Genomic DNA, 41528 nt, shown 5'->3' on the forward strand with positions numbered 1-41528 from the left:
CGCCCCAGCGTGATCACGGCTCAGCGCCTGGCCGGAGGCATCGTGGGCAAGAAGGTGGGCGAAGGCTTTTACCGCTATGTGGATGGCGCGGCCCAGACGCCCGCCGAGCCGCCCGTGCCCGTGGTCAACGACATCCCGCCCGTCTGGGTGTCTCCGCGTGCCGCCCGGCGCGCCGAGCTGTACCAGTTGCTCAAGGATCTGGGCGCCACCATCGAAACCGGCCAATCACCCTCGCCCCACGCCATCACGCTGGTGGCGCCGCTGGGTTTTGACGTGACAACCGTGGCTGTGGTGGAACGGCTGGACCCGGCACGCACCATCGGCATCGACATGCTGATCGACGATGCCGCCACCAAGCGCCGCGTGCTGGCTACCAACCCCGCCACGCGCGTTGACATCCGCAATGCGGCGCACGCGCTGTTTGCACGCGACGGCAAGGCCGTGAGCGTGATCCGCGACAGCGGCGGTTTTGTTACCCAGCGAGTGGTGGCCACCATCGTGAACATCGCGGCCGACATCTGCCAGCAAGGCATCTGTTCGCCCAAAGACCTCGAAACTGCGGTCACCCTGGGCCTGGGCTACCCGTTGGGTCCATTGGCCATGGGCGACCGCTGGGGGCCCACCAACATTCTCGAAGTGTTGTTCAACATGCAGACCGTGTATGGCGACACCCGCTACCGCCCCAGCCCCTGGCTGCGTCGGCGCGGCGCCATCGGCCTGAGCCTGACGCATGTGGAAGAAAACTGAACGCCCCCACCAAGGCCACACATGCCCGCAGAACTCCGAAGCACCAGCCAGGGCCAAACCCTGATTCTGACCCTGAGCAACCCCGAGCGGCGCAACGCCATCGACCCGTCCATGTACGCGGCGGGCGTGGAGGCGCTGAGCGTGGCAGAGAGCAGCGCCGACATCCGCAGCGTGGTCATCACCGGGTCGGACGGCATGTTCTGCTCGGGCGGCAACCTGCAGCGGCTGCTGGCCAACCGCCAGCAGCCGCCTGAGGTGCAGGCCCAGAGCATCGAAGGGCTGCACAACTGGATCGAGGCCATCCGCACCTACCCCAAGCCGGTGATTGCCGCGGTGGAAGGCGCAGCAGCCGGCGCGGGCTTTTCGCTGGCGCTGGCCTGCGACTTCATCGTGGCGGCACGCAATGCCGTGTTCGTGATGGCCTACAGCAACGTGGCCCTGTCGCCCGACGGCGGCGCAAGCTGGAGCCTGTCGCAGGCCCTGCCCCGCCAGATTGCCACCGAGATCCTCATGTGCGGCGACCGCATTGGCGCCGAGCGCCTGCATGCGCTGGGTCTGGTCAACCGCGTGGCCGAAGCGGACTCTGCACTGGATGCAGCGCTGGTACTGGCCGAACAGCTCAATGCCAAGGCGCCCAATGCCTTGGCCAGCATCAAGGAGCTGCTGAACGAAGCGCCCCACGCCAGCCTCACCCAGCACCTCGGCCAGGAGCGCGATCACTTCGTGAAGAACCTGCACCACAGCAACGGTGGCGCAGGCATTTCGGCCTTTCTCGAAAAACGCGTACCGCGCTACGAGTAGACCGCCACTGCATCCACATCCACAAGCCCCTGTCCGCCGTTTCGGCTGGCAGGGGCTTTTTGCTGAGCGGCCGCGCAGACGCGCAGGTGACAACCCTGACGCTTTGCGCAGGTCCCTCACGCGACAATGGCCTCGTTACCAGTCACGCAAAAGACAGACCATGGACGACCCGATTCTTACTATCGAAGAACGTGAAGCGATCAACTCCGGTCGCTGGTTTTCTTCTCTCTCACCTTCGCTACGCCACGACATCCTCCGATGTGCATACGTCAAACGTTTCAAGGACGGCGCCCTGATCTGCGCACGCGGCGATCCACCCGAGGAGTGGATTGCCTGCGCACGCGGTGCGGTGCGGGTGAGCTCCACCTCCATCTCAGGCAAGCAGATCACGCTGACCTATGTGGAGCCTGGCATCTGGTTCGGCGACGTGGCGATCTTCGACGGAGACCGGCGCACGCACGATGCCTATGCGCATGGCGACACCACCATCCTGTGTGTGGCCAAGTCCGATTTCAAGAAGATCCTGGCCTCGCACGTGGAGTTCTACGAAGCCATGCTGCGCCTGCACGCGCGGCGTATTCGCCAGCTCTACGGCCTGGTGGAAGACCTCAACACCCTGCCCCTGCGCGCGCGGCTGGCCAAACAGCTGGTTCACCTGGTGCGCAGCTACGGCATACCCAGCCTGTCGGACGGCAGCGAGATGCGCATCGGCCTGCAGCTTGCACAGGAAGAACTGGCACAGCTGCTGGGCGCTTCTCGCCAGCGAGTGAACCAGGAGCTGAAAGCCATGGAGCGCGAGGATGCCATCCGCATCGAGCCGGGCGGCCTGGTGGTGCGCGACCGCGAGGCCCTGATGCGCATTGCCGAAACCGACAACTGAAGAGCAACAACAAACTCTCCGCCCTCTCATGAGCAACTTCGACCACTTCGTGGGCACCCGGCCCGTTTCCGACCAGCACGCGTTCGACACCGCCGCGCTGACCGCCTGGCTTGCGCAGCACATGCAGGGCTTTGAAGGCCCCCTGACGGTGGAGATGTTCAAGGGCGGGCAGTCCAACCCCACCTACAAGCTCATCACCCCCAGCACCAGCTACGTGATGCGCGCCAAGCCCGGGCCCGTGGCCAAGCTGCTGCCCTCGGCCCACGCCATCGAGCGCGAGTTTGCGGTGATGAGCGGCCTGTACGGCACCGATGTGCCCGTGCCACGCATGTTTGTGCTCTGCGAGGACGAGTCGGTGATCGGTCGCGCCTTCTATGTGATGGAGTGCATGCAGGGCCGCGTGTTGTGGGACCAGTCCCTGCCCGGCATGTCGCAGGCCGAGCGCGGTGCGATCTACGACGAGATGAACCGCGTGATTGCCGCGCTGCACACCGTGAAGTTTGCAGACCGGGGCCTGGCCAGCTACGGCAAGCCCGGCAACTACTTCGAGCGCCAGATCGGCCGCTGGAGCAAGCAGTACGTCGCCTCCATCACGCAGCCCATCCCCGAGATGGACAAGCTCATGGAATGGCTGCCCGCGCACATGCCCGCCAGCGCGCGGGATGAGAGTCAAGTGTCCATCGTGCATGGCGACTATCGCCTCGACAACCTCATGTTCCACCCCACAGAGCCCCGCGTGATCGCCGTGCTCGACTGGGAGCTGTCCACCCTGGGCCATCCGCTGGCTGACTTCAGCTACCACTGCATGAGCTGGCACATCCCCGCCGCCATGGGCCGGGGCATTGCGGGCCAGGACCTGGCCGCGCTCGGCATCCCCCCTGAGGACAGCTACATCCGCCTGTACTGCGAACGCACCGGCATCGCCACGCCCGAGGCGCTACGTGCCGACTGGAACTTCTACCTCGCCTACAACATGTTCCGCATTGCGGCCATCCTGCAGGGCATTGCCAAGCGTGTCGAGGCGGGCACCGCCTCCAGCGCGCAGGCCAAGGCCTCAGGGGACACCGCGCGGCCCATGGCCGAGCTGGCCTGGTCGTTTGCACAGCGCGGCTAAAGACACCCGGACACAGGCCAAGGCACAGACGCCGCCCCACGATTACCAACGGAGAAGAAACCCATGGACTTTGACTACTCGCCCAAAACCAAGGAACTGCAGGCCAAGCTGCTCCAGTTCATGGATGACCACATCTATCCGAACGAGTCTGCCTACAAAGACGAACTGGCAGCCAACACGGCAGCAGGCAAGCGCTGGAGCGCGCTCAAGACCATCGAAGACCTCAAGCCCAAGGCCCAGGCCGCCGGTTTGTGGAACCTGTTCCTGCCGGTGGACAGCGCAGCTGCATCGGGCTACGACGGCGCGGGCCTGACCAACCAGGAATACGCGCCCCTGGCCGAAATCATGGGCCGCGTGCAATGGGCCAGCGAAGTGTTCAACTGCTCGGCCCCCGACACGGGCAACATGGAAACCATCGCCCGCTACGGCGACGAGGCCAACAAGGCCCGCTGGCTCAAGCCCCTGCTCGAAGGCAAGATCCGCTCGGCCTTTGCGATGACCGAGCCCGATGTGGCATCGAGCGACGCCACCAACATCGAGACGCGCATCGAGCGCGATGGCGACGAGTACGTGATCAACGGCCGCAAGTGGTGGATCTCCGGTGCGGCCGACCCGCGCTGCGCGGTGTTCGTCACCATGGGCAAGACCGACCCCGAGGCCCCCAAGCACTCGCAGCAAAGCATGGTGCTGGTGCCCGCCGACACCAAGGGCATCACCATCATCCGCCCGCTGAACGTGATGGGCTATGACGACGCCCCCCACGGCCACGTGGAGATGACCTTCGAGAACGTGCGCGTGCCCGTCTCCAACATCCTGCTGGGCGAAGGCCGTGGCTTTGAGATCGCACAAGGGCGCCTGGGCCCCGGCCGCATCCACCACTGCATGCGCCTCATCGGTCTGGCCGAACGTGCGCTGGAGCTGATGTGCAAGCGTGCCTCGTCACGCACCGCCTTTGGCAAGACCGTGGCCCAGCAGACCGTGACGCAGGAGCGCATCGCCGAAGCCCGCTGCAAGATCGACATGGCCCGCCTGCTCACGCTCAAGGCCGCCTGGCTGATGGACGTGGCCGGCAACAAGGTCGCCAAGACCGAGATCGCCATGATCAAGGTGGTGGCGCCCAGCATGGCCTGCCAGGTGATCGACTGGGCGATGCAGGTGCATGGCGGCGGCGGCATGTGCGACGACTTCCCGCTAGCCTATGCCTACGCCGGCGCGCGCACCCTGCGTTTTGCCGACGGCCCGGACGAAGTGCACCGCAACGCGATCGCCAAGTGGGAGCTGGGCAAGTACGGCGCCTATGGCCGCGATGCGGGCGTGCCTATCACGCGCGGGTCTTGAGCGACGCCCCCTGAGGCCCTGCGGGCCTCCATCCCCCGCTTTCGCAATTGCGCGCTGCGAGCGGGGAACGCCGCCCTCACTGCTTGGCGGCTTTTGCTTGGTGGCGCTGGCAGGATTAGCGTAGGTTCAAAAGGTGTGTGGCCGCAACACACCGTGAATTTCCGCTTGGGGCCCAGAGCCGAAAGTGAGCGCCGTTCCCCAGAGCAGTCATTGATTCGTATCCACCTGCTTGCAGCTGAAAACGTGACTGTCGAGAGCCCTAGCTTTGCAGGTTCGCAGGCTATAGTTTGTCTCCGTGAACTTTTCGGGGGGGCCGGAATGTTTGTATGGAATGCGGTGGCAGCCCAGCGCTTACAAATCTGGGCTCCAAGCCGTTTTCAGGAGCAATCAGTGTCCCAAAGTAGCTCCTATCGTTCAGCTTGTCCCGCAGGTCCTGCGAGATAAATCGTGTTTGGGTTCAGCTAGGCAGAGCAATGAAAGAAATGATTGGGCTAATGTCCAACGCCAAATGGAAAAAGCTCTTTGCCCACCTGGCACAAGCAGGGGTGGCTAGCTGTTGCACATGGAAATTGCTGGAGTGGGAGAGTTCCAGAGATGGCTTTCTTCCCGCACTAGATTGCCTCACCGAGCTAGGTGTCGGTGATTGTGGTGCGGTTCAGGGCGGCCCATTTCAATACTCAGAGATTGAGTGGCCGCTCATCCCCGAAAAGACAACGAGGTGGCCCCAAGCGCAACCTCAGCATCGTTATGAGTCCCAAGATATAGGCAGAGTCCAGGCGGAAATTGATTCGCTGGGACAGTACCCGTACCAGATCACCTCAGCAGGGCTAGTGGTAAGCGGGTATGCGTCTTAACAATTCGTTTAGCGCCGACACGCGTCGCGGGCGGCAGTAACTCCAACTTTGAACGTCCGCTTCTCCTTGCTGCAACCGACCGCTCCTGGCCGAGGCTGTGTGGAAACGCTCAACGAGGATGCGGGCCAGCCCCGTACTGCGTCACTCTGATCCACATTTCTCATTAGCACTGCTGTAGTGCTGTTTCTGGCGCGCATGAAGCCTTTTGACGCCTTCCTGAAGGCATTCTCGGCCTGTAGAGGCAGCCAAAGGCCTCACGCATTCGCCATCCGCATTGCCTCCATCATCTGCGCGATACCCATCACACCCATCACCCGCTTGAGGTTGTAGGCCAGCACGTGCAGGCTCATCTCGGTGCCTACGTGCTTGAGGGTCTTCATCAAGAAGTGCGTCGAGCCCATCCAGTGTTTGAGCGTGCCGAAGACGTGCTCTACCGTTGACCTTCGCAACGTCATGGCATCGGGGTTACTGTCCAATCGTTGCTGGACGCGCTCCAGAACCTCTTCGTGCTCCCAGCGGCGAATGCGCCGGTTGCTACTGGTCGCGCACTTGAATTTGAGCGGGCACTTTGGGCGGGTGCTTGACCAATACACGCGCAAGAGCAGCCCCTTTTCGGTTGTCGAGAATCTGTGTATCGCACGCTCATCTGCAGGGCACTGGTACTCGTCGTCCTTGGCGATGTAGATGAAGTCGCCTTTGTCGAAGCGGCCCTCGGCTTTCGCATTTGATGTCATCGGCTTGGGTACGAAGGTCGTGATGCCAGCGTCTTCGCAGGCCTTGAGCTGCGGGCCACTGAAGTAGCCTCGGTCGGCAAAGGCCTGCAAACCCTGGCTTCCCATGGCCTGGTCTGCGGCGCTGGCCATGTTGTGCAACTGCGCCCGGTCATTGCCGACGTTCGTGACCTCGTGCGCGACGATCAGATGGTGCTTGGCGTCGACAGCGGTCTGCACGTTGTAGCCCACCAGGCCCGATCCCTTGGCCTGGGTGGCCATCGAGCGTGCATCGGGGTCGGTGAGGGAGATCTGGCCATCGAGCAGACTCTTCAATTGCTCCTTGAGACCGTCGAGTTGCCGCATCTGCTCACGCAACTTTTTTAGTTTCTCCTGCAGTCGTTCTGTCTTGGCTTCGACCTCTGCGGGCTGCGTGCGGTCAGTGGTCTCCAGCGCGTCCAGGTAACGCTGGATTCTTTGCTCAATCTGCTGCTGGCGAGCCTCGATCTTGCCAGGCGTGAAGTTGCGGTCGCGACTGTTGACGGCCTTGAATTTGCTGCCATCAATCGCCACGATGGCTTGCGAAAAGAGGTTCAACTGTCGGCACATGGCAATGAAGCGCTTGCAGACGTTGCAGATGCCAGCGCCGTTGCTCCGGCGGAAGTCCGCAATGGTCTTGAAGTCTGGCGCAAGGCGCCCCGTCAACCACATCAGCTCGACATTGCGCTGGGCTTCGCGCTCCAGGCGGCGGCCCGATTGGATACGGTTGAGGTAGCCATAAATGTAGAGCTTGAGCAGTACCGCCGGGTGGTACGCTGGCCGTCCAGTGACAGCAGGATTGACTCCATCGAAGCCCAGGGCCCGAAGATCCAGCTCTTGGACAAACACATCGACAACACGCACCGGGTTGTCTGGTGCGATGTAGTCGTCCAGGCACTCCGGTAGCATGGTGACCTGTTGTCGGTCTTCGCCTTCGATGAATCGCTTCATGGGCACCTCGCTCAAATCGGGTGCCGCAATTTTTTTTGGGTAGCGGGTTAGGGTTGGGTTTTCACACAGCCTCGGCCGAGAGCAGATATTGTCTTTTCGAATCTGCGAGCAGCCTGCAACCTTAAACAAGGCGTCAAAGTCCGGTTGTTGCTGAGTCCGCTACTTCAATCCACTACCGCTCCACATTCGGCAAATCATCCGGCCCCGCTACCGACATGGGTGGCAAGTTCTGCATGGCGGCCTGGGCGCCTATCAGCAGCATCTGGGTGGCGTGTGCGATCTCGGGCAGGCTGCGCTCGGTATGCTCCATGCGCAGATAGACCTTGCCGCGCACCAGCATCAGCAGCAGCGGGGACTGCGCACGGACGGCGCTGTGTTCGCCTTCGAGGAAGTTGAGCAGCTGCGACACCACAGGCGCGTGGATCCAACGCTGGGCCACGTCGATGCGCTCGGCAACCACCGCAAAATGCTGGCGAAAGGACGCGGGCAGGCCGGGCCAGGTCATCTCTTCGTACATTGCCAGCCAGCGCATTTCTTCGGGCAAGTTGGCGTTCACCGTGGTCTGCAGCGTGTCGGTGATGGCGTTGTAGGCGCTGCCCTCCAGGGCTTCGTGCAAGGAGCGGTTGAGCACCATCACGGCGGCATCCGGGTCGGCGCCCACGTCGGCGCGGCCGCGCAGCTCCAGGCCACGCACATAGTCGCGTGTGGGGGCGCCACATTCCAGCCGCCAGGGGTGGCCGCCCACATCGCCGCCGAGGTCGAAGTGCCCCTCGGTGGCCGACGGCACGATGGCCAACTGCTGCGAGGCGGCCCAGCGGGCCACCTCCTTGTTGGTGACGGGCCGTGTGGCAGAGGCGGCGGACGGGCTGAAGGCTTTGCGCAGGCGATCGAACATGGCCAGGGGGAAGCGGGTGCTTCGCAAGAGTCGCGGGTACAGGCATTATTGGGGGCATTGGCTGATGGAGATAGTCCCCCGAGGGAAAAGTCCCCCTGAGTCGCCTGCGGCGCCTCCCCCCGAAGGGGGACGCACCCGGTGGCCTGGCACAGCCAGCTCCACGGGTGCGCTGGCCTTGCGCCGCGCCGGTTTCGTCGGCCGTGGGTATACACAGCGTTTGGATGACCTGCATGTTTTCACCATGAACCGCCGCCTTGCCTTTTCCGCCCTGGGTTGCACGCTGGCCATCGCTCCGCTGGCCGCCCTGGCGTTGCCTGCCGATGCCTCGGCCACGGCCCGGCAGCTGGTGCGCTGGGCCACGGACACGGGCGACCACCAGCGCTTGCCTTTTGCAGTGATCGACAAGCCCTGGGCCCGCATCCATGTGTTTTCGGCCCAAGGGCAGTGGCTGGGCAGTGCGCCGGTGCTGCTGGGCGCGGCACGGGGTGACCGGTCGGCGCCCGACCTGGGCACGCGCCCGTTGGCGCAGATCCGGCCGCAGGAGCGCACCACGCCGGCAGGCCGTTTTGTGACCGAACCAGGCCGCAACCTGCGCGGGGAGGACATTGTGTGGATCGACTACGACTCGGCCGTGTCGCTGCACCGGGTGCGCAGCGTCAGCGCCTCAGAGCGCCGCCACCAGCGCCTGGCCAGCGGCAGCGCGCGCGACAAGCGCATCAGTTATGGCTGCGTGAATGCACCCGAGGCGTTCTACAACCAGCACATCGCCCCGCTGTTCGGGCAGGGGTCGGGCGTGGTCTATGTGCTGCCGGATACAGAACCTTTTGCTACATTTTTTATAGCTGCAAGTACTTATCCATAGCGCGGAGACGGCATTTTTTACTCAAATTTTTGCCCCATCCCGGGTGCGAGGGGCTTCAGCCCATCTTCTGCAGCCTGAACACCGCGCGGCGCCCGCCCACCGCGAGCCCCCGGGCGTTGACGATGTGTGCAGACCGCCGCCGCGCCAGGGCTTCACGCTGGCCAATATCCAGCCAGCCGAGCTGGTCCATCACCTCCACAGCGGCAGCCACCTGGGCCACCATGTTGCCGTCCATGATCTTGAGCGCGAAGGCCTCGCCCCGGCTGCGGCTGCCCACCACCTGCACGCCGTCGGCGCCGGTCTTGGACACCCAATCGCCCTGCCCCACCTGCATGAAGTCCAGGTCGTGCCGACCCGTGCCCGAACCCAGCTCGGGCCGCGCCACCATGGCGTCGGCCAGTGTGGTCAGGCTTTCGTGCAGGTCGGTGTCGGGCGCACCACCGGCCAGCCGGGCATAGCCCCGCGCCAGGTGCGCCAGCGGCATGGCGTAGTTGGGTGCTGAGCAGCCGTCGATGCCCATGGCGAGCTGATCGGGGGCGAGCCCCACCGCCTGCGCCACGTGGTTGCGGATGGCTGCCTGAAGCGGGTGGCCGGGATCGAGGTGGCCCTCCAGCGGCAGCCCTTGTCGCACGCAATACGCCACAAAACCGGCATGTTTGCCACTGCAGTTGTTGTGGCGCTCGTCGGGCACAAAACCATCGGGCAGCACGCCCAGGCCCAGCTCGGCAAACAGTGGACGGTGGCAGCCACAGCGCAGCGCGTGGTAGTCCTGCCCCACGCTGGCCAGCATGCGGTCGGCCTGCTCCACATGCATGGGCTCGCCGTTGTGGCTGGCGCACAGCAGCGCCAGCTCGCCCTGCCCCCAGCCCAGCGCGCGGGCCCCGCCCGACTGCATGAAGGGCAGCGCCTGGAAAGCCTTGATGGTGGAGCGGGTGAAGGTGACCGTATAGGGGTCGCCCACCTGCGCTAGCACCTGCCCCTGGCGGTTGGCAACGGCCACGGCGCCCCAGTGCTGGCACTCGGGCAGGCCACCCCGGCTGACCTCGATCAACGGTACAAAACCCATGGTGATGCGTCCTTGCAGCGGCCTTAGCGTGTGGTGGCGGGAGGGGTTGGGGCCAGTGTGAGGCTGTGCGCCCAACGCGCAGGCTGGCGCTGCAGGGCGCGGTAGCCGGTATCGGCCCAGGTGGTGCTCATGTCGCGGTAGCGCGGCGAAAACACCAGGCCGCTCTGGCCCGTCTGGTAGATGAAGCGCGACTGTTCCAGGTCGGCCAGGTCGTATACCGCGCGCAGCGAGGCGGCATGGCGGTTCACATACGGGCCCTTGGCCTCGCCTGCGTTGTACTGGCCCACGTTCACGGTGTACGAATCTCCGTGCGATGGCACGCTCACGTCAAAGAAACGTGCCAGCGCGGGCACATTGCCAAAGGGCCGGTGCACGCTGAGCGCGGGGTGCGCGGCGCCCCAGCGCCACTGGGCAGGGTCTGCACCGTAGGCGGCCTGCAGGCGGTCGAGCGCACGGCCCAGGGCAGCAGCGGATTGCTCGGCGCAGGTCGCAGGCTGGCACCACCAGGCGTCGTTGCGCTCCAGGATGCCTTCGATGGCCGCGCGGTAGTCGCGCTTGCCGTAGGTGGCCTTGAAACGGCCTTCGCCAATGCGCGGAATGATGAGGCCCCGGGCCAGCTCGTCTGTCCAAGCCACAAAAATCAGGGGCGCGGCGCGGCCCGCGTCCATCACGCCGTCAAAGCCCTGCAGCTCTTTCTGCGCAGCGGCGGCCAGGGGGTGCGTGGACTGCGCCTGCTGCAGGCGCGGCAGCAGGCGCTGCGTGGCAAGCGAGGCCACGTCGCGATGGATGGCCTGCATGCTGGCCGCGTCGTGTTTGGGCGTGGCTTCGATGAGTTGTGCGATGCGTTCGTAGCGGTACGGCAGCGCCCAGTCTTGCGTGAGGAAATGCGGATAGCCGGGGGCCGTCACGCGCTGGTTGGCGGTGGCCACCCAGCCCTTGTGGCCATCGTCCTGCGGGGTCTGTTCGTAGGGCAGCCAGCCCTTCCAGTCGTAGCGCGCATCCCAGCCGGGCGATGGCGCCACGCCCCGGATGTCGTTGGCCGCATCGCGCACCGGCACCCGGCCAGCGGCCTTGAAGCGGATGGTGCCCTGATCGTCGGCCGCCACCACGCTCTGCATGGGCGAGTGGTAGTGGGCCAGGCCTGCAAAGAGTTCGTCCACGCTCTTGGACTGGTTGGTCTTGAACCCCGCCAGCACGGTCTGGTTGTCGTCGTCCAGCGCGCTCCAGCGCAGGGCCAGCACGTATTTGTCCAGGTCCAGCACCTCGGCGTGCGATTTCTGCACGTCGCTCAGCACGGGCCCGTGGCGCGTGCTGCGCAGCTGCAGCACCACGTCGGCCTCGCCCTTGACGCGGATGGTCTCCTTGCGCACGGTGAACGGCGCCCAGCCCTGGGGCGTGCGGTACTGCGTGGCGTCGGCAGGGTTGATCTGCTCCAGGTACAGGTCCTGCACGTCCGGGCCGGTGTTGGTAAACCCCCAGGCCACCTTGTCGGTGCGGCCCAGCACCACAAAGGGCAGGCCCGGCAAGGTGGCGCCCACGGCGTCGATGGCACCAATGGGCGTGCCGTCCGACGCTTGGCCCGCTGGCGCCTGCAGCCCGGCGAAGTACCAGATGGCGGGGGCCGACAGGCCCAGGTGCGGGTCGTTGGCGAGCAGGGGTTTACCGCTCACGGTGCGCGAGCCCGCCAGCACCCAGTTGTTGCTGCCCTTGCCTTCGTTGGTGCCCGCGTTGCGGGTCAGCTCGTCGGCCCATGCCAGCATGCCGGAGCTGATCTGGCGGGCCAGCGGGCCTTCCGGCTTGCGACTGGCCGCAGCCGCCGTGTTGCCCTGCGTTGCAGCTGTGGAGCCCGCATCTGCCGCGCGGTACACGCCCAGTTGCCGGTACAGCGCTGCCAGGTCGGCCGAGGCGGCGGGCTTTTCGCCCGGGTAGGGCGGCATCAGCTGCCAGAGGCGGTCGGTGTCGAGCGTGCGCGCCACCGACAGGCGTGCAAACTCGGTGCCCCAATTGCCGCCCAGGTCCAGCGCCATCATCAGCGCCCAGCCCACGCTGTCCTCGGGCTCCCACACGGCGCCCCGCTCGCCGCCGGGCTGCACGCCCAGCACATGGAACTCGGGCGGCAGCGCCTGCGGGCGGTTCTGGTGGAAGGCGTGGATGCCCTGGCTATAGGCCTGCAGCGCGTCCTTGGCGTACTGGGGCAGGCCTGCGTACTGGCGTTTGGCCACGCCCCTGATGTCGAGCGCGCGCATGAGCTTGTCGGTCTCGACCGTGGCGGGCCCGAAAACTTCAGACAGCTCGCCATGCATGACCCGGCGGTTGAATTCAAGCTGCCAGGTGCGTTCTTGCGCATGCACATAGCCCATCGCAAACCAGGCGTCCTGTGGGGTCTGTGCGCGCACATGGGTCACGTCCGAAGGGTCGCGCTGCACACGCACCGCGTCGCGCAGCCCTGGTACCTGCAGCGTGCCATCCACCACCGCAAAGCTGCGCTGCACATACACCGCCGCTCCCGTTCCCGCCAGCAGCGCCGCCACCACCAGACCGACGGCCGTCCGCTTCATCCACGCCATATCTTGTATCTCCTTCAATCGAGTTGTTTATCTTGAGGGGCCCCGTGCGATGCCTGCGGGCAGCAAGCCCATAGCCTGGGCCCTGCAACGCGCCAGAAGCTCAGCCCAGGTGTACGCGGGTGCCCACCACCTGGAAGCTCATGACCGGAGCACTGGGCTCGGTAAAAGGCACGCCCAGCGCCATCTGCCCGGTGCCGTGCAGAATGCAGGCATCGCGGCGCAGCCGCACGGGCGAGTCGCTGCCGTCAAAGCGCACCCAGGTGCCAAAGCTGCTCATGTCGGTGAGCAAGAAGCTGCTGTTGCGCCAGTCAATGCGTGCATGCAGGCGCGACACCCGGGGGTCGTTGATGCACAGCTGCGCATGGTTGGCGCGGCCCACGTGCACCGGGGCATCCGACGAACTGAACGACTTGTTCACACCATGCCATGAGAACTGTATCTGCCCCAGGATCGAATCCACCGGGGCGAAATTGCTGACCAGTGCGGCTTGCATGGTGAGGGAATCGGGCGCCTCGTTCTCGCGCCACTCCACTTGATAAAGCATCAGGGGCTCCGCCTTGCCCCGGATGTCCATGAGGCCCAGCTTGCGATACCAGGCATCTGGGGCGGTGCCTGCCAGCAGCACGGTGGTCTCGGTGGCCCAGATTTCTGCGGGCCCGGCCCGCTCGCACAGGCGGGACGCCACGTTGACAGCATCGCCATAGCAGTCGCCGTCCACGTCCAACACCTCGCCACTGGCCACGCCCACGCGAATGTCCATGCGCAGCGGCAGCGGCCAGCGGCCCTGCCGCTCATGCTGCTGACGCAGCATGGTGGTGGTGGCCGACACTGCGCCTGCCGCATCGCCAAACACGCACAACACGCCGTCGCCGAGCTTCTTGACCACCCGCCCCCCGTGGCTTGTGATGGTGTCGGCAATCCACTGTGTGACCTGGGTCACGGCTTCGGTGGCACGCTCGTTTCCCAGCGTTTCGTACAACGATGTACTGCCGGAAATGTCCGCGAAGACCACCGTTGACAGCACGCTCATGAACGATGGCCTGTGAGTAACATCATGTGAATCAGTTTAGTGCAAGCTCAACGAAGACGCACCCACTCAAGCGTCAACAATCCTGAGCCTGGTGCTACGCCACCACCAGGCACCCAGTCCACTGAATCGGAGCAACATCACGTGCCTGAAGGGCTGAAGGGCTGAAGGGCTGAAGGGCTGAAGAAGAATGCATGATCCCTTCACGATCCACATTCGCCGTCGACACGCAGGACCTGCCAGGCGGCGTCAGCGCCTTGCAAGGAACAGCGCCAAATAAGTAAAAGTTCGCAACAAACGGGGCCAGCGTGTTGTCTTTATGCAAAAACAGGAGCACTACCCTTGCATCAATCCTCGCTCCCGCTTACTTTGATCGACCCTGTTACAAACAATCGTTTGCGCCACACCCATGCGCTGGAACAAACCCAATCTCCGAAACAACTTGCACGACCTGCTTGGCCGTGACAAGCCGTCTTCGACGGCCTGGGTACGCAACCAGGGCCTGGAGGAAGTTCGCCAGGCCATGTTGCAAGGCCTCATGGGAGTGTCGGGTTGCGAAGTGGCGCGCATGAACATGCGCCTGCGGTATGCGGGCGACATCGAGGCGCTTTGGTATCTGCGCACCGATCTGTTCGACACCCTGGTGCTCTCACGCGGGCAAGTTGTCGCCCAGAGAGTTCTGGACCACGTCACTCCGCTGTTCCAGGGGCAGTTCCCATTGTCCCTGCGCGTTCCACAGACACCGCAGGAACCACGGTTCAGAAACTTCTGAGTTGAAGACCTGGGCAGCTTGCAAGGCGCCCAGATGCCTGCACTTCAGTGCCGGTGCCCCCAGTAGATCAGCGCATCGCGCGCCTCCACCGACAGCGACACCGTTGCCCCCACCGGCAGCAAAACCTTGGTTTCGACATGCCCGAACGGCAGGTTGGTGAGCACCGGCGCCTTGATCTGGCTGCGCAGCCAGTCCACCACAGACTGCAGCTTGTAGCCCTTGTCGTGCGGCGCCAGCTTGAAGTTGGTGAACTGCCCCAACACCACGGCCTTCTGCTGGGCCAGCACGCCGGCGTGCAGCAGCTGGGTGAGCATGCGCTCGATGCGGTAGGGGTGCTCGTGCACGTCTTCGAGGAACAGCACCCCGCCCTTGATCTGCGGCAGATACGGGGTGCCCACCAGCGAGGCCAGCACCGACAGGTTGCCGCCCCACAGCGTGGCGCTTTTCACGTACACATCGGGCACTGCAGGCTTGCCTGTGGTGGCGTGGGGCTTCTCGTTGTGCATGCGCCATCCCGTGCCTTCGCCGTGGCCGGTCAGCAGGTCGTCAAAGCAGGCCTCCATGATGTCGTCGGGCTCGCCCGCCACGCCAAAATCCGCCCCCAGTGAGGGGCCTGCCCAGGTGGTGGCGCCGGTCTTTGCCAGCACCGCCAGCTGAAAGGCTGTGAAGTCGCTCACGCCCACAAAGTGCGTGCCCTTTTCGATGGCTTTGGCCACGGCCTTGTAGCGGATACCCGGCAGGATGCGTGTGAGGCCATAGCCCCCGCGGGAAATCAGCGCTACATCAGCACCGCTGGCGGCAGCGCGGTGAATGGCGGCCAGACGCGTCTCGTCATCGCCCGCAAAACGCGTGTGGGTGGCCAAGGCATCGGTGTCCACCTCCACCTCATGGCCCAGGGCCTTCAGCCGTGCAATGCCGCGCTTGAAGGCCGCCTTGTCGCGCACGGCGCTGGAGGGCGAATAGATGTAGATGTGCTTGGGACCGTGGTCGTGGTGGCACTGTGAAGGATCGTGATCGTTGGCGTGCAAAGCGCTCAGGCCCACCAGGGGCCTGCTCCGTCAAAAAAAAGTGGTCCGGTGCCCTGTCAGTCGCTCAAGCGGCTGACAGGGCACCGGGAAACGAGAAGTATTCCACAGCCCGCGCAGCAATCACCTCGCCATGCTCCTGCACAAAGTGGCCGGCATCCGGCAGCACCACGGGCTCAGGACAGCCCCGGATGATTTGCTGCAGCGCGCGCATGGTGGGCAGGCCCAGCACCGGGTCTTGGGCACCCACCACCATCAGGCTCTGGCCTTGCCACTGGTGCTGCCAGAAATCGCGGGCTGCACGCGACAGGGCCGCGCCCGGATCATCCATGGCGGCAGGCACGCGTTCGGGGAACGCGCGCAGCGCCGCCCGGTAGCCTTTGTCGGGAAACGGCGCATCGTAGGCCGCGCATTCGGCGGGGCTCAGGTGCGGGTTGCCGCGCGCCAGCAGGCGCCCTACCCCGTACAGCGGCTTGTCGCGGCACATCGCGCGCCAGTCCACAAAGCCCTTCGGCAGGGGTGTGCCGCCCGTGGCGAGCAAAGTGTTCATCACCAGCAGGCCGCCAAAACGCTCCGGCATCGCCATGGGAAGTGTCAGGCCCAGAATGCCGCCCCAGTCCTGCACCACCAGCACCACGTTGCGCAGATCGAGCTGCTCCACCAGTTCCAGCAGCACCTGGCGGTGCCATTCGAACTGGTGGGCGCCTTCCTTCTTGGGCTTGTCGCTTTTGCCAAAGCCGATCAGGTCGGGCGCCACCACGCGGTCGCCTGCCGCCAGAAAGGGCGGCAGCATGCGCCGGTACAGGTAGCTCCAGGCCGGGTTGCCATGCAGGCACAGCCAGGTGCGGGGCGCAATCGTGGGGTCTGGCGGACCCTCGTCCAGGTAGTGCAGCCGCAGGCCCGCCAGGCTGGGCAGGTCGCTGACATACTGCGGCGCCCAGGGGTAGCCCGGCAGGTGGGCAAATGCGGCATCGGGCGTGCGCAGCGCGTCGTCGCGCAGCGGGTGGCGGGCCAGCGCGTCGGCACGCTGCTGGCGGCGGCGCTGCGCAAAAAAGCTGCTGAGCAAGCTGCCACATTCATCTGCCAACACCCCACCCAGCACCTCGGTCTGGTGGTTGATCTCGGCATGGCCAAACAGGTTGAGCACCGAGCCTGCGGCGCCCGTCTTGGGCTCCACCGCGCCATACACCACGCGGGCCAAGCGCGCGTGCAGCATGGCGCCGCTGCACATGGCGCAGGGCTCCAGCGTCACATACAGGCTGCAGCCATCAAGCCGGTAATTGCCCAGGCGCTGCGCAGCTGCACGCAGCGCCACGATTTCGGCGTGGGCCGTGGGGTCGTGGCCTTGCACCGGGGCATTGCGGCCCGTGGCAATCACCTGGCCGTCCTTTACCACGATGGCGCCCACGGGCACCTCGCCCGCCTGCGCTGCCGCCTGCGCCTCTGCCAGGGCCAGGCGCATCCAGTGGGTGTCGTCGAGATTTTCGCCCATTACTTCAATAATGATAGCAATAAAACGAATACAGATGCGCGGAGAAGGCCATTTTCATTGATTATTTTGCAGCATCCTCAGGCATGGGGCGCGCCTGCTGCATCAGGCCTTCCATTTGCTGCTTGACCTGCTGCTGCATCTGCTGGCTTTGCTCGCGCACGGTGGCCGGTGGTGCCGATGCGGGTGCGGCCCCCGGGGCTGTCTGCAGCGCGGGCACCGGGGCGCGCGTGGCCGACAACTGCTTTTTGGCCAGCAGGCCCACGATGGCCAGCACCACGACCAGCCCCACCAATCCAAACACTGCACGCATAAGACTGCTCCTTGCCGGGCACCAACCGCCCGTTGGCCAAGCGCCCGACTGTAAATGCAAACCCCGCACATAAATAAAAACGGCCACACGCGGCGGCCGTTGGAGGTTTCGCTGACGAAGCAGGCGTTAATTCAGCGCCACGCGGCTGCCGTCCTTGAAGGTGTAGAGCGTCACGGCGGGCGTGGTCAGCTCGCCCTTGGCGGTGAAGGCGATGTTCGCCGTCACGCCCTTGTACTCGGTCTTGGCCAGGAACGGGGTGAACACCTTGGGGTCCACCGAGTTGGCGCGTTTCATGGCGTCGGCCAGCACCATGGCAGCGTCATAGGCATAGGGGCTATAGATCTGGAACTGGCCGGGGAACTTGGCGTCGTAGCGCTTCTTCCAGTCGGCACCGCCCTGCATCTTGTCCACCGATGCGCCGCCAGTGGCGCAAGTCACGTTCTTGAGCGCCGGGGTCTTGCCCGCCAGCTCGGGCAGTTTTTCCGTGCACAGCGCGTCGCCACCAAAATACTTCACGTTGCCCAGACCCAGCTGCTCCATCTGGCGCAGCATGGGGCCGGCTTGCGCGTCCAGGCCGCCGTAGAAGATGGCGTCGGGCTTTTTGTTCTTGATGGCGGTGAGGATGGCCATGAAGTCGGTGGCCTTGTCGTTGGTGAACTCCTCGGCCACCACCTTCAGGCCCTTTTGTTGCGCCGTGGCCTTGAAGACCGAGGCCACGCCCTGACCGTAGGCCGTGCGGTCATCAATGATGGCCACGCTCTTGAGCTTCTGGTGGTCGGCACCAAACAGCGCCAGCGCCGCGCCCAGCGCGTTGTCGTTGGCGATCAGGCGGAAGGTGGTCTTGTGACCGGGCCGGGTCAGATCGGGGTTGGAGGCCGATGCCGTGATGTGCGGCAGGTCGCATTTGGCGTAGATGGCCGATGCGGGGATGGACGTGCCCGACTGCAGGTGGCCGACCACGCCCGCCACCTTCTGGTCGCACAGCTTCTGCGCCACGGCAGTGGCCTGGCGCGGGTCGCCTGCGTCGTCTTCGGCCGCAATTTCAAACTTGATCTTCTTGCCGCCGATGACGAGGTTCTGGGCGTTCAGGTCGTCGATGGCCAGGCGCACACCGTTTTCAGTGTCTTTGCCGATGTGGGCAATGCCGCCCGACACGGGGCCGGCGTGGGCGATCTTGACGGTCTGCACGTCTTGCGCAGAGGCCATGCTGGCGGCCAGGGCAACGGCGGTCAGGGCAGAAATTCGGAACAGGGGCAAGAAAGCAAAAACGGGGCGCAGCACGGTACAGAGTCTCCTGGGTCAGTCAAGGCAACATGTTGTGCACCGGACTTGTACACAACAAAGTCGGCATCCTAGCCACCCAGGCGACCGTTTTCCTGAATGGGCAAGCAGACTTAGCAATTTGCTCCGCCATTAACCGCGCTAATAACTCCAGCGCCCACCGCGCGGCAAAGCGCGCTGGGATAATCGGCACCCATGTCTCTCCTGCCCCACCAGCTCGAACTGCTCTCCCCCGCGCGCGATGCCGACATTGGCATCGAAGCCATCAACCACGGCGCTGACGCCGTCTACATCGGCGGCCCCGCATTTGGCGCCCGCGCCAGCGCGGGCAACGACATCCGGGACATCGAGCGCCTGGTGAAACACGCGCACCGCTTCAACAGCCGCATCTTCATCACGCTCAACACCATCTTGCGCGATGACGAACTGGAGGCCGCGCGCCAAATGGCCTGGCAGGTGTACGAGGCGGGCGCTGACGCGCTCATCATCCAGGACATGGGGCTCTTGGAAATCGACCTGCCCCCCATCCAGCTGCATGCCAGCACCCAGACCGACATCCGCACGCCCGAAAAAGCGCGCTTTCTGCAGGACGCGGGCCTGTCGCAGATCGTGCTGGCACGCGAACTGACAGTGCAGCAGATTGCCGCCGTGCACAAGGCGCTAGGCCCGGTCGATGCGCCCGGCCGCGCCAACATCGAGTTCTTCATCCACGGCGCGCTGTGCGTGGCCTACAGCGGCCAGTGCAACATCAGCCATGCGCAGACGGGCCGCAGCGCCAACCGGGGCGACTGCAGCCAGGCCTGCCGCCTGCCCTACCAGGTGACGGACGCGCAGGGCCGCTTCATTGCGCACGACAAACACGTGCTGAGCATGAAAGACAACAACCAGAGCGACAACCTGCGCGCCCTCATCGACGCGGGTGTGCGCAGCTTCAAGATCGAAGGGCGCTACAAGGACATGGGCTATGTGAAGAACATCACCGCCCACTACCGCACGTTGCTCGACGAAATCATCGAGGAGCGCGAGGCCCAGGGCCGGCCGCTGGGCCGCTCATCCAGCGGCAGCACCACCTTCACCTTCACGCCCGACCCGCTACAGAACTTCAATCGCGAGTTCACCGACTACTTCGTGACCGGCCGCAAGGAAGACATCGGCGCGTTCGACACCCCCAAGAACCCGGGCCAGGCCATCGGCTGGGTGACCAAGGTGGGCCCCGACTTTGTGGAGCTGGAAGTGAGCGACCCCGCCACCGTGCTGCACAACGGCGACGGGCTGTGCTATTACGACCTGCACAAGGAACTGGTGGGCATGGCTATCAACGTGGCAGAGCCCGTATCCGCACGCAGTGTGACCCAGTGGCGCGTTTACCCCAAGGACCCGATGGAAGGCTTCAAGGACCTGCGCAAGGGCACCGAAGTCAACCGCAACCGCGACATGGACTGGGTACGCACGCTGGAGAAAAAGTCCAGCGACCGCCGCATCGGCCTGTGGGCGCACCTGAGCGAAACGCCTAGTGGCTTCAGCCTGATGCTGACCGACGAAGACGGCAACGTGGGCTGCGCCGAGGTACAGCAGCCGCATCAACCCGCCACCGATGCGACCAAGGCCGAAGCCAGCCTGCGCGAGCAACTGGGCCGCTTCGGCACCACGGTGTTTGCGGTGCATGACATTGCGCTGCAGCTCTCGCAGCCGTGGTTTGTGCCCGCGTCGGTGCTCAACGCCCTGCGCCGCGATGCCGTGGCTGACCTGGAGGCCAACCGCGCCCGCAACTTTGCCCGCCTGCCGCGCGCCACGCCGGTGGAGCCCCCTGCGCCCTACCCCGAGGACACGCTCTCCTTCTTGGGCAACGTGTTCAACCACAAGGCGCACGACTTTTATGTGCGCCACGGCGTGAAGGTGATCGACGCTGCCTACGAGGCGCACGAAGAGGAAGGCGAAGTCAGCCTCATGATCACCAAGCACTGCGTGCGCTTCTCCATGAGCCTGTGCCCCAAGCAGGCCAAGGGCGTGACGGGCGTGCAGGGCACGATCAAGGCCGAACCCTTGATGTTGATCAATGGCAAGGAGAAGCTGACCTTGCGCTTTGACTGCAAGCCTTGTGAAATGCATGTGGTGGGCAAGATCAAGCGCCAGGTGCTGAACCAGGCCAAAGAGATCCCCCTGACTTTCTACAAAGCCCGGCCGCAGAACGCGCACTGACGCACTGACGCACTGGCGTGCGGCCTCTGTCCTGATTGCCGCATGCCCCCTACCCAAGCCCCCCACCTGCATCCTGCCGAGGCCGTTGCCCAGGCGCACGGTGTCGATCCTGACGCAGGCCTGCATGCCGACGAGGCCCAGCGCCGCAGCGCCACCCATGGCGCCAACGAGTTGGCGGCATCGCAAGACCATCCCTGGTGGCACCTGCTGGCCGACCAGTTCAAGGACTTCATGGTGCTGGTGCTGCTGGGTGCGGCGGTCATCTCGGGTCTGGTGGGCGAAGTCACCGACACGCTGGTGATCCTCGTCATCGTGGTGCTCAACGCTGTCATCGGCTTTGTGCAGGCCTGGCGCGCCGACCAGGCCATGGCGGCACTGCGCCAACTGGCGGCGGCGCACGCCACCGTGCTGCGCGGCGGTGCGGTGCAGGTGGTGCCAGCCACCACACTGGTGCCTGGCGACATCGTGCTGCTGGAGGCGGGCAACCAGATCCCCGCCGACCTGCGGCTGATCGAGATTGCGCAGCTGCAGGTGGATGAATCGGCCCTCACGGGCGAGTCCGTCACCGTGGCGAAACAGACCGAGGCACTGGCTGCCGAGGATGTGGGCGCACTGGGCGACCGCACCAACATGGCCTTCAAGGGCACCACGGCCACGCATGGCAGGGCACGCGGCCTGGTGGTGGCCACCGGCATGCACACCGAGCTGGGCAAGGTGGCCACGCTGCTAGACACCGGCGACCGCAGCACGCCGCTGCAACTGCGCCTTGCAGCCTTCGGCAAGCGCCTGGCGATTGCGGTGCTGGGCATCTGCGCGGTGATTTTTGTGGTGGGTGTGCTGCGCGGCGAGGCACCGCTGCTCATGGCCCTTACTGCCATCAGCCTGGCCGTGGCCGCCATCCCCGAGGCGCTGCCCGCCGTGGTCACCGTGCTGCTTGCCTTGGGCGCGCGCCGCATGGTGGCCGTGCATGCGCTGGTGCGGCGCCTGCCTTCGGTCGAAACCCTGGGCTCAGTCACCACCATCTGCTCGGACAAGACCGGCACCCTCACGCAAAACCGCATGCATGCCGAGCTGCTGATGGCCCACGGCGTGCGCTGGGTGCCTGGCGACTCCCTGCCCGGCCCCGCCCATGCCGAAGCCCTGCGCGCCGCCGCGCTGTGCAACGACGCCACCCTGCAGGCAAAAAACGATGAGGGCGAGTCGGCCAACCACTGGCAGGGCGACCCCACCGAAACCGCGCTGGTGCTGGCCGCGCACGCAGGCGGACTGGACAAGGCCCAGCTCGACGTCGCCTGGCCGCGCGTGCAGGAGCAGCCCTTTGACTCCGACCGCAAGCGCATGACGACCTTCCACCGCACGGCTGAAGGCTTTGTGGCCTATACCAAGGGCGCGCCGGAGTCGGTGTTGCCGCGCTGCACCGCGCACTGGACGCCCGACGGCGCTGCCGCACTCGACACCGCCAAGGTACTCGCCACCGCCCAGCAACTCGCCGCCCAAGGCCTGCGGGTGCTGGCACTGGCGCGCCGCAGCCACGCCCGCCTGCCGGACACCAACGACATCGACGCGGTAGAAAACCAGCTGGAGCTGCTGGGCCTGATCGCCCTCATCGACCCACCCCGTGCCGAGGCGAAGGCGGCAGTGCGCGACTGCATCAGCGCAGGCATCACGCCGGTCATGATCACCGGCGATCACCCCGCCACAGCGCGCGCCATTGCGCACCGGCTTGGTATCGTCACCAGCACCGACGCGCCCGTGCTCACCGGCGCTGACCTGGCCACGCTGGACGATGCCGCCCTGCGCGCGCGGGTGGAGCAAGTGCACGTGTATGCCCGCGTGGACCCGGCGCAGAAGATCCGCATCGTCGAGGCGCTGCAGGCCCAGGGCCACTTCGTGGCCATGACAGGCGACGGCGTGAACGACGCCCCGGCGCTCAAGCGCGCCGACATCGGCATTGCCATGGGCCTGGGTGGCACAGACGTGGCACGCGAGGCATCCAGCCTGGTGCTGCTGGACGACAACTTCGCCACCATCGTTGCCGCCGTGCGTGAAGGCCGCCGCATCTACGACAACATCCGCAAGTTTGTTCGCTACGCGATGACGGGCAACTCGGGCGAGATCTGGACCATCTTCCTCGCGCCGCTGTTGCTGCTGCCCATTCCGCTGCTGCCCATCCACATCCTTTGGGTCAACCTCGTCACCGACGGCCTGCCCGGCCTGGCGCTGGCGGCAGAGCCCGCCGAGCGCGGCATCATGCAGCGCCCGCCCCGCGCACCACGCGAGAGCCTGTTTGCCCACGGTATGTGGCAGCACATTCTGGGCGTGGGCCTGCTGATTGGCGGGCTGTGTCTGGCGGTGCAGGCCTGGGCCCTGCACACCGGCCACGCGCATTGGCAAACCATGGTGTTCACCGTGCTCACGCTGGCGCAGATGGCACATGTGATCGCCATCCGGTCCGAGTCCGAACCCATCTGGCGGCTGGGCCTCTTGAGCAACCGCCCGCTGCTGGGCGCCGTGCTGCTCACGTTTGCGCTGCAGTTGGCCACCATTTATGTACCCTGGCTCAACCCCATCTTCCACACCGAACCGCTGAGCCTGGGCGAGCTGGCGCTGTGCATTGGCGCTGCGCTGGTGGTGCTGGTGGTGGTGGAAACTGAAAAATTCTGGCGACGCAGCCGGCAGGCACAGCACACGCGCGCCGAACCCGCAGACAGCGCGATGGACGAGCCCGCTGGCTAAGAGCAAGAGCGCCCACGGCGCACAAGAACGTCATAAGCACATAGCCAACGATTCGATGACGCCCAGAGCCAGCGGTGCCAGAATGGCCCGCGCCGTTGGTACATCGCGCCTCGCCCAGTCAGGGGTGGCGCCCGATTGCACCACTCCCTTCCCCTCAACGAAAGAGACTGCCTTCATGAAAATCGAGACCCTGGCCGTGCACGCAGGCTACAGCCCCGACCCCACCACCAAGGCCGTGGCCGTGCCCATCTACCAGACGGTGGCCTATGCGTTTGACAGCGCCCAACATGGCGCCGACCTGTTCGATTTGAAGGTACCGGGCAACATCTACACCCGCATCATGAACCCGACGACCGACGTGCTTGAAAAGCGCGTCGCGGCGCTGGAAGGCGGCATCGCTGCGCTGGCCGTGGCCTCGGGCATGGCCGCCATCACCTACGCCATCCAGACCATTGCCGAGGCGGGCGACAACATCGTGTCTGCCAGCACGCTGTATGGCGGCACCTACAACCTGTTTGCCCACACGCTGCCGCAGCAAGGCATCACCACCCGCTTTGCTGACCCGCGCGACCCGGCCAGCTTTGCGCAGCACATCGATGCGCGCACCAAGGCCATCTTCATCGAGTCCATCGGCAACCCGCTGGGCAACGTGACCGACATCGCGGCCATCGCCAAAGTGGCGCACGACCACGGCGTGCCGCTGATCGTGGACAACACCGTGCCCAGCCCCTACCTGCTGCGCCCCATCGAGCATGGTGCCGACATCGTGGTGCACTCGCTCACCAAGTACCTGGGTGGCCACGGCAACAGCGTGGGCGGCGCGATTGTGGACAGCGGCAAGTTCCCCTGGGCCGAGCACAAGGCGCGTTTCCCTCGCCTGAACGAACCCGATGTGAGCTACCACGGTGTGGTCTACACCGAAGCCCTGGGGCCTGCCGCCTTCATCGGCCGCGCGCGTGTGGTGCCGCTGCGCAACACGGGTGCTGCGCTGTCGCCGCAAAGCGCCTTCCTCATCCTGCAAGGCATTGAGACCCTGGCCCTGCGCATGGACCGCATCTGCGACAACACGCTGGCCCTGGCACAGTACCTGCAAAGCCACCCCAAGGTGGAATGGGTGCGCTACGCCGGTTTGCCAGACCACCCCGACCATGCACTGGTGCAGCGCCAGTCGGGCGGCAAGGCGTCGGGCATTTTGAGCTTTGGCCTCAAGAGCACCGATGCCGACCCGCGGGCGGCGGGAGCGCGTTTCCTCGACGCACTGCAGCTCTTCACGCGCCTGGTCAACATCGGCGATGCGAAGTCGCTGGCGACACACCCGGCGTCCACCACCCACCGCCAGCTCAACCCCGAAGAGCTGGCCAAGGCGGGTGTGAGCGAGAGCATGGTGCGCCTGTCGGTCGGCATCGAGCACATCGACGACCTGCGGGCCGACCTGGTGCAGGCACTGGAGAAGGTGTAAGGTCGAAAGTTTGAAGCTTTTTAGGCCGTTACCGCGCGATGGCCATGCCTTTTTGGCTATCAAATAAATAGCACTATAGGTCCCTGGCCAGCCGCAGCCCCGTGAACTGCCAGCGTGCCGTAGCGGGAAAGAAGTTGCGGTAGCTGCTGCGCGCATGGCCTGCCGGTGTGGCGCAGGAGCTGCCGCGCAGCACGTACTGGTTGACCATGAACTTGCCGTTGTATTCGCCCACCGCGCCTTCGGCCACGCGAAAGCCGGGGTACGCTGCGTAGCTCGACTGGGTCCACTGCCAGGCGGTGCCAAACAGCTGATCCGGGCCATTGGTGGGTGCCTGCTGCGCGGCGTGTTCCCATTCGGCCTCGGTGGGCAGGCGTGCGCCCGCCCAGCGGGCATAGGCTTCAGCCTCGTAGTACGACAGGTGGAGCGCGGGCTGCGCCGCCTGCAGGGGCTGCAACCCCGCCAGCGTGAACACCTGCCAGGGACCGCCGTCGCCCTGACGGTGCCAGTACAGCGGGTGTTCAACCCCCTGCACCACGCGCCAGTCCCAGCCCTCGGCCAGCCAATGGGCGGGTTGCTGGTAGCCCCCAGCATCCACAAACGCCAGCCACTCGCCGCAGGTGACCAGCCGCGAGGCCAGCGCATACGGCGCGAGATAGCAGCGGTGGCGCGGGCTTTCGTTGTCAAAGGCAAATCCGGCGCCTTTGTGGCCGATGTCCACCAGCCCTCCCTCCACACGCACCCAGCCTGGGGGCGCAGCAGCGGGGGTGATGGCGGCGTCACCCACCGGAAGGGTGGCATCGCAATAGGCCGGGAAGATGGGATTGCACGACAGCAGGTGCTTGATGTCGGTGAGCAACAGCTCCTGATGTTGCTGTTCGTGCTGCAAGCCTAGCTCGACGAGGGCACCCAACGCGTCGTTCTGCAGCACGGTGGGCATGAGCCGCGCCACGCGCCGGTCCACATCGGCGCGATAGGCCAGCACCTCGGCCAGCGCCGGCCGCGTAAGCAGGCCCCGTTGCGGGCGCGGGTGCTTGGCCCCGACGCCGTTGTAGTAGGAATTGAACAGCACACGAAATGCGGGGTTGAACGGCGCAAAACCCGGCTCGTGCGCCTCCAGCACAAAGGTCTCGAAAAACCAGGAGGTGTGCGCCAGATGCCACTTGGCAGGGCTGGCATCGGGCATGGACTGCGCGCCGCAGTCCTCGGCCGTCAGGGGCGCAACCAGGGCCATGGTGTGGTTGCGTACAGCGGCATAACGCGACAGCAGCACGGTGAGCGAAGAACCAGTGTCCATGGTGGTCATACAAAACCTTCAGGGCCTGGCGTGCACCACGGCAAACCAGCCCCGGTCATCGGTCCAGGCATGGGCCTGCGTGAAGCCCGCGCGCTGCAGCATGTCGGTAAACACGCGCAGGGGGTACTTGTAGCTGTTCTCGGTGTGAATGCGCTCGCCCTGGTCGAACCGGCGACCACCGCCGGGCCACTGCACGTCAAAGTCCGCCATGGCCTCCAGGTGCATCTCGATGCGCGACTCTCCCTGGTTGAAGAATGCGCGGTGCCGCCACTGCTCCACGTCGAAGTTGCTGCCAATGAGCCGGTTCACGTGCCGCAGCACGTTGCGGTTGAAGGCAGCCGTCACGCCCGCTGCATCGTCGTAAGCGGCTTCGAGCACGTTCACGTCCTTGGGCAGGTCAATGCCAATCAGCAGGCCGCCGTCGTCGTCGATCAGCCCGCGCATGTGGGCCAGCAGGTCCATCGCATGGGGCGGGTCGAAGTTGCCGATGGACGAGCCCGGGTAGAACACCAGGCGCCCGGTGCGCGGAATGTCGTCGGGCAAGGCCACGCCCTGCGTCATGTCACCGGCCACGGCCCGTGCATCGATGGTAGGGAAGTCATCGCGCAGGCCCTGCACCGCCGCCTGCAAAAAGTCGGCAGAGATGTCCACCCCCACAAAACACGCTGGCTGCACCAGCCGGCACAGGGTGCGGGCCTTCTGGCAGTTGCCCGCGCCCAGCTCGACCAGCGTGCGCCCCACACCCACGGCACGGGCAATGTCGGCCGCATGCTGCTGCATGAGCGCGGTTTCGGTGCGGGTGGGGTAGTACTCGGGCAGGCGGGTGATTTCTTCGAACAGGCGGGAGCCGTGCTGGTCGTAGAAATACTTGGGTGAAATGCTCGCGGGCCGCTGGTTCAGGCCAAACGCGATGTCGTTGCAGGGGCTGGGCAAAGGCATGGGTTATGTCGAGGTGTCTCACGCGGCACGCATGCACCGCTGGTTCATCCAACGAGATCGCCCTGGAGCCCTGTGCGCTCCCCCACAGACCATCCCGCACCCGGGCGGTGGACTACAAAAACCCTACCGCCCACCGGCCATTGTGCGCCGCATCGATGACATGGTGTGCCTGCCATCGCTGCCGCAGCACGCTGCTGGAGCCGCACTGCATCGCCATATTCGCGGGAACTTCGCCCGGGGTCCCGCTCCAACGTTGCTGTGCCCAGCTTGTTCAAAGGAGTGCCCCATGCCCGTCCACCCCGGCTCTGCGCCATCCAGCCCTCACGCCGCCCTCTCGCTGGGCATCGACACGCACACCGCCTCGGCTGCATGGCCCACGCGCAGGCGCCTGCTGCGGCAGGGGCTGTGGGGCGGAGCGCTGGTGGCCGCGCCCGCCCTGGTGCCTGCGGCCCTGGCGCAGGGGGCCTTGGCCCCCACGCCACGCCAGACCGAGGGGCCTTACTACCCCGTCCAGTTCCCGTCGGACAGCGATGGCGACCTGCTACGCAACGGCCCGATGCGCTATGTGGACGGCCAGCCCGTGTGGGTGGAAGGCCGGGTCACCGACACGCAGGGCGTGCCGCTGACGGGCGGCACGGTCGAGATCTGGCAATGCGATGCGGCAGGCCACTACCACCACCCCGGCGACGGCAACAAGGCCGCCCCCGCATTCCAGGGCTTTGGCCGCGTGGTGCTGGGCCGCGACGGGCGCTACCGCTTCCGCACCATCCGGCCCGCACCCTACACGGGGCGCACGCCCCACATCCATTTCAAGGTGCGCCTGCCTGATCGCGAGCTGCTGACCACGCAGATGTATGTGGCGGGCGACCCTGGCAACGCGAGCGACTTCCTCTGGAGCCGCCTGGGCGCGGCAGAGCGTGCGGCCCTCACGGTTGCGTTTGCGCCGTCGGCCGATGGCATGCGTGCAGAGTTTGCGCTGGTGGTGCAGGCCTGATGTGCCGCCACCCGCCACAATCCACCACCTCATCAGCTCATCCGCCCCCGCATGGACTCCGTCACCCAACTCGCCCTGGGCTCCGCCGTTTGCATTGCCACCCTGGGCCGCCGCACTGCCGTGTGGAAAGCCGCGCTGTGGGGCGGCATTGCAGGCACGCTGCCAGACCTGGACGCGCTCATCGACCACGGCGACGCCATCCTCAACATGGTGCTGCACCGCTCGGAGAGTCATGCACTGCTCTACCTCACCTTGCTGTCGGCGCCGCTGGCCTGGCTGGTGTCGCGCCTGCACCAGGAGCCCAGCCTCTTCACCCGCTGGTGGCTGGCGTTGTGGCTGGCGCTGGTCACCCACCCCTTGCTTGACTGGATGACGGTGTACGGCACGCAGTTGCTGCTGCCCTTCACCAACACGCCCTATGCGGTGGGCAGCGTTTTCATCATCGACCCTCTCTACACCCTGCCGCTATTGATGGGCGTGCTGCTGGCGCTACTGATGCGCCAGGACCGGGGCATCCGCTGGGCGCGTGCAGGACTGGTGCTGAGCACAGCCTACCTGGGCTGGAGTGTGGGCGCACAGCAGATGGCCACCCAGCGGTTTCTTGCGCACGCCCCGGTTCCGCAGCTGGCACCCAGCAAATTGCTGGTCACGGCCGCGCCCTTCAATACATTGCTGTGGCGCGCCGTGGCCGTGACGCCCACGCACTACTACGAGGGCTACTACGGGCTGCTGGACGGCGACCGGCCCGTGCGTTGGACCGCCCATGAACGCGGGGAGGCGCTGTACGTGCGCTATCAGAGCAATGCCCTGGTGGACCGGATTGCGCGGTTCAGCCGCGGCTTCTTCAAGATGAGCGAGGTCGAGGGCGAAGTTTTCATCACCGACCTGCGCATGGGCAACGATCCCACCTACACCTTTCACTTCAACCTGGGCACCCCGGCAGAGATGGCTGGGGGCCTGCGCCCCACCACCCAGCAGTGGCAGCGGCCCGACCTGGCCACCGCCCTTCCCTGGCTGTGGGCGCGCATGGGAGGCGCGGATGTGGTGCTGGCCCCGCCGCAGGCCGTGCACGGGCAGCCGTAGGGGCGCGAGCTCTCTGAAGCGCAGGTGTACTGCCCAAAACAGCGGCATCTGTGTCTTGTGAAGGGGCTGCCTGCGGCATACGCTGGGGCCATCCTTCCCGACCACACCACGCCACGCCATGCTCTCCATGCCCCGCCACCGCACTGGCTGCCACAAGAATCGGTGGACCGGCTGCACCCGCACCCTCATCGGCCACTTGAAGCCCGACCCGGGCTGCGGGGTGGTCACATGACACCCGCCACCCTGCTGGTCTTCTCGCTGGTGGCGCTGGTGGCCATCGCCACGCCAGGCCCCACGGTATTGCTGGCGCTGACCAACGGCGCACGCTACGGCGTGCGCCAGGCCGTCCCGGGCATGCTGGGGGCCGTGGTGTCCGACTTCGTGCTCGTGGGCGCCGTGGCGCTGGGGCTGGGCGCGCTGCTGGCCGCGTCAGAGTTCTGGTTCTCGGTGGTGAAGTGGCTGGGTGCGGCCTACCTGGCCTGGCTGGGGTGGCGACTGCTGGGCTCGCAAGGGGCACTGGATGTTGCATCCGCAGGTGGCGACACGGGCGCTGTGGGGGCGGCAGCCACGCCGCGCAGCATCTTCCTGCGTTCGTTTCTGGTGGCAGTCACCAACCCCAAGGGTTATCTTTTCTGCTCGGCGCTGTTGCCACAGTTCATCAACGCCAATGCACCACAGTGGCCACAGTACGTAACCATTGCGGTGGTGTTTGCCAGCCTCGACTTTGTGGTGATGCTGGCCTATGCGCTGGTCGGCGCACGCGCCGCCAAGCTTCTACACCGCCGCGCGGTGCGGTGGCTGGACCGCTGCTGCGGTGGTGCATTGCTGGCGCTGGCAGGCTCACTGGCTTTGTACCGCCGCAATGTGAGCTGACCAGCGCCGCTGCAAAGGCGCTTGCCGAGCGCTGCCCGCCATCACCACGGCGATGGCGAACGGCACATCAGAAGCGCCAACCCAGACCCACGCCCACCAGCACAGGGTCTACCTTGAAGGTGCCCAGCTTGGCACCACCTGCAGTCACATCGGTCTTGATGAAGACCTTCTTCACGTCAAAGTTGAGGTACAGATTCTTGGCCAGTGGAATGTCCACGCCCACTTGCAGCGCGGGGCCAAAGCTGTTGCGGTCGATGTTCACACCGGCAGGCAGGTTCACGCTGGAGAAACGCGTGTAATTCAGGCCAGCGCCCACATAGGGCTTGAAGCCGGGAGCATCAAAGTGGTATTGCAGTAGCAGCGTGGGCGGCAGGTGCTTGAGCGAGCCAATGGCGGCGCCACCTGCGCGCAGTGTGTGCTTTTGCGGCACGGTAAGGATCAGCTCGGCTGCGAGATTCTGGTTGAAGAAGTACGTGATATCGACTTCAGGAATCGCCTTGTTGTTGACCGTGAGGCCCAGAGGCGTGCTGTCCTTGTTGGCGCTGTCCAGGTGCACAGCACGTGCACGGACCATCCAGGGGCCTTCAGCCTGTTGCGCCAGGGCAGCGCCGGAAGACAGGACACACAGGGCAGCTACAGCCAGCAGGTTCTTTTTCATGGTGATTTCGCATCGGTTGGACGGGGACGACCCCCGTGCATGTATTGAACCGCTGCGCTTGCCCACCGGCCTTGCCTTAACTCAAGCCCCCCGTACAAACCCTTAGACCTACATCAAGGCATGCCCATTTTCAGGCGTTGGACTTGCCGCGAAGGCGCTGCACCAACGTCACCCCTGCCAGCACCAACCCACCGGCCACAATGCCCACCACCGCGTTGAGCAGGTTCTCTGCCACCACCTTCCACACCCCGCCCGCAGGCCATTGGCCTGCAGCGGCGGCTCCGGCCTCGACGGCATGGTGCAGCGCAGGCACGCCGTGCACCAGGATGCCGCCGCCCACCAGGAACATCGCCGCTGTGCCCGCCACAGACAAACCCTTCATCAGCCAGGGTGCAGCGCTCACAATGCCCGCACCCATCGCACGTGCCGCTCTGCTGGACTTTTTGCTGAGCCAAAGGCCCAGGTCGTCGAGCTTGACAATGCCCGCCACCAGGCCATAGACCCCCACCGTCATGATGACGGCAATGCCCGACAGCACAGCCACCTGCTGCGCGAAGGGAGCAGTAGCTACGGTGCCCAGGGTAATGGCAATGATTTCGGCCGACAGGATGAAGTCGGTCCGCACGGCGCCCTTGACCTTGTCTTTTTCAAACGCCACCAGGTCCACCGCCGGGTTGGCATTAGCCTTGGCATGGCTTTCGCGTTCGGCCGCGTCTTCATGCGGGGCATGCAGCAGCTTGTGCGCCACCTTTTCAAAGCCCTCAAAGCACAGGAAAGCACCGCCGACCATCAGCAGCGGCGTGACGGCCCAGGGGGCAAATGCACTGATCAGCAAGGCGGCAGGCACCAGAATGATCTTGTTGACCATAGAGCCCTTCGCCACGGCCCAAACGACAGGGATCTCGCGCTCGGCCCGCACGCCGGTGACTTGTTGGGCATTGAGCGCTAGGTCATCTCCCAGCACACCCGCCGTCTTCTGGGCGGCCACCTTGGTCATGACTGACACGTCATCGGCCATGGCAGCGCTCTTCTTGGCAGCAACCTTGGTCATGAGGGCCACGTCATCGAGGATGGTGGCGATATCGTCCAACAGGGCAAGCAGGCTGCCAGAGGCCATGGGAGGTCCTTGGAATGGGATGAAAAGGGCCGACTATAGCAATGGCCCGGGTCACTCCCGCTCGTATCACCGCCCATGAAAAACGGGGCCGCAGCCCCGTTTCCCCGTCATGCCTGCTGCCAAGGCAGGATCAGCCGACCCACTTGCGCGCATTGCGCCAGATGCGCATCCAGCCGCTGTGTTGCGCAGTGTCTTCGCTGGTCCAGCTCATCTGCACATTGCGGAACACGCGCTCGGGGTGCGGCATCATGGCTGTGAAGCGGCCGTCCGCCGTGGTCACGGCTGTCAGACCACCGGCGCTGCCGTTGGGGTTGAAGGGGTACTGCTCGGTGGCGCGGCCATGGTTGTCCACGTAGCGCATGGCAGCGATGGCCTTGCCGGCATTGCCCCGGTACTTGAAGTTGGCATAGCCCTCGCCGTGCGCCACCGCAATCGGCAGGCGGCTGCCCGCCATGCCTTGCAAGAACAAGCTGGGGGATTCGAGCACTTCCACCAGCGACAGGCGGGCTTCGAAGCGCTCGCTCTGGTTGGTGGTGAAGCGCGGCCAGTCTTGCGCGCCGGGGATGATGTCGGCCAGCTCGGCAAACATCTGGCAGCCATTGCATACGCCCAGGCCGAAGGTATCGGAGCGACCAAAGAAGCCCTGGAACTGCGCGGCCAGCACAGGGTTGAAGGTGATGGAGCGTGCCCAGCCAATGCCCGCACCCAGCGTGTCGCCGTAGCTGAAGCCACCGCAGGCGACCACGCCCTTGAAGTCTTCGAGCTTGACGCGGCCCGTCTGCAGGTCGGTCATGTGCACGTCAAACGCCTCGAAGCCTGCCTCGGTGAAGGCGTAGGCCATTTCGATGTGCGAGTTCACGCCCTGCTCGCGCAGGATGGCAACCTTGGGTTTGGCAAGGTTGAGGAACGGCGCGGCCACATTGTCGGCCGCGTCGAACGTGAGGTGCACGTGCATGCCCGGGTCGGTGGGCTCGCCCGCTGCAGCGTGCTCGGCATCGGCGTTGGCAGGGTTGTCGCGCTGCTGGCAGATCTTCCAGCTCACGGCGTCCCACACCTGGTGCAGGTCGGCCAGCGGCGCGCTGAACACGGCCTTGGCATCGCGCCAGACCTGCAGCTCGCCCTTGCCTGCGTCGATCTCGGAGGATGCAGGGCGTGTCTTGCCCACGAAGTGACTGCACTTGGACAGGCCGTGCTCGCGCAGAGTCTGCATCACGTCGTTGCGCTCAGCGGTGCGCACCTGCAGCAGCACGCCCAGTTCTTCGTTGAACAGGGCCTTGAGGGTCAACTCATCGCGGCGCGCGCCCACTTGGCCTGCCCAGTTCTTGGCATCGCCCGTGTCCATGCGGCTGTCGTTGATGCCGTCGCCCTCAGTGACCAGCAGGTCCACATTCAGCGCCACGCCCACATGGCCTGCAAAAGCCATTTCGGCGGCTGCTGCCAGCAGGCCTCCGTCACTGCGGTCGTGGTAGGCCAGGATCTGGCCCTTGGCACGCAGCGCGTTCACGGCGTTGACGAGGTTGATCAGGTCTTGGGGGTCGTCCACATCGGGCACCACATCGCCGCTTTGCTCCAGCGTCTGGCCCAGAATGCTGCCGCCCATGCGATTCTGGCCCTTGCCCAGATCGATGAGCACCAGCGTGGTGTCGGCCTCGGTGGCGTTGAGCTGGGGCGTGAGGGTGCCGCGCACGTCGGACAGCGACGCAAATGCGCTCACGATCAGACTGACGGGGGAAGTGACCTTTTTCTTGTCAGCGCCTTCGCTCCACTGCGTGCGCATAGACAAGCTGTCCTTGCCCACGGGGATGGACACGCCTAAAGCGGGGCACAGCTCCATGCCCACGGCCTTGACGGTTTCGTACAGCGCAGCGTCTTCGCCGGGTTCGCCGCAGGCCGCCATCCAGTTGGCGGACAGCTTCACTCGGGGCAATTCGATGGGAGCGGCCAGCAGGTTGGTGATGGCCTCTGCCACCGCCATGCGGCCCGAAGCGGGCGCGTTGATGGCGGCCAGCGGTGTGCGCTCACCCATGCTCATGGCTTCGCCCGCAAAACCCTTGTAATCGGCCAGCGTCACGGCGCAATCGGCCACGGGCACCTGCCAGGGGCCGACCATCTGGTCGCGGTGGCTGAGGCCACCCACGGTGCGATCGCCGATGGTGATGAGGAAGCGCTTGGACGCCACCGTGGGGTGGGCCAGCACATCGATCACGGCCTTTTGCAGCGGCACACCGGTGAGCTGAATCGGTGCGAATTCACGCACCACCGTCTTCACATCACGGTGCATCTTGGGCGGCTTGCCCAGCAGCACGTTCATGGGCATGTCCACGGGCAGCTTCTGGTCGTCGGCTGTGGCGGCGGGGTCGTGCAGCACCAGCTGGCGCTCTTCGGTGGCGGTGCCGATCACGGCAAACGGGCAGCGCTCGCGTTCGCAGAAGGCCTTGAACTGCTCCAGCGACTCGGGCGCAATGGCCAGCACGTAACGCTCTTGCGACTCGTTGCTCCAGATTTCCTTCGGGCTCATGCCGGACTCTTCGAGCTGCACAGCGCGCAGGTCGAAGCGCGCGCCACGGCCTGCGTCGTTGGTCAGTTCAGGGAATGCGTTCGAGAGGCCGCCTGCCCCCACATCATGGATGGCCAGGATGGGGTTGGCCGCGCCTTGCGCCCAACAGTGGTTGATGACCTCTTGCGCACGGCGCTCGATCTCGGGGTTGCCGCGCTGCACCGAGTCAAAGTCCAGTTCGGCCGCGTTGGTGCCGGTGGCCATGGAACTGGCCGCGCTGCCGCCCATGCCGATGCGCATGCCGGGGCCGCCCAATTGGATGAGCAGCGAGCCAGCGGGGAATTCGATCTTCTTGGTCAGCTCGGCATCAATCACGCCCACACCGCCCGCGATCATGATGGGCTTGTGGTAGCCGCGCTGCACGCCAGCAACTTCCTGCTCGTATTCGCGGAAGTAGCCTGCCAGGTTGGGCCGGCCAAATTCGTTGTTGAACGCCGCGCCGCCCAAGGGGCCTTCAACCATGATCTGCAGCGGGCTGGCAATGTGCTCAGGCTTGCCCACGGTGCTGCCCCAGAGCTTGGACACCGTGAAACCCGTCAGGCCCGCCTTGGGCTTGGAGCCCCGGCCCGTGGCGCCTTCGTCGCGGATCTCGCCGCCTGCGCCAGTGGACGCGCCCGGGAACGGCGAGATGGCCGTGGGGTGGTTATGGGTCTCCACCTTCATCAGCACATGCTGCGTAACGCTACTCTTTTGATAGCTATTAGCGCTTGATGGATGCGCGGAGGCAGCCATTTTTGCCACAAATCGCTCGACCTGATGGCCTTCCATGACCGAGGCGTTGTCCGAATACGCGATCACCGTGTGCTGGGGCGCCAGCTGGTGCGTGTTGCGGATCATGCCAAACAGGCTCTTGTCCTGCGCCACGCCGTCGATGGTGAACTGGGCGTTGAAGATCTTGTGGCGGCAGTGTTCGCTGTTGGCCTGGGCGAACATCATGAGCTCCACATCGGTGGGGTTGCGCTTGAGGCCATTGAACGCGTTGACGAGATAGTCGATTTCATCGTCGGCCAGCGCCAGGCCGAAGCGGGTATTGGCGGCCTCCAACGCAGCGCGGCCACCAGCCAGCACATCCACATGCTCCATGGGCGCAGGCTGCAGTTCCGTGAACAGGGCTGCTGCGGCGCTTCGGTCGGCCACCACGGATTCGGTCATCCGGTCATGCAGCAAGGCGGCCACCTGGGCCAGTTGCTCGGCGGTCAGCTCAGGCGCCTTGCCCAGCAGGCCCGCCTTGAGGCTGATGCGGTACTCGGTGATGCGCTCCACGCGGCGGATGGCAATGCCGCAGTTGCGTGCAATGTCGGTGGCCTTGGACGCCCAGGGCGACAGCGTGCCCAGGCGGGGCGTGACGATGAGCACGGCACCATCTTCAGGGCCAGCATACGGGTCGCCATAGGAGAGCAGAGCGGCCAGTCGTTCTTGGTCAGCGGGTGTAGGGGCCGCGTCGGTGGCAACCAGGTGCACGAAACGCGCTGCAATGCCGCTGATCTTGGGGTGGATCGCCTCCAGGGCGGGTTGAAGTTGCTGGGCGCGGAAGGAGCTGAGGGCGTTGCCGCCCGCCAGCGTGGTCATGTGCAAGGTCACGGTAGCGGCCTGTTGGGGGGTGTCAGGGGTAGAGGGTTGCTCCGGGCGCCAGCGTGCAGCCAAGCCCGGAGCCCGCCATTTTACCGGGCATGGCCGCGCCGCCTGCGTGGCGCGGGGGCCAATGGGATAATCCGGGTATGAGCATCACCATCAAAAGCGCTGAGGATATCGAGGGCATGCGCCTGGCCTGCCGCCTGGCCTCCGAAGTGCTGGACTACATCGCCCCCCACATCAAACCCGGCATCACCACCAAGGAAATCGACCGCCTGGGCGCCGAATGCATGGCCCAGCAGGGCACCATCTCGGCCACCGTGGGCTACCAACCGCCCGGTTACCCGCCCTACCCGGCGTCGCTGTGCACCTCAGTCAACCATGTGGTGTGCCACGGCATCCCCAACGACAAGCCACTCAAGAAGGGCGACATCGTCAACGTGGACGTGACCGTGATCACCAAGGACGGCTGGTACGGCGACAACAGCCGCATGTACCTTATTGGCGAGTGCTCGATTGCCGCCAAGCGCCTCACGGCTCTCACATTTGAAGCCATGTGGCACGGCATTGTGCAGGTCAAGCCCGGCGCCCACCTGGGTGACATCGGCCACGCAATTCAGAAGTTTGCCGAAGGCCACGGTTTTTCCATCGTGCGCGAGTTCTGCGGGCACGGGATTGGCCAGAAGTTCCATGAAGAACCCCAGGTACTGCACTACGGACGCCCTGGCACGCTCGAAAAGCTCGAACCCGGCATGGTGTTCACCATTGAGCCCATGATCAATGCGGGCCGCCGCGAGGTGAAGGAGTTCGGCAACGATGGCTGGACCATCGTGACCAAGGACCACAGCCTGTCGGCCCAGTGGGAGCACACGGTATTGGTCACTGAGACGGGGTACGAGGTCATGACCCTGTCGGCCGGCTCGCCCCCAATGCCACCCTTTGTGACCGCCACCAGGACCTGACATGGCCCAGGCTGCGGACGGCGCCACCGGCCCCATCCCCACAGCAGCCGCTTGCACAACTCTTGCATGGCTTTTTCATGGCCTCCAAAAGTACCCACCGACCATGACTGAACTCCATGCCCTGCGCGATGCCTATCGCAGCGACAAGGCCGCCCTGCTCGCGGCCATGAAGGCCACGGGCGCCTCGACACGCGGTATCCGCGCGGCGTTGCGCAAGCTGTCATCGCTGGCTGGCAACCTGCTGCACACGCTGTGGCAACGCGCACAGCTGCCCGACGACATGGCCCTGGTGGCGGTGGGTGGATTCGGCCGTGACCAATTGTTCCCCTACTCCGATGTCGACGTCCTGCTGCTTTTGCCCGATGGCGTCGCGCCCGAGGCTGGCAGTGCGTTGCGCGCGCAACTCGAGGGGTTCATCGGCAGTTGCTGGGACACGGGACTGGAGATCGGCTCCAGCGTGCGCACCGTGGCGGAATGCCTGGCCGAGAGCGCAGGCGATGTCACGGTGCAAACCTCGCTGCTCGAATCCCGCCTGGTGTGCGGAAATGCCGCGCTGTTTGCAGAGTTCCAGCGCCAGTACCGCGCGCAAATGAACCCGGAGGCCTTCCTGGTTGCCAAAACGCTGGAGATGCGCCAGCGCCACACCAAGTACGAGAACACGCCCTATTCGCTCGAACCCAATTGCAAGGAATCACCTGGCGGGCTGCGCGACCTGCAGATGATCCTGTGGGTGGCGCAGGCTGCGGGCCTGGGCAGCAACTGGAAAGAGCTCGCCGCCAGCGGCATGGCCACCGCTTTTGAAGTGCGGCAGATCGAGCGCAACGAGGCGCTGCTGTGCCTGATCCGCGCTCGCCTGCATGCTGCAGCAGGGCGGCACGAGGACCGCCTGGTGTTCGACCTGCAGACAGCCGTGGCCGAGTCGTTCGGCTACCGCTCGCAGGCGCCCGATGGCTCACGCCTGCCCATGCGTGCCAGCGAAAGCCTGATGCGCCGCTACTACTGGGCGGCCAAGGCGGTGTCGCAGCTCAGCCAGATCCTGCTGCTCAACATCGAGGAGCGTCTGAGCCCTTCAACCCACGCGCCACGCCCCATCAACGAGCGCTTCTTCGAAAAGGCAGGCCTGATCGAGGTGGCCAGCGACGACCTGTACACCCGCGACCCGCACGCGATCCTGGAGACATTCCTGCTCTACCAGACCACGGTGGGGCTCAAAGACCTGTCGGCACGCACCCTGCGTGCGCTGTACAACGCGCGCGGCGTGATGGACAGTGCCTTCCGGCGCGATCCGGTCAACCGCGATGCCTTCATGCGCATCCTGCAGCAACCTTCGGGCATCACCCACGCCATGAGGCTGATGAACCAGACCTCGGTGCTGGGGCGCTACCTGTGGCCATTTCGCCGCATCGTGGGGCAGATGCAGCATGACCTGTTCCACGTCTATACGGTGGACCAGCACATCCTGATGGTGCTGCGCAACGTGCGCCGGTTCTTCATGGCCGAGCATGCGCACGAGTACCCCTTCTGCTCGCAGCTGGCTGGCGGGTGGGACAAGCCCTGGATCCTGTACGTGGCCGCGCTGTTCCATGACATCGGCAAGGGCCGGGGGGGCGACCACTCGCAGATAGGCGCGGAAGAAGTGCGGCGCTTTTGCCGCCAGCATGGCGTGGCCCGCGAAGACGCCCGGCTCATCGAATTCCTGGTGCGCGAGCACCTGACCATGAGCACTGTGGCGCAAAAGCAGGACCTGAGCGACCCCGATGTGATCGGCGCTTTTGCGCGCCGCGTGGGCAACGAGCGCAACCTCACGGCCATGTACCTGCTCACGGTGGCCGACATCCGCGGCACCAGCCCCAAGGTCTGGAACGCCTGGAAGGGCAAGCTGCTGGAAGACCTGTACCGAGCCACGCTGCGCACCCTGGGCGGCCGTGCGCCCGATGCAGCTGCCGAGATAGAAGCCCGCAAACGCGAGGCCCTTGTGCTGCTGGCGCTCAACGCCCTCCCGTTCGAAGCACACAAGGCGCTGTGGGCCACGCTGGATGTGAGCTATTTCATGCGCCACGACGCAGCCGATATTGCCTGGCACACACGCCACCTGTCGCGCCATGTAGGCACAGCCAAACCGGTGGTTCGAGCCCGCCAGTCGCTGGCGGGCGATGGCTTGCAGGTGATGGTCTACGCCGCCGACCAAGCAGACCTGTTTGCACGCATCTGCGGCTACTTCGACCGAGTGGGATTCAGCATCCTGGATGCACGGGTGCACACCGCCAACAACGGCTATGCGCTCGATACCTTCCAGGTTGTGGCCTCCTCAGCATCTGAACAGCCCGGGCACTACCGTGAGCTGACCCACATGGTCGAGAGTGACCTGATGCGCGTGATCGAAGAAGGCGGCCCCCTGCCTGAGCCTGCGCGCAAGCGCGTCTCGCGCCGGGTCAAGAGCTTCCCGGTGGCGCCCCGTGTGACCCTGCGACCCGATGAAAAGGCGCAGCGCTGGCTGCTGGCTATCTCTGCGAGCGACCGTGCGGGCCTGCTTTATCTGGTGGCACGCATCTTGGCGCAGCACCACCTGAGCGTGCAGCTGGCCAAGGTCAGCACCCTGGGCGAGCGGGTGGAAGACACCTTCCTCATCCAGGGCCCCGAGCTGCAGAACAACGCACGCCAGATCCAGATCGAGACCGAGTTGCTGCGCGAACTGTCCTCCTGAGGCGGGCTCGGCGCCACACCACCCATTGGCGGGCTGCTCACCTGGGCTCCGTCAGTCGTCTTCTGCGGCGCCAATATCGGGAAACAACACCTCGGTGAAACCGAACTGCGTAAAGTCCCGTACACGCATCGGGTACAGCTTGCCAATGAGGTGATCGCACTCGTGCTGCACCACACGAGCGTGAAAACCCTCCACCACGCGGTCGATGGGATCGCCATAGGGGTCAAAGCCGGTGTAGTGGATGCGTGACCAGCGCGGCACTTTGCCGCGTAGACCGGGCACAGAAAGACATCCCTCCCAGTCCTCTTCTTCTTCGGCGCCCAAAGGGGAGATGACCGGGTTCAGCAACACGGTCGGAAGTACCAGGGGCCGGTCCGGGTAGCGCGGATTGCGGTCGTTGGAGCCAAAGATCACCAACTGCAGGTTCACCCCGATCTGGGGCGCCGCCAAGCCTGCGCCGTTAACAGATCGCATGGTGTCAAACATGTCTCGCACAAGAAGATGCAGGACATCGGTGTCAAACTCGGTCACGGGCTCGGCCACGCGCAGCAGGCGCGGGTCGCCCATCTTCAGGATGGTGTGGATTGTCATTGGATGAGCAGGAATTTCAGCAGAGGCCAGCGCGAAGATACGGGCTTGTTTAGGGGGCTCACACAGCATAGCGCGCGGGCAACCATCGCGCAGCACTCCCTCTCCCAGCCCCATCACAATACCCCCATGGCCACGACGCCCCCTGACGATTCCATTCCCGAGCCCCCCGAACCTTCGCCAAGGCCCCTGCCCTGGCCTGTGCGCTCGTTGCTGCAGGTCTTCGCAGTGCTGTGCCTGATGATGGGCGCCATCGGTGTGGTCGTTCCTGGCCTGCCTACCACCGTGTTCATCCTGATGGCGGCCTGGGCAGCTGCGCGCAGCTCGCCACGGCTGTACCGCTGGCTATGGCACCACCGGCTGTTTGGCCCCCTGCTACGCAACTGGGCCCAGGGCGGCAAGGTCAGTCGCCGTGCCAAGTGGAGCGCCGCCCTCGTGATGTCCTTGAGTGCCGTGGTGCTGCTGCTGACAGTGTCGCGCCCATGGATCGTGGCGGTGGCGATCGGGAGCATGGCCTGTGTCTTGGCTTGGTTGTGGCGCCGACCCGAGCCGTCGTGAAAACCCGGCTGCAGCACACATACGGCATCAGCAAAATCAGTCCGATGGCACAAACCCACTGCAAATGTTTTTTGGGCTGATTTTTGTGTATATAATCTAAGTCTTGTTCCTCGATAGCTCAGTCGGTAGAGCGCCGGACTGTTAATCCGTAGGTCCCTGGTTCGAGCCCAGGTCGAGGAGCCAAGATTTTGCAGGCCCTGCATGAGTGAAGCGGGGCCTTTTACATAGATAGATACCGATTATTCCTCGATAGCTCAGTCGGTAGAGCGCCGGACTGTTAATCCGTAGGTCCCTGGTTCGAGCCCAGGTCGAGGAGCCAATCCAGTAGCCCTGCATCGTCATTCGATGCGGGGCTATTTTTTTCCCACAACGGCACCAACTGACACCAGGGCTACATGCCAGACAATGGTGTTTTTGCGTTCTGCCACCATGCCCCCGCAACTGCCCTGGCTGGAAATCGAAGACCCCTTCCCCACCCCCACCCTGGCCTGGGGCCCTGAAGAC

At 65.1% G+C, this 41528-nt stretch carries 31 protein-coding genes and 2 tRNA genes; 18 read left to right on the forward strand and 15 right to left on the reverse strand.

Going from position 1 to position 41528, the window contains the following annotated elements; genetic code table 11:
- The 5 genes from DBR12_RS23270 to DBR12_RS19840 form a co-directional block, all read left to right on the forward strand.
- Positions 1–747 (forward strand): 3-hydroxyacyl-CoA dehydrogenase family protein (locus tag DBR12_RS23270; protein ID WP_233244942.1); only part of this gene is annotated, 747 nt, incomplete at its 5' end.
- Positions 748–768: 21 nt separating this feature from the next.
- Positions 769–1548 carry an oxepin-CoA hydrolase, alternative type gene (locus tag DBR12_RS19825; protein WP_108618802.1) on the forward strand — a complete coding sequence of 260 codons (780 nt, stop codon included), beginning with the start codon at positions 769–771 and terminating at the stop codon, positions 1546–1548.
- A 160-nt stretch (positions 1549–1708) separates the two neighbouring features.
- On the forward strand, positions 1709–2428 hold the full coding sequence (locus DBR12_RS19830; RefSeq protein WP_063460954.1) for a Crp/Fnr family transcriptional regulator: 720 nt from the start codon (positions 1709–1711) through the stop codon (positions 2426–2428).
- A gap of 28 nt (positions 2429–2456) precedes the next feature.
- On the forward strand, positions 2457–3542 hold the full coding sequence (locus DBR12_RS19835; RefSeq protein ID WP_108618803.1) for a phosphotransferase: 1086 nt from the start codon (positions 2457–2459) through the stop codon (positions 3540–3542).
- Positions 3543–3605: 63 nt separating this feature from the next.
- Positions 3606–4880, forward strand: coding sequence for an acyl-CoA dehydrogenase family protein (locus DBR12_RS19840; protein WP_108618804.1), 1275 nt, complete (start codon positions 3606–3608; stop codon positions 4878–4880).
- A 1108-nt stretch (positions 4881–5988) separates the two neighbouring features.
- Here DBR12_RS19840 and DBR12_RS19845 read toward each other — a convergent pair.
- The gene (locus DBR12_RS19845) at positions 5989–7434 is read right to left on the reverse strand and encodes an IS1182 family transposase (protein WP_108618805.1); all 1446 of its coding nucleotides are present in this window, start codon (positions 7432–7434) and stop codon (positions 5989–5991) included.
- Positions 7435–7606: 172 nt separating this feature from the next.
- On the reverse strand, positions 7607–8329 hold the full coding sequence (locus tag DBR12_RS19850) for a hypothetical protein (protein WP_108618806.1): 723 nt from the start codon (positions 8327–8329) through the stop codon (positions 7607–7609).
- A 241-nt stretch (positions 8330–8570) separates the two neighbouring features.
- On the opposite strand from DBR12_RS19850, the gene DBR12_RS19855 reads away from it, so the two are divergent.
- A complete protein-coding gene (locus DBR12_RS19855) occupies positions 8571–9191 on the forward strand; it encodes a hypothetical protein (RefSeq protein ID WP_108618827.1) in 621 nt (206 codons plus the stop codon).
- A 55-nt stretch (positions 9192–9246) separates the two neighbouring features.
- Here DBR12_RS19855 and DBR12_RS19860 read toward each other — a convergent pair whose 3' ends face one another.
- The 3 genes from DBR12_RS19860 to DBR12_RS19870 form a co-directional block, all read right to left on the reverse strand.
- Entirely contained in the window at positions 9247–10257 is a 1011-nt protein-coding gene (locus tag DBR12_RS19860) for an asparaginase (RefSeq protein ID WP_108618807.1), read from the reverse strand.
- Positions 10258–10280: 23 nt separating this feature from the next.
- On the reverse strand, positions 10281–12824 hold the full coding sequence (locus DBR12_RS19865; protein WP_108618808.1) for a penicillin acylase family protein: 2544 nt from the start codon (positions 12822–12824) through the stop codon (positions 10281–10283).
- A 100-nt stretch (positions 12825–12924) separates the two neighbouring features.
- Positions 12925–13854 (reverse strand): adenylate/guanylate cyclase domain-containing protein, encoded by a 930-nt coding sequence (locus tag DBR12_RS19870; protein ID WP_199226734.1) that lies wholly within the window; start codon positions 13852–13854, stop codon positions 12925–12927.
- A 439-nt stretch (positions 13855–14293) separates the two neighbouring features.
- Between DBR12_RS19870 and DBR12_RS19875 the strand changes: the two genes are divergently transcribed.
- On the forward strand, positions 14294–14623 hold the full coding sequence (locus DBR12_RS19875; RefSeq protein ID WP_233244944.1) for a hypothetical protein: 330 nt from the start codon (positions 14294–14296) through the stop codon (positions 14621–14623).
- 44 nt (positions 14624–14667) lie between these two features.
- Here the strand turns inward: DBR12_RS19875 and DBR12_RS19880 are convergent, their stop codons facing one another.
- The 4 genes from DBR12_RS19880 to DBR12_RS19895 all read right to left on the reverse strand — a co-directional run bounded on the left by DBR12_RS19880 (position 14668) and on the right by DBR12_RS19895 (position 18728).
- Complete coding sequence (locus DBR12_RS19880) at positions 14668–15666, reverse strand: LD-carboxypeptidase (RefSeq protein ID WP_369861692.1); 999 nt, start codon at positions 15664–15666, stop codon at positions 14668–14670.
- A gap of 49 nt (positions 15667–15715) precedes the next feature.
- Positions 15716–17140 (reverse strand): tRNA adenosine(34) deaminase TadA, encoded by a 1425-nt coding sequence (gene tadA, locus DBR12_RS19885; RefSeq protein ID WP_108618810.1) that lies wholly within the window; start codon positions 17138–17140, stop codon positions 15716–15718.
- A gap of 61 nt (positions 17141–17201) precedes the next feature.
- Positions 17202–17450, reverse strand: coding sequence for a hypothetical protein (locus DBR12_RS19890; RefSeq protein WP_063459613.1), 249 nt, complete (start codon positions 17448–17450; stop codon positions 17202–17204).
- 126 nt (positions 17451–17576) lie between these two features.
- Positions 17577–18728 (reverse strand): branched-chain amino acid ABC transporter substrate-binding protein, encoded by a 1152-nt coding sequence (locus DBR12_RS19895; RefSeq protein ID WP_199226736.1) that lies wholly within the window; start codon positions 18726–18728, stop codon positions 17577–17579.
- Positions 18729–18926: 198 nt separating this feature from the next.
- On the opposite strand from DBR12_RS19895, the gene DBR12_RS19900 reads away from it, so the two are divergent.
- The 3 genes from DBR12_RS19900 to DBR12_RS19910 all read left to right on the forward strand — a co-directional run bounded on the left by DBR12_RS19900 (position 18927) and on the right by DBR12_RS19910 (position 25125).
- Complete coding sequence (locus tag DBR12_RS19900) at positions 18927–20930, forward strand: U32 family peptidase (protein ID WP_108618812.1); 2004 nt, start codon at positions 18927–18929, stop codon at positions 20928–20930.
- Between the two features lie 42 nt (positions 20931–20972).
- The gene (locus tag DBR12_RS19905; protein WP_108618813.1) at positions 20973–23666 is read left to right on the forward strand and encodes a cation-translocating P-type ATPase; all 2694 of its coding nucleotides are present in this window, start codon (positions 20973–20975) and stop codon (positions 23664–23666) included.
- Between the two features lie 175 nt (positions 23667–23841).
- On the forward strand, positions 23842–25125 hold the full coding sequence (locus tag DBR12_RS19910; protein WP_108618814.1) for an O-acetylhomoserine aminocarboxypropyltransferase/cysteine synthase family protein: 1284 nt from the start codon (positions 23842–23844) through the stop codon (positions 25123–25125).
- Between the two features lie 73 nt (positions 25126–25198).
- On the opposite strand, the gene egtB is transcribed toward DBR12_RS19910, so the two are convergent.
- Positions 25199–26428, reverse strand: coding sequence for an ergothioneine biosynthesis protein EgtB (gene egtB, locus DBR12_RS19915; protein ID WP_108618815.1), 1230 nt, complete (start codon positions 26426–26428; stop codon positions 25199–25201).
- A gap of 9 nt (positions 26429–26437) precedes the next feature.
- Positions 26438–27358 carry an L-histidine N(alpha)-methyltransferase gene (gene egtD, locus DBR12_RS19920; RefSeq protein WP_108618816.1) on the reverse strand — a complete coding sequence of 307 codons (921 nt, stop codon included), beginning with the start codon at positions 27356–27358 and terminating at the stop codon, positions 26438–26440.
- A 286-nt stretch (positions 27359–27644) separates the two neighbouring features.
- Between egtD and DBR12_RS19925 the strand changes: the two genes are divergently transcribed.
- The 3 genes from DBR12_RS19925 to DBR12_RS19935 all read left to right on the forward strand — a co-directional run bounded on the left by DBR12_RS19925 (position 27645) and on the right by DBR12_RS19935 (position 30308).
- The gene (locus DBR12_RS19925; protein ID WP_199226735.1) at positions 27645–28352 is read left to right on the forward strand and encodes a protocatechuate 3,4-dioxygenase; all 708 of its coding nucleotides are present in this window, start codon (positions 27645–27647) and stop codon (positions 28350–28352) included.
- Positions 28353–28403: 51 nt separating this feature from the next.
- Entirely contained in the window at positions 28404–29435 is a 1032-nt protein-coding gene (locus DBR12_RS19930) for a metal-dependent hydrolase (RefSeq protein ID WP_108618817.1), read from the forward strand.
- Between the two features lie 228 nt (positions 29436–29663).
- Entirely contained in the window at positions 29664–30308 is a 645-nt protein-coding gene (locus DBR12_RS19935) for a LysE family translocator (RefSeq protein WP_108618818.1), read from the forward strand.
- A gap of 67 nt (positions 30309–30375) precedes the next feature.
- Here DBR12_RS19935 and DBR12_RS19940 read toward each other — a convergent pair whose 3' ends face one another.
- The 3 genes from DBR12_RS19940 to purL form a co-directional block, all read right to left on the reverse strand.
- Complete coding sequence (locus DBR12_RS19940) at positions 30376–30966, reverse strand: OmpW family protein (protein WP_108618819.1); 591 nt, start codon at positions 30964–30966, stop codon at positions 30376–30378.
- Between the two features lie 130 nt (positions 30967–31096).
- A complete protein-coding gene (locus DBR12_RS19945) occupies positions 31097–32083 on the reverse strand; it encodes a DUF808 domain-containing protein (RefSeq protein ID WP_108618820.1) in 987 nt (328 codons plus the stop codon).
- Between the two features lie 130 nt (positions 32084–32213).
- The gene (gene purL / locus DBR12_RS19950) at positions 32214–36221 is read right to left on the reverse strand and encodes a phosphoribosylformylglycinamidine synthase (protein ID WP_108618831.1); all 4008 of its coding nucleotides are present in this window, start codon (positions 36219–36221) and stop codon (positions 32214–32216) included.
- Between the two features lie 137 nt (positions 36222–36358).
- On the opposite strand from purL, the gene map reads away from it, so the two are divergent.
- Positions 36359–37174: a type I methionyl aminopeptidase gene (gene map / locus DBR12_RS19955; RefSeq protein WP_108618821.1), complete on the forward strand. Its 816-nt coding sequence runs from the start codon at positions 36359–36361 to the stop codon at positions 37172–37174.
- Between the two features lie 103 nt (positions 37175–37277).
- The gene (locus DBR12_RS19960; RefSeq protein ID WP_108618822.1) at positions 37278–39878 is read left to right on the forward strand and encodes a [protein-PII] uridylyltransferase; all 2601 of its coding nucleotides are present in this window, start codon (positions 37278–37280) and stop codon (positions 39876–39878) included.
- Between the two features lie 51 nt (positions 39879–39929).
- Here DBR12_RS19960 and def read toward each other — a convergent pair whose 3' ends face one another.
- The gene (gene def, locus DBR12_RS19965; protein WP_108618823.1) at positions 39930–40469 is read right to left on the reverse strand and encodes a peptide deformylase; all 540 of its coding nucleotides are present in this window, start codon (positions 40467–40469) and stop codon (positions 39930–39932) included.
- 126 nt (positions 40470–40595) lie between these two features.
- Here def and DBR12_RS19970 point away from each other — a divergent pair, with 126 nt between their 5' ends.
- The 3 genes from DBR12_RS19970 to DBR12_RS19980 all read left to right on the forward strand — a co-directional run bounded on the left by DBR12_RS19970 (position 40596) and on the right by DBR12_RS19980 (position 41343).
- Positions 40596–41024, forward strand: a complete 429-nt coding sequence (locus tag DBR12_RS19970; protein WP_108618824.1) for a YbaN family protein — start codon at positions 40596–40598, stop codon at positions 41022–41024.
- 107 nt (positions 41025–41131) lie between these two features.
- Positions 41132–41207, forward strand: a tRNA-Asn gene (locus tag DBR12_RS19975).
- A 60-nt stretch (positions 41208–41267) separates the two neighbouring features.
- Positions 41268–41343 (forward strand) — tRNA-Asn (locus DBR12_RS19980).
- Positions 41344–41528: the final 185 nt, after the last annotated feature.

The sequence above is a fragment of the Acidovorax sp. HMWF029 genome (assembly GCF_003060895.1).
Classification (GTDB): Bacteria; Pseudomonadota; Gammaproteobacteria; order Burkholderiales; family Burkholderiaceae_C; genus Acidovorax.

What these genes read in the sequence shown, in the direction of transcription:
- DBR12_RS19825 (WP_108618802.1), top strand. Translation starts at nt 769, where the DNA reads ATGCCCGCAGAACTCCGAAGCACCAGCCAGGGCCAAACCCTGATTCTG.
- DBR12_RS19830 (WP_063460954.1), top strand. Translation starts at nt 1,709, where the DNA reads ATGGACGACCCGATTCTTACTATCGAAGAACGTGAAGCGATCAACTCC.
- DBR12_RS19835 (WP_108618803.1), top strand. Translation starts at nt 2,457, where the DNA reads ATGAGCAACTTCGACCACTTCGTGGGCACCCGGCCCGTTTCCGACCAG.
- DBR12_RS19840 (WP_108618804.1), top strand. Translation starts at nt 3,606, where the DNA reads ATGGACTTTGACTACTCGCCCAAAACCAAGGAACTGCAGGCCAAGCTG.
- DBR12_RS19845 (WP_108618805.1), bottom strand. Translation starts at nt 7,434, where the DNA reads ATGAAGCGATTCATCGAAGGCGAAGACCGACAACAGGTCACCATGCTA.
- DBR12_RS19850 (WP_108618806.1), bottom strand. Translation starts at nt 8,329, where the DNA reads ATGTTCGATCGCCTGCGCAAAGCCTTCAGCCCGTCCGCCGCCTCTGCC.
- DBR12_RS19855 (WP_108618827.1), top strand. Translation starts at nt 8,571, where the DNA reads ATGAACCGCCGCCTTGCCTTTTCCGCCCTGGGTTGCACGCTGGCCATC.
- DBR12_RS19860 (WP_108618807.1), bottom strand. Translation starts at nt 10,257, where the DNA reads ATGGGTTTTGTACCGTTGATCGAGGTCAGCCGGGGTGGCCTGCCCGAG.
- DBR12_RS19865 (WP_108618808.1), bottom strand. Translation starts at nt 12,824, where the DNA reads ATGGCGTGGATGAAGCGGACGGCCGTCGGTCTGGTGGTGGCGGCGCTG.
- DBR12_RS19870 (WP_199226734.1), bottom strand. Translation starts at nt 13,854, where the DNA reads ATGAGCGTGCTGTCAACGGTGGTCTTCGCGGACATTTCCGGCAGTACA.
- tadA (WP_108618810.1), bottom strand. Translation starts at nt 17,140, where the DNA reads ATGGGCGAAAATCTCGACGACACCCACTGGATGCGCCTGGCCCTGGCA.
- DBR12_RS19890 (WP_063459613.1), bottom strand. Translation starts at nt 17,450, where the DNA reads ATGCGTGCAGTGTTTGGATTGGTGGGGCTGGTCGTGGTGCTGGCCATC.
- DBR12_RS19900 (WP_108618812.1), top strand. Translation starts at nt 18,927, where the DNA reads ATGTCTCTCCTGCCCCACCAGCTCGAACTGCTCTCCCCCGCGCGCGAT.
- DBR12_RS19905 (WP_108618813.1), top strand. Translation starts at nt 20,973, where the DNA reads ATGCCCCCTACCCAAGCCCCCCACCTGCATCCTGCCGAGGCCGTTGCC.
- DBR12_RS19910 (WP_108618814.1), top strand. Translation starts at nt 23,842, where the DNA reads ATGAAAATCGAGACCCTGGCCGTGCACGCAGGCTACAGCCCCGACCCC.
- egtB (WP_108618815.1), bottom strand. Translation starts at nt 26,428, where the DNA reads ATGACCACCATGGACACTGGTTCTTCGCTCACCGTGCTGCTGTCGCGT.
- egtD (WP_108618816.1), bottom strand. Translation starts at nt 27,358, where the DNA reads ATGCCTTTGCCCAGCCCCTGCAACGACATCGCGTTTGGCCTGAACCAG.
- DBR12_RS19925 (WP_199226735.1), top strand. Translation starts at nt 27,645, where the DNA reads ATGCCCGTCCACCCCGGCTCTGCGCCATCCAGCCCTCACGCCGCCCTC.
- DBR12_RS19930 (WP_108618817.1), top strand. Translation starts at nt 28,404, where the DNA reads ATGGACTCCGTCACCCAACTCGCCCTGGGCTCCGCCGTTTGCATTGCC.
- DBR12_RS19935 (WP_108618818.1), top strand. Translation starts at nt 29,664, where the DNA reads ATGACACCCGCCACCCTGCTGGTCTTCTCGCTGGTGGCGCTGGTGGCC.
- DBR12_RS19940 (WP_108618819.1), bottom strand. Translation starts at nt 30,966, where the DNA reads ATGAAAAAGAACCTGCTGGCTGTAGCTGCCCTGTGTGTCCTGTCTTCC.
- DBR12_RS19945 (WP_108618820.1), bottom strand. Translation starts at nt 32,083, where the DNA reads ATGGCCTCTGGCAGCCTGCTTGCCCTGTTGGACGATATCGCCACCATC.
- map (WP_108618821.1), top strand. Translation starts at nt 36,359, where the DNA reads ATGAGCATCACCATCAAAAGCGCTGAGGATATCGAGGGCATGCGCCTG.
- DBR12_RS19960 (WP_108618822.1), top strand. Translation starts at nt 37,278, where the DNA reads ATGACTGAACTCCATGCCCTGCGCGATGCCTATCGCAGCGACAAGGCC.
- def (WP_108618823.1), bottom strand. Translation starts at nt 40,469, where the DNA reads ATGACAATCCACACCATCCTGAAGATGGGCGACCCGCGCCTGCTGCGC.
- DBR12_RS19970 (WP_108618824.1), top strand. Translation starts at nt 40,596, where the DNA reads ATGGCCACGACGCCCCCTGACGATTCCATTCCCGAGCCCCCCGAACCT.